The sequence below is a fragment of the Paraflavitalea sp. genome (assembly GCF_059502485.1).
This window is the reverse complement of record NZ_JCACET010000011.1, coordinates 1-57,671: the sequence shown is the minus strand read 5'-3', so window position 1 is coordinate 57,671 and position 57,671 is coordinate 1. Positions and strand designations below refer to the sequence as shown.

The 57,671-nt window shown below is 48.5% G+C and carries 37 protein-coding genes (1 of these 37 running past the window's edge); 23 read left to right on the top strand and 14 right to left on the bottom strand.

The genetic code is table 11. The features are described from left to right. Positions 1-1,054: the 3' portion of an alkene reductase gene (locus AC5JBY_RS28100; protein WP_495908008.1), read on the top strand. The gene continues 35 nt to the left of window position 1, outside the view; 1,054 of the gene's 1,089 nt are visible here — the last part of the coding sequence; its start codon lies beyond the left edge, outside the window; the stop codon is at positions 1,052-1,054. Between the two features lie 36 nt (positions 1,055-1,090). Then, positions 1,091-1,993: an alpha/beta hydrolase gene (locus AC5JBY_RS28095; protein ID WP_495908007.1), complete on the top strand. Its 903-nt coding sequence runs from the start codon at positions 1,091-1,093 to the stop codon at positions 1,991-1,993. A gap of 68 nt (positions 1,994-2,061) precedes the next feature. On the opposite strand, the gene AC5JBY_RS28090 is transcribed toward AC5JBY_RS28095, so the two are convergent. The 9 genes from AC5JBY_RS28090 to AC5JBY_RS28050 form a co-directional block, all read right to left on the bottom strand. Beyond that, entirely contained in the window at positions 2,062-3,084 is a 1,023-nt protein-coding gene (locus AC5JBY_RS28090; protein WP_495908006.1) for an LLM class flavin-dependent oxidoreductase, read from the bottom strand. 90 nt (positions 3,085-3,174) lie between these two features. Further along, positions 3,175-4,317, bottom strand: a complete 1,143-nt coding sequence (locus AC5JBY_RS28085; RefSeq protein ID WP_495908005.1) for a sterol desaturase family protein — start codon at positions 4,315-4,317, stop codon at positions 3,175-3,177. Between the two features lie 153 nt (positions 4,318-4,470). Continuing rightward, complete coding sequence (locus tag AC5JBY_RS28080; protein ID WP_495908004.1) at positions 4,471-4,749, bottom strand: GNAT family N-acetyltransferase; 279 nt, start codon at positions 4,747-4,749, stop codon at positions 4,471-4,473. 51 nt (positions 4,750-4,800) lie between these two features. Then, positions 4,801-5,823 (bottom strand): LLM class flavin-dependent oxidoreductase, encoded by a 1,023-nt coding sequence (locus AC5JBY_RS28075; RefSeq protein WP_495908003.1) that lies wholly within the window; start codon positions 5,821-5,823, stop codon positions 4,801-4,803. Positions 5,824-5,873: 50 nt separating this feature from the next. Further along, positions 5,874-6,788: a pirin family protein gene (locus AC5JBY_RS28070; protein ID WP_495908002.1), complete on the bottom strand. Its 915-nt coding sequence runs from the start codon at positions 6,786-6,788 to the stop codon at positions 5,874-5,876. 81 nt (positions 6,789-6,869) lie between these two features. Continuing rightward, the gene (locus tag AC5JBY_RS28065) at positions 6,870-7,190 is read right to left on the bottom strand and encodes a MoaF-related domain-containing protein (RefSeq protein WP_495908001.1); all 321 of its coding nucleotides are present in this window, start codon (positions 7,188-7,190) and stop codon (positions 6,870-6,872) included. Continuing rightward, positions 7,187-7,576, bottom strand: a complete 390-nt coding sequence (locus tag AC5JBY_RS28060; protein WP_495908000.1) for a nuclear transport factor 2 family protein — start codon at positions 7,574-7,576, stop codon at positions 7,187-7,189. The genes AC5JBY_RS28065 and AC5JBY_RS28060 overlap by 4 nt, the downstream gene beginning before the upstream one ends. Positions 7,577-7,646: 70 nt before the next feature. Continuing rightward, the gene (locus AC5JBY_RS28055; RefSeq protein WP_495907999.1) at positions 7,647-8,006 is read right to left on the bottom strand and encodes a nuclear transport factor 2 family protein; all 360 of its coding nucleotides are present in this window, start codon (positions 8,004-8,006) and stop codon (positions 7,647-7,649) included. A gap of 20 nt (positions 8,007-8,026) precedes the next feature. Further along, the gene (locus AC5JBY_RS28050) at positions 8,027-8,683 is read right to left on the bottom strand and encodes a hydrolase (RefSeq protein ID WP_495907998.1); all 657 of its coding nucleotides are present in this window, start codon (positions 8,681-8,683) and stop codon (positions 8,027-8,029) included. Between the two features lie 151 nt (positions 8,684-8,834). Here AC5JBY_RS28050 and AC5JBY_RS28045 point away from each other — a divergent pair, with 151 nt between their 5' ends. Then, positions 8,835-9,416, top strand: coding sequence for a Crp/Fnr family transcriptional regulator (locus tag AC5JBY_RS28045; RefSeq protein WP_495907997.1), 582 nt, complete (start codon positions 8,835-8,837; stop codon positions 9,414-9,416). 27 nt (positions 9,417-9,443) lie between these two features. On the opposite strand, the gene AC5JBY_RS28040 is transcribed toward AC5JBY_RS28045, so the two are convergent. The 3 genes from AC5JBY_RS28040 to AC5JBY_RS28030 form a co-directional block, all read right to left on the bottom strand. Further along, complete coding sequence (locus AC5JBY_RS28040) at positions 9,444-10,595, bottom strand: hypothetical protein (protein WP_495907996.1); 1,152 nt, start codon at positions 10,593-10,595, stop codon at positions 9,444-9,446. Positions 10,596-10,687: 92 nt separating this feature from the next. Beyond that, positions 10,688-11,164: a hypothetical protein gene (locus AC5JBY_RS28035; RefSeq protein WP_495907995.1), complete on the bottom strand. Its 477-nt coding sequence runs from the start codon at positions 11,162-11,164 to the stop codon at positions 10,688-10,690. 2 nt (positions 11,165-11,166) lie between these two features. Then, positions 11,167-12,132: a heme-binding domain-containing protein gene (locus tag AC5JBY_RS28030; protein ID WP_495907994.1), complete on the bottom strand. Its 966-nt coding sequence runs from the start codon at positions 12,130-12,132 to the stop codon at positions 11,167-11,169. Between the two features lie 170 nt (positions 12,133-12,302). Between AC5JBY_RS28030 and AC5JBY_RS28025 the strand changes: the two genes are divergently transcribed. Continuing rightward, positions 12,303-13,424, top strand: a complete 1,122-nt coding sequence (locus AC5JBY_RS28025; RefSeq protein WP_495907993.1) for a LytTR family transcriptional regulator DNA-binding domain-containing protein — start codon at positions 12,303-12,305, stop codon at positions 13,422-13,424. Between the two features lie 45 nt (positions 13,425-13,469). On the opposite strand, the gene AC5JBY_RS28020 is transcribed toward AC5JBY_RS28025, so the two are convergent. Then, on the bottom strand, positions 13,470-16,469 hold the full coding sequence (locus AC5JBY_RS28020; RefSeq protein ID WP_495907992.1) for a DUF2130 domain-containing protein: 3,000 nt from the start codon (positions 16,467-16,469) through the stop codon (positions 13,470-13,472). A gap of 1,684 nt (positions 16,470-18,153) precedes the next feature. On the opposite strand from AC5JBY_RS28020, the gene AC5JBY_RS28015 reads away from it, so the two are divergent. Next, positions 18,154-22,290 carry a hybrid sensor histidine kinase/response regulator gene (locus AC5JBY_RS28015; RefSeq protein WP_495909099.1) on the top strand — a complete coding sequence of 1,379 codons (4,137 nt, stop codon included), beginning with the start codon at positions 18,154-18,156 and terminating at the stop codon, positions 22,288-22,290. Between the two features lie 14 nt (positions 22,291-22,304). On the opposite strand, the gene AC5JBY_RS28010 is transcribed toward AC5JBY_RS28015, so the two are convergent. Further along, positions 22,305-23,852 (bottom strand): glycoside hydrolase family 28 protein, encoded by a 1,548-nt coding sequence (locus tag AC5JBY_RS28010; protein WP_495907991.1) that lies wholly within the window; start codon positions 23,850-23,852, stop codon positions 22,305-22,307. 475 nt (positions 23,853-24,327) lie between these two features. Here AC5JBY_RS28010 and AC5JBY_RS28005 point away from each other — a divergent pair, with 475 nt between their 5' ends. From AC5JBY_RS28005 to AC5JBY_RS27920, 18 genes are all read left to right on the top strand, one after another. Then, positions 24,328-26,031 carry a hypothetical protein gene (locus AC5JBY_RS28005; RefSeq protein WP_495907990.1) on the top strand — a complete coding sequence of 568 codons (1,704 nt, stop codon included), beginning with the start codon at positions 24,328-24,330 and terminating at the stop codon, positions 26,029-26,031. Then, on the top strand, positions 26,028-27,131 hold the full coding sequence (locus tag AC5JBY_RS28000) for a LacI family DNA-binding transcriptional regulator (RefSeq protein WP_495907989.1): 1,104 nt from the start codon (positions 26,028-26,030) through the stop codon (positions 27,129-27,131). Before AC5JBY_RS28005 ends, AC5JBY_RS28000 begins: the two co-directional genes overlap by 4 nt. Next, on the top strand, positions 27,128-30,343 hold the full coding sequence (locus AC5JBY_RS27995; RefSeq protein ID WP_495907988.1) for a SusC/RagA family TonB-linked outer membrane protein: 3,216 nt from the start codon (positions 27,128-27,130) through the stop codon (positions 30,341-30,343). Before AC5JBY_RS28000 ends, AC5JBY_RS27995 begins: the two co-directional genes overlap by 4 nt. A gap of 18 nt (positions 30,344-30,361) precedes the next feature. Beyond that, positions 30,362-32,119, top strand: a complete 1,758-nt coding sequence (locus AC5JBY_RS27990) for a RagB/SusD family nutrient uptake outer membrane protein (protein WP_495907987.1) — start codon at positions 30,362-30,364, stop codon at positions 32,117-32,119. A 143-nt stretch (positions 32,120-32,262) separates the two neighbouring features. Further along, positions 32,263-35,934 (top strand): DUF4979 domain-containing protein, encoded by a 3,672-nt coding sequence (locus AC5JBY_RS27985; protein ID WP_495907986.1) that lies wholly within the window; start codon positions 32,263-32,265, stop codon positions 35,932-35,934. 67 nt (positions 35,935-36,001) lie between these two features. Continuing rightward, on the top strand, positions 36,002-37,216 hold the full coding sequence (locus AC5JBY_RS27980) for a glycoside hydrolase family 88 protein (protein ID WP_495907985.1): 1,215 nt from the start codon (positions 36,002-36,004) through the stop codon (positions 37,214-37,216). After that, a complete protein-coding gene (locus tag AC5JBY_RS27975) occupies positions 37,213-39,108 on the top strand; it encodes a glycoside hydrolase family 97 protein (RefSeq protein ID WP_495907984.1) in 1,896 nt (631 codons plus the stop codon). Before AC5JBY_RS27980 ends, AC5JBY_RS27975 begins: the two co-directional genes overlap by 4 nt. 3 nt (positions 39,109-39,111) lie before the next feature. Next, on the top strand, positions 39,112-40,047 hold the full coding sequence (locus AC5JBY_RS27970; RefSeq protein ID WP_495907983.1) for an ROK family protein: 936 nt from the start codon (positions 39,112-39,114) through the stop codon (positions 40,045-40,047). Further along, complete coding sequence (locus AC5JBY_RS27965) at positions 40,044-41,267, top strand: sugar MFS transporter (protein WP_495907982.1); 1,224 nt, start codon at positions 40,044-40,046, stop codon at positions 41,265-41,267. The genes AC5JBY_RS27970 and AC5JBY_RS27965 overlap by 4 nt, the downstream gene beginning before the upstream one ends. 5 nt (positions 41,268-41,272) lie before the next feature. Next, positions 41,273-42,895: a glycoside hydrolase family 43 protein gene (locus AC5JBY_RS27960; RefSeq protein ID WP_495907981.1), complete on the top strand. Its 1,623-nt coding sequence runs from the start codon at positions 41,273-41,275 to the stop codon at positions 42,893-42,895. A gap of 32 nt (positions 42,896-42,927) precedes the next feature. Next, entirely contained in the window at positions 42,928-46,254 is a 3,327-nt protein-coding gene (locus tag AC5JBY_RS27955; RefSeq protein ID WP_495907980.1) for a SusC/RagA family TonB-linked outer membrane protein, read from the top strand. A gap of 19 nt (positions 46,255-46,273) precedes the next feature. Then, the gene (locus tag AC5JBY_RS27950; RefSeq protein WP_495907979.1) at positions 46,274-48,352 is read left to right on the top strand and encodes a RagB/SusD family nutrient uptake outer membrane protein; all 2,079 of its coding nucleotides are present in this window, start codon (positions 46,274-46,276) and stop codon (positions 48,350-48,352) included. Positions 48,353-48,371: 19 nt separating this feature from the next. Further along, positions 48,372-49,310 carry a DUF5017 domain-containing protein gene (locus AC5JBY_RS27945; protein WP_495907978.1) on the top strand — a complete coding sequence of 313 codons (939 nt, stop codon included), beginning with the start codon at positions 48,372-48,374 and terminating at the stop codon, positions 49,308-49,310. A 12-nt stretch (positions 49,311-49,322) separates the two neighbouring features. Further along, positions 49,323-49,835 carry a CHRD domain-containing protein gene (locus AC5JBY_RS27940; RefSeq protein WP_495907977.1) on the top strand — a complete coding sequence of 171 codons (513 nt, stop codon included), beginning with the start codon at positions 49,323-49,325 and terminating at the stop codon, positions 49,833-49,835. A 16-nt stretch (positions 49,836-49,851) separates the two neighbouring features. Further along, positions 49,852-51,801, top strand: a complete 1,950-nt coding sequence (locus AC5JBY_RS27935) for a glycoside hydrolase family 127 protein (protein WP_495907976.1) — start codon at positions 49,852-49,854, stop codon at positions 51,799-51,801. 16 nt (positions 51,802-51,817) lie between these two features. Then, a complete protein-coding gene (locus AC5JBY_RS27930) occupies positions 51,818-54,088 on the top strand; it encodes a hypothetical protein (protein ID WP_495907975.1) in 2,271 nt (756 codons plus the stop codon). Positions 54,089-54,093: 5 nt separating this feature from the next. Further along, positions 54,094-55,203, top strand: a complete 1,110-nt coding sequence (locus tag AC5JBY_RS27925) for an alginate lyase family protein (protein ID WP_495907974.1) — start codon at positions 54,094-54,096, stop codon at positions 55,201-55,203. 15 nt (positions 55,204-55,218) lie between these two features. Continuing rightward, positions 55,219-57,579 (top strand): heparinase II/III domain-containing protein, encoded by a 2,361-nt coding sequence (locus AC5JBY_RS27920; protein ID WP_495907973.1) that lies wholly within the window; start codon positions 55,219-55,221, stop codon positions 57,577-57,579. Positions 57,580-57,671: the final 92 nt, after the last annotated feature.

Here is a 57,671-nt window from a genome sequence, read left to right as displayed (position 1 = left end):
AAGCCTTAAAAACAAAATGGCAATGTCTGCCATGACCAGGAGCCGTGCAAACATAAACGGGGTAGTGGGAGATTTAACAGTTCAATATTATACACAAAGAGTAAGTGCCGGGCTACTTTTCACCGAAGCAATCAACATTAGCGAACAGGCTACAGGCAGCCCTTTTACACCTGGCATTTATACCCAGGCACAAATTGAAGCTTGGAAAAAAGTCACAAGATCTGTTCACGACAATGGAGGCATTATTATCGCCCAGCTTTGGCACACAGGTCGTGTAGGCCACTCGATAGACAGAAAAGGCGCTTTACCACACGCACCATCTGCCGTAGCCATTACAGGAATGAACCATTTTACCTCGCAGGGCATCAAAGAATACGAAACCCCACAGGCACTTACCATTGACGAGATCAAACAAATAATAAAAGACTACGGACAGGCTGCAAAAAATGCAATAGAAGCGGGCTTTGATGGCGTGGAGTTGCATGCAGCAAACGGCTATTTACCCAATCAGTTTTTAGCAGAAAGCGCTAACAAGAGAACCGATGAATATGGCGGCAGTGTTGAAAACAAAGCACGCTTTGTATTGGAAATCATGCAGGAATTGATAAGCGCGGTCGGCGGAGACAAAGTGGGGATAAAGATTTCACCTTTCCATCCCTACGCAGACATTGTGCTGGATAATCCTGTAGCCACCTACACCTACCTCATTCAGGAACTCAACAGGCTGGACTTTGCCTTCATAGAGCTAATGAAGCGTGGCCCAATGTTCCCACCGGTCCCACACTATCCCACAGATGACGAAATAGAGTTATTCGGAAAAATGATAAAACATACAGTCATTGCCAACACCGCTTACGACAAAGAAACAGCTGAAGCAGAACTCGAAAAAGGAATAGCCAGGCTCATTTCATTTGGAACATTATTCCTGGCAAATCCCGATCTGCCCAGGCGATTTGAAAAAGATGCCCCACTCAATCAACCCGACAGAGCTACAATGTTTGGAGGGGGAGAACAAGGCTACACTGATTATCCATTTCTAAAAGAGGAGAAATAATACAAATCAAACTATTCAAATTTTAAACCCAAAAAAATGAACACAATAGTAAAACTGGCTTTCATCATGAGCATGCTCCAATTTAGTTTTTCAAGCGTAAACGCACAAAACATCCCCGATAGCACAATGCAAAACATTCATGGATTCAGAAGCTTCTATGAAACACTTGGCAAAGTATACCCACCGGATAGCACTATAGCAATAGCTGCAACAGAAATCGCAGGCGTAAAAAGCTATTGGTTTAACCAAAACCAACTCACACAAAAAAACATTGTCATGTATTTACATGGAGGCGTATATACATATGGCAATATAAATGCTTACCGCGCCATGCTAAGCCATTTAGCCAGGTCATTGAACTTACCAATTTTATATGTTGAGTATTCCCTGTCACCTGAGCATCCTTTCCCTGCTGCCAACAATGAAGTATTAAAAGTGTACCGTGAACTAAAGAAGAAATATCCTGGTTATAAAATCACGATCATTGGCGACAGTGCAGGCGGTGGCCTTGCAATCACACTGGTACACGATGCACAGAAAACCAACCTCCCTTTACCCAATTCAATAGCTTTAATATCGCCATGGATTGATTTGAAGTGTAATAATAATTCCTACACGACAAAGCAGGCAGTTGATCCGATTTTAAACAAAAATTTCCTGTATGAACACGCTTTATTGTATGCCCAGGGTAGGATGAAAGAAGCAGACCCCAGCGAATTAAAATTTACAAAATTCCCTCCGGTTCTTCTATTGGTAGGTACAGACGAAGTATTGAATGATGATACAAAAAACTTCTACACTTATATCAAACCCATTCAGACAAAAGCAACAATGAAAGAGTTTTCAGGTCAGAAACATGTTTGGATATTTTCACACATTGACACTCCGGCATCCATTGAAGCAGTGAATGACATCAAAGAGTTTATCAATCGCAAATAAGCACGATGCTTAAAAAGGAAGAAGCCTGCAGAACTAAGGTACTGCAGGCTTCTTCAATATATAATAATTTAACGCCAGCCCAATCCGGGAGCAACATGCTTCAGAATAGAAGACAGCACATGCACATTATAATCCACGCCCAATGTATTAGGTATCGTTAAAAGAACCGTGTCAGCTTCCTGGATAGCTTCGTCCTTCGCCAGCTCCTTGATCAACTGATCCGGTTCACCGGCATAGCTTTTTCCGAAAATGGCGCGTTTATCGGCTTCGATCATACCAATTTTGTCGGTCCCATTCACATCCCTTCCAAAGTATAACCTGTCCTGATCATTCATCAGCGCAAAAATAGACCGGCTCACCGACACCCTCGGTTCACGCTGGTGACCCGCTTTTTTCCACGCTTCTTTATACAACCTGATCTGTTCCGCTTGCTGTATATGGAACGGCTTGCCGCTTTCATCAAATTTTAAGGTAGAACTTTGCAGAAGCATTCCCTGTTCGGCAGCCCAGACAGCTGTTGCATTGGAAGCAGCACCCCACCAGATGCGTTCCCGCAATCCTGGAGAATGAGGCTCCAAACGCAGCAAGCCTGGCGGATTCGGAAACATCGGGTAGGGGTTAGGCTGGGCAAATCCAACACCCTTTAGCTTATCCAGGAATTCCAGCGCCTTTCGACGTCCCATATCGGAATCCGTTTCCCCTTCGGCTGGTTCATAACCAAAATACCGCCATCCATCGATCACCTGCTCGGGCGAACCCCTGCTGATACCCAGCTGCAACCGCCCGCGCGAAATCAGGTCGGCAGCGCCCGCATCCTCTACCATATACAGCGGGTTTTCATAACGCATATCGATGACACCCGTTCCAATCTCGATCTTACTTGTTTTGGCGCCAATAGCCGAAAGCAAAGGAAAGGGAGAGGCCAGCTGAGCTGCAAAATGATGCACCCGAAAATAAGCGCCATCTAAACCAATCTCCTCGGCAGCCACAGCCAGATCGATAGACTGCAGCAACGTATCACTGGCTGTGCGCGTTTTATAGGCCGGATGATTAGACCAATGCCCAAACGATAAAAATCCTATCTTCTTCATACGTCTCTTTTCAATTGTAAATAGCTTTTACAAAGGTAGAACTATCAAATGAAGAAATGCTGCCACACAAGGTTTCCCGCGGGATACCACCTACCGCTTGGTCTCATTCTCCATATCAAGATTTTCATCAAAAGGGCTCTTAGTAAAAGGATACACCAGTTGGTTCACATATCCCTTCGGAAAATGAGCCTCCCTCAGCCCGGTACCTTCGGGCCAGGTATTACCAGGCAGATAGTAAGTGCCGAAAATCATATCGATAAACGGGAAGATGGTGGCGAAGTTCTTGCCATAATACCTGGGATCTTCGCAATGATGCCAGTGATGATACTGGGGCGTGGCAAAAATGTATTTCAGGAAGCCAAAGTTGATCCGCGTGTTGGCATGGATCAGCACAGCGTGGATCGCCATGAAGATGATATACGTATTGAAAGTGATCTCCGAAAATCCAAAAACATACAGCGGAATGAAAGTCATAGACCGGGTCACAAAAATATCTACAAAATGCGTCCTTGATCCGGCCAGCCAATCCATATTCTTGGTGGAATGATGCACGGAATGGAAACGCCACAGGTAGGTATGCGAATGGAAAAAGCGATGCGCGGCATATTGAAAAAGGTCAGTAACCAGGAAGGCGAAGAAAAGCTCGATCACATAAGGAAGCTGTTGTACCCAATGCTGCACCTCCGACAGTCCGATCCATCCAAAGAATAGTTTTGCCGGCTTCTGGGTGATCACCCCAAAGAATTGAATGAACAAATGGCTGATCACAAAATAAAGCAGGTCGGTCCTCCATTCTTCATGGAATTTGCTTTGCTGCTTATTCTTAGGAAACACCATTTCAATAGGTACAAAGATCACAGCCATCAGCAACAGATCGAGCAACAACCAGTCAACACCCAAACTCCAGCTACTCTTTTCAACTGCCCGGCCTTGTACCTGCAACCCGCCAAAAACAATGGCCAGCGTGCAGATCACCAATCCCGTCATGGCCCATTTCTTTTGCTTGCTAAGTATAAAACTGACGAGCGCAAATAAAAAAGAAGCGATGATAGTAGCCGTCAGCAATATTTTCATAGACTCCCCGGTATATACTTCCCTGAATTGAGGGGTGGTGAGCCACTCCGGGTATTTAAAACAAATAACGCCGGTCAGAGAAAGCAAGCCAAGAAATATCGACGAATAGCCACTGATTTTTCCTTCGCCGATTTTAAGACGCTGAGCAGGTGTAGGCATAATTCATATATTCAGGTAGATAACGATACAACAAGCTGCAAAGTATGAATGGCCTGCATCAGCATGAAATTGTAATGAATGGATGGTAATATTTTTCTTGTGAATGGTATAGTTTAATGTTTGAAGTGCACCATTGCCAGAATAAACATGTGATCACAACACGTCCTTAATATGTTCCGTTTTTTTAAACATAGCTGCCGCAAACGGGCACAGAGGTATGATCTTGATCTTTTTCTCTCGCGCCATTTCCACAATTTTATAAAGCATTTGCTTACCAACATCTCTACCCTGATACCCGGGCTCTACAACGGTATGGTCTATGATGATCAAATTCGGCCCGGCGATGGAATAGCTCATTATTCCTGCGCGCTTTTCATGCTCCTGAGCTATAGCAAATCCTTTAGTGTCGTGTTCTTTCAATAGTATTTCCATGATGTCTTATTTTATAATTCACCGCTGCTGTATTAAGGGCTTAAACATCAGCTATAACGACTGCTTTATAAGAGGGATAACCTTTTTTCCGATCAGTTCGATCGACCGCAATAATTGCTGATGGGTGAGACCGGCATTGTCCATCTGGAAGGTAAAACGATCAACCCCACCCAAAGCTTCACTATGACGGATAAGCTTTTCAGCGACCGTTTCCGGCCCGCCGACAACAAGCACACCTTTTGGTGCTATCTGAACATCGAACTGCCTTCTGGTTACCGGCGGCCATCCGCGTTCTTTGCCCGCTTTGGTCCATAATTCCGCATATCCGGGATAGTAATCCTCGACAGCCGACTGGTCATCCTCGCCGACGTACCCTGGAGAATGTAATCCGACCTTGAGCTGCTCAGGGCTGAAGCCGGCGTCTGCACCGGACTTCCGGTAAAGGTCTACCATTGGCCGGAAACGCTCCGTTTCGCCGCCAATGATAGCCACCATCAGTGGAAGCCCCAACTTACCCGCACGGATGAATGACTGAGGAGTTCCGCCGACACCCACCCAAACAGGCAATTTTTCCTGGACAGGACGTGGATATACGGGCTGGTTTTTTAATGCCGGCCTGAACTTTCCAGACCAGGTAACGAATTCTTTGTCCCGGATCTGCAGCAGCAATTGCAGCTTTTCTTCAAATAAAGCATCATAGTCATCCAGGTCAAAACCAAACAGCGGGTATGCTTCAATAGCCGAACCCCGGCCGGCCACAATCTCTGCCCGGCCTTTTGAGATGATATCGAGCGTTGAAAAATGCTGAAATACCCTTACAGGATCTGAAGTGCTCAGTACGGTCACGGCACTCGTTAGCCGGATATGTTTGGTCCGGGCTGCGGCGGCGGCCAGGATCATAGAAGGAACAGAATCCAAAAACTCTTTTTTATGATGTTCACCGATCCCAAAAACATCCAGCCCGGCCTCATCGGCCGCAACGATCCTGTCCAGTAACTGTTCCATAGCAGCTTCACTGCCCAGTTCATTGCTTCCATACATCGCTGAGGCAAAACTGTCTACTCCTATTTCCATAATATTCTTTCTGTTTGTTATTGTTATATAACCGCCCTGCGGCCGGTAGCTCAGGACAGCGCGTTAGGCGGCGGCCCTCCGGCAGGCTTTGATTTTGTTTCAGGCAGCGGAATGTATTCCTCGTTATCTGTAGGAGGCAATTGTATGCGCCCCTGTTTCCAGTCCTCCTTGGCCTGCTCGATCCTTTCTTTTCTGCTCGACACAAAATTCCACCAGATATGCCGGTCGCCCAGATGTTCGCCACCCAGCATCATCAGGGTCGCATGCTCGTGGGCGACGATCACGGGGTCAACACCGGGCGTGAATACCAATAACTGTCCGGCCTGGTAGATGATGCCATTGACCGTAACGCTGCCATTCGCCACATAAACGCCTCTTTCACTGTACCCCTGCGGTATGCCGAAACGGGTACCTGCATCCAATACGGCATGCAGATAAAATAAAGGGGAAGCAGTCTTCACTTCGCTTTTCAAACCGAACGCCTCTCCCGCGATCAGGCGCATCCAAACGCCGGTGTCGGTAAATACCGGCAACTCATCCGATGCAAAATTCCTGAACGATGGATCCGATTCCTCATCCTTTTCAGGCAGCGCTACCCAGGTTTGTATCATCTCCAGTTTGGAGCCTGCCCTTATCGCCGGGTCTTCCAGCCGTTCACTGTGCGCAATGCCTTTTCCCGCCGTCATCCAGTTCACCTCGCCGGGTTTGATCACCTGTTCTACTCCCAGAGAATCACGATGCGTGACCTCACCGCTGAACAGGTAACTTACGGTCGATAAACCAATATGAGGATGCGGCAGAACATCCAAACCGCCGGCAACAGTAGCAGGCACACTGATCGGTCCGCCATGATCCATAAATATAAACGGCCCCACCATCCGCCGAAGCTGATATGGCAAAATACGTTTGACCGCAAATCCCGCAGCGATCTCCGCTTGCCTTGATGATATAACTATATCCAGCATATTTTTTCTTCTAAGTTAAGCGTTGAGCAAATCCTGTGGGTAGGTCAGTGAATAAACATTACAAATTCGTCCTGTGGCACCTTATTGCTGCAAAGGGCGTATAGTCCCTTTCATAGGATAAAAGCTACCATCCGGTAAGGTAGCGTTACTGTAAAGTATCCCGTTCTCATGGTCTTCCACATGTGTTACTGTCGATCCGGTGGCTTCTTTCCAGCAAACCATATAAACCTGCGGCCTCACCTCAGCCACTGTGATCTGTACCTTTTCGGTATGCCCCGGTTCTCCAGGTCCACCACCTTCAACAATCTTAAAAACCAGTGAGTCATCGGACTCGAAGAAAAGTTCAGATTTGAACGCCCCCAGGTCAGCCAGGAACAATTTGCCTGTTAAATTATTTTTCATTTTGCGGCAGTGTAGTTGAATGAACTCATTGAATTACCACTGGCCGTTTTTTCTGCAGGCACTTCTTCCTGTACCACGTCCCAGTGTTCTGCGATCTTCCCATCCACAAACCTGAAAATATCTACTACGATCAACGGGTTCGGCCCCCACCCATGCACCTCACTGTGTGAGATCACCAGGTCATCCTTTTCGATAAAAATACCGGGAACCCATTTAAAGCCTGTATCGATACTGTTATTAAGGATATCCCGAAGCCCTTGATGACCATTGATCATCGATGGATTATGCTGAACATAAGTTGCTGCCCAGTAACGTTCGATCGCGTTGTGGTCCCTGTCAACAAAAAACGCTTGCATTGCCTTTACTACTATTTCTTTGTTTGTCATTTCGGTAGTTTAAATAGCTCGCCTGTTTTATTCTTTAAATTATTTCGAACCCTTCAGTGCACTGATATTTTCAGCTTTCCAGGAAGACGTAGAGTGATTTGATCCTGCCATTTTCAAAATACGCAATGTCCATTCCGGTCGAGGCAGCAGGCTGCCCTTTCGGTCCTGCACCCCAGATCGCCCTGCCGATATTGTGATTCACCAAAACAGGCTTAAGCAACGTGAACCGGAACCCTACCGGCAGGCTTTGTTGCACAGCAGTAACACTGTTATTGATCTGCTCGTGCCCTGCTACCTGATCGCCGACATGATACAGGATCGCTGTGTCGCTGTAAATTCTTTTAATGGCCTTTAGCCGGGCATCCGGATCTCTTTCGTTCCAGACCTGATCAAGATTATCAGTCATCAGTTGTGCTGTTTCGTTGCTCATGATTGATGCTCTTTTTATTACTAATGACTTGCAGGTACAGGTGTATTGAGTAATTGCAGTTCCCACGCATAAGCCACACCACTTGCGCCGCCGTGGTTTAGCAACACATCCACGATTTTGGTGGCGGACTCCATGCGGGCCCAGTCACGCTGCCATTCAGAGACTACAGCTATCCAGTTGATCGGCGTAATACCATGTTGAACCATACGGCGTACAGCCATATCGTGAGCTTCCGCTGAAACTGAGCCGCTGGCATCAGTAACCACGAATACATCATAGCCTTCACCTGCAGCCTGAATGGCCGGCATTGCCACACAAACCTCTGTCCACAAACCTGCGATAATAAGTTGCTTGCGGCCGCTTTTTGCTACAATATCAGTAACAGCAGGGTCCTGCCAGGTGTTAATGAAGGTGCGGTTGATTGGTTTCTGTTCAGGAAACACTTCCTGTATCTGCTTGATCAGGTAACCACCGCGTTCTTCGACAACCGTGGTCAGGATCGTCGGCACATCGAATACTTTCGCCGCTTTGGAAAGTCCTGCTACAGCGTTGATGATCATAGATGGTTCTTGACTGTTCAGATTAGCAAACTGGAAAGGCTGGTGATCGATCAATACTAAGATACTGTCCTCTGGACGGAGCAAAGCTTCAAGACCTGTTTTTACGTTTTTCGACATGATGCTGATAATTGAATGATGAGGAGCAAATTTCATTTTAAGGATATTGCCAAAAGATGATCTACATCGAAAAAAAACGTCGACATAGGTCGACGTTTTCCCAACTGCCAGATATGCGTATTTAATTCTAAATTTGCTTAAAGAGGTAAATATGTATGATGCTCTTTTTGATTACATCCAACAGTTTAGTTCCGCACCCATAACGGCTGATGAAAAGGAGCAGTATAGGCAGGCTTTTACGCCATTCAAATTAAGAAGAAGGCAATATTTTTTACAGGAGGGTAACCAGTGCAGGCACTTTGCCTTTATCTTAAAAGGAGCTATGAGGCAATATACTGTTGATGATAAAGGGAATGAGCATATTGTCCGCCTGGGTATAGAGAACTGGTGGATGGGGGACAGAGAAAGCTGGGTCATGAATACCCCCAGTATATATAATATTGATGCCTGGGAAAATACAGAGATGCTGATCATCAGTAGGCCCAATGCACTCGCACTGATGAAAATCCCTGCTTTCTGCGAAATGCTGCGGCAACTGGACGACAACAACAATATCGCCAATCAGAGAAGAATTACCTCAGCGATAAGCGCATCTGCAGAAAAGCGGTACGCAGACTTCGCTGCCTGTTATCCTGCATTACTTGAACGTTTCCCCCAGCATGTCATTGCTTCCTACCTTGGCTTCACAAAAGATACGCTGAGCCGTGTCAAAAGCAAACTCCTTAAAAAATAGTTGAATACGCTACAGATGTTTTTATAACTATAACCTTAGCTTATTCATGTCCAACACTATTGCAGATGGCGTGTAGCCTCGTACTTTAAACACCTGCCTGTTGACGGGTAAATAATTGGCTTCGCCACCCCTACGGGTATAAACGGCAATCCCGGCGCCGCCACCTGGAGCGCCGATAAAAGGTGGGGGATACGCTTTTACAATGGTAATATCAGTCATGGGTATATTGCCTATCTGTTGAGCAGACACCCTTACTTCATCCAGAAAGAACGTTACCTGACCACCACGCCACGAAGCAGCGCCTGTCGGCGCTATTTGCAAACCAGCCACCCTGCCTTGCAGATAGTTAAAAACATTGATAAAACCAATCGCGCTGGGGTCATCCATAATATCAATCAAACGCTCGTCTCCTGACCGGAACAAACCGCTGACATATTCTTCATTAAATTGCTGCGCACGGGTTTTGGCGGTTCTTCTTACAATGACCGCTGGGAGCATAATACCGCGATCTGCAAAAAGCGCTTCCGGGGTTTCAACAGGCTTATTCAGGCTTGGCCGCACCGCTGCCGGCGGGTTGCCTATGTAAAAGGTCCTTCCTGCAACGGCCAGGGGTTCAAAGGTGGAATCAAGTTGACTACTGATGCTGATATTCAGCGGTTGATTATTATCTTTTGCTCGATGGAAAGCCAACAATGCATTGTCTTCAAATAGCCAGTTACGGATAGCGAAGGTGCCGTCCGGAGTCACCGTTACTTTTTGCTCGTCCCAGTCGCCGGTTTTGGTGAGAAGCATCGCTTGTATACTTCCTATATTCCTGACGTCTTTTATCTGGCCAATCACTTCGAAAAATCGTTGCTGCAAACCAGCCAGCAATGTGTATTGGCCGAGCGGCAAAGAATCAGGTAAGAATATTTTACCGGAAGCCCGTCCATCGATCACCGGCCAGCGGAGACGAGTGCGCCGGCCCTCTTTGTTTTCAATCACCAGCTCCAGTGTTGCCAGCGATTGGTTCAGTAGTTGACCAGCGCCAGCTACATAATCCACTGTTACAAGCAATGAATCGCCAGGTTTAAGAATGTTTTTGTCGAGTTGTATATCTAATCGGCCTGTCGACTGCCGCGCCTGAACGGACGCCGACAGCAGCAAGGCGATAAATAGTAATAAAGGGAAGCTTTTCATACCTATACCCAATCAAAATTGAAGCCAGCTCATATTAAAGTAAAGATAAAATTGACGAGGTCTACTGCACACTGGCCCAGCAAAGAAAGCCCTCAAGGCGACACAGCCATCCGTTGTCCGGAGATAACCTCTAAACGTGATCCAGGATCTGCTGCAGCAACCTTTTTTAAAGGAGTGCCCTGATAAAGTGTATACACTACTTGCCCGTTGGCCACATACTCCACACGTTCGATGGTCATGATCGCTTTCGGCACGTTGCCGCCCACCCATTGTTCATCGGCCTGTTGCCGCCAGGTCACTTCATACAGTACAGCCTCGGCAGGATAAACATTATCGCCGTGGCTGCTTGCATAAGCAAAGGCAGTATCATTACCATACAAGGTGTACATGGTGCTGTCTTTGGGCTGCACGCCGCTGGTAATGGCATGAAGCAGTAATGGGTTTTCTGGCAGCTCATCTGCTACACGCACCGAAGCCTCTTCATTCAATCCTAATACAGGGCCGGACTGGCAACTATTTAACAGTGCAATGGCCGTAAGCGCAATCACTGCAGACAATATGTTTTTCATGATTATTTAGTTTGTTGAGTGGGGATCAGCAGGTTTAACGGTTTGGTAAATACAAAGTCATTGTCTTTCATGGGCTGATGGCAGGATACACATTCGGTGGTAAACAAGGCGTTTTCACCATAAGGTTTTAGTTTGTCGCCCCGCCAGCGTGCCCAGCCCCAACCCGCTGTTTGCGCATATTTACGGGCATCCTTGATCATAAACTCCACTTGCCAAAAAGCGCCGGCAGAGACTGAGCCATCTGCATTGACCTGCTGCTTCCACGCGGTCTTGGCAAAAACAGCACCGTCGGGCCAGTTTTTTGTCTGGTGTTCCTGGATAGCCTTTACAGCAATGTCATTGGCAAAGATGATACGCAGCGTACCGTTGTCGAAGCGATCAGTCGTGCTCATTACTTTCCAGCTGCGATAATCGGGGATATAATCGATACCATTGGGCGCGGGTGCTACCTTCGAAGCAGGGGCCAGTTTGCCCTGGATGAAATCAGCGTATTCTTTGTTGGCCACCCCGATCTGCGTAGTATCGGTTATTGAGCGAGGGGTACGGGAAAACGCATATTTCTTAAGGGTTTCAATGTCCGCCGGCTTCAGCTTAGCATCCCTATGTATTAATGTATAGGCCGGCAAAGGCATTTCACCTTCCATGATTTTATTCAGCGCATAATACAAAGTATTGTTCTGGGCAGGCGTGGCCATCGAATCCCACCTCGAAAAGTTCAACGCCTTCCGCGCGTCGCGGATATGACCATACACGAAATAATTGGCAGGAGTGAGCTGGTCATACCAACGCAGGTTGGTTTGGGAAGAGTGACAGTCATAACAGGCATTTCGGAGAACATCATTTACCGCTGCCGGCACCCCGGCCAGGTCTGCAGCCGGCGAATTAGACAGCTTTTCCGGACGAAAGAACTGCATCAACCCGAAGATGGCCAGGAAGATCAGGAGGATAATACTCAGCTTTTTTTTCATTGTATACTTTTTAATAGACAATGCAAACCTATTGATAAGCATTAGGTTACGGAATACAGCTGTCGGGAAAGGGCAAGTTTGAAGGGCGAAAGGGAATAAGAGAGCCCCGAAAAGGAAAGAGGGTACCGCCAATTATTACCCTTTCCATCTAATTTAGCCATTTGTACAAAATGAAAAAAACAAGGCTTTATATTTTCACCTTTACTGGCATTAGCCTGATCGTACTCCTGGTGGGCATTGGCATGTTCCGTTATTTTTACAACAGCGCCAAAGAGGCCCTTTGGAGTAGTAAAATGGAGTCGGGCAGACGCGAAACCCGCGAAGTAGGCCGGATGCTGGAACAGCAGTTACAAAATGGCATTCCTCCCCAAAAAGTGATTGACAACCTCCAGCAAAGCATCCTCAATACGGATGTGCAAAGCGAATTCCTCTGCATGTACAATACGCAGGGTATCGAATTGTGCCATCCCAATCCCTCTCTCGTGGGGCAAAAAATAGAAGCTACCAACTCGAAATTTGCCGGTAGAGCAGGAGAGGAGGACTTCAGCAATATCCTGCGATCGGGAAATGCCGACGCAGGGATTCGCAGTTTCCCGGAGGAAAAACATCGCAGCGCTGAAATTGTAACCGTTTATCCGGTAAAAGGAAGTGACTGGATGGTGGCGGCGCACGCCAATATAGCCGTTTTACAAGTCCAGTTAGACAACCTCTACCAGCGGTTTATGATCGGCGTATTACTGATGGTCATCATTATATCAGCAAGCTGTTATGGGTTAATAAGACTGATCTACCGCAAATACGAAGGCAGGATGGAACAAGAGATCGGACGGCTCAATGAAGAAGTCAATAACCTCACCATGCTTAATCGGCAACTGGAGCTATCCCAGGAAAGACAAAGGGAGCAGGAAAAAGAAACGATCACGGTCAATACCAATATTAATGCTACTGAAAACAGCCGCAAGCGCCTCGTAACCTATGTACGCGACGAAATGGCCATGGTGGAGGTACGCGATATAGCGTTCATTTATCTTTCGCAAAACAATGTATTGGTGCAAACATTCCTGAACCAGCAGTATTCCCTCAACATCAGTTTAGACGAATTGGCAAAGCAACTGGACAACGATGTTTTTTACCGGGCCAACAGACAATTTATAGTTAATGTCAATGCCATTAAGACCATCCTGGTCTATGGCAGGAACCAGTTGCAACTGATCACACATCCCCTGCCGCCGGAGGATATCATCATCAGCAAAAACAAAGTAGCGGAATTTAAAAAATGGCTTGATAGGTAAAGCTACGCCCAATAGTCCATAGCGCGTTCCAGAGGCTTCAACTTATCATTGCTTATCTAATTCATCGAATTTCGCCCTCATTGTAGAGTTGCCATGAACTAATTTTTTAATCGTCAAATCTTCCGCTTTCTGATTTGCAAGGCGAAGATTGTTGTCCGACGACAATAAAGCCTCCTTTGTTTTTTGCAAGTGATCAATCGTCTTATCAATTTCTTCTATGGCTATTTTGAATTTTCGACTTGCCAGTTCATAATTTCTTGCAAATCCTTCTTTAAAAGTATTTATTTTATCCTCGAAATTGGTAATATCAATATTTTGGCTTTTCACTAAGGCAAGCTCTGCCTTATATTCCATCGAGTTCTTTGCGGCATTCCGAAGAAGTGTTATTATTGGGATGAAAAACTGTGGACGAACAACATACATTTTAGGATATTTGTGCGAAACATCAACAATTCCTAAATTGTAATACTCGCTATCTGATTCTAAAAGAGAAACAAGGACTGCATATTCACATCTTTTTTCATTTCTGTCTTTGTCTAATTCTTTTAAGAAATCCTCATTTCGTTTTTTTGTAACAGTCTCGTCCCCTTCATTTTTCATTTCAAACATTATTGAAATTATTTCATTGCCAGCATCGTCAGACTCTTTATAAATATAATCACCTTTGCTGCCCGACTTGGAGTCATTATCTTTTTCAAAGTATGCTTTCTGAAACGCCGTTGCACGAAGTTTATTAAATTCTGTCTCACAATGTTGCTCAAGTGTTTCTCCTATCATTTTTGTTGACAGCCTTAACTTCATGTCCTTCCTGAGTGCAATCTCTTCGTCTTTATGTTTAATAATTACATCTTTCTCTTTTAAGTCTGCCAAATATTTTTCGGCTAATGACTTCTCAAGAAGTTGCCTTTCTGTATCTTTTAGTTTAACCAAGCTATTTAGCTCATCACGTTCCTTTTCAATTTTCTGGGTTGCTTCTGTGATGGCAAGCTTCTTCTCTACTTCGACATTATCTATCTTAGCCCTGAGGCGCGACAATTCATTGTCTTTTTGATTTAACTTTTGCGACAACTCCACTTCCTTTTGCGCTTTGTATTCAGTCAATTCCTGTTCTTTCTTAGCAAGTTGTTCTTGTAACGAGTTTTTTACATTTGCTTCAGCTAATTTCACCGCGCTTTCTTTATCTTTGTCGGCCAGTTCCAGCCTATTCCGCAATTCCTCTTCAAATTGATGATCCCGAACTTGTTTAAGAATTTCGGCGAACCCCGCATCGTCTATTTTAAATGCTTTTTTACAATTAGGGCAAATTATTTCGTTCATATGATGCATTTTCCTTTTAGAATAATTTTCAAACTGCTTGTAATAGCTATAGCTGTGTCCGTAATACTTTAAAGGAGTTATTTTCTTTTTTGCCTTTTTAACTGGAGTCGTAATCCCTTTCAAATATAGCTCAAGTCTTTTTATTTGCTTCTCCCTATTTCGATCTAATCGCCTAATTTGGTTTGTTACATTGGGATTAAGCTTTAGAACCTTGAAGCCGGCGCACCAGCACATTGAAATATTTGATGAACCGAATTTAAATCTGCTTACTGACATAGAAATCAGCCGTTGCTGCAATCTGAATTTTATCGCCAACTTATTTATTCGCGGCGACATTCTAACAACATTGATAATTTTATCAGTTTCAGAAACCTGTTTGTTCAACTCTTTTTTTATGGATTTATTTCTAACTCTCACCAATCCATCATACTTGATTTGATAACCGACAAAGGCAAGCCATGGAACATTGGTCTTACTTTCAGGATTATGTTTATTGTATTGATCCCATTTGTAAGGCAATTTTGATTTTAGTTTATCGTCCCAGAATTTTTTTCCGTATTCATCAAAATCTAAGGGCTTATGACTAATCAGCTTGATTTCCTTTAGAGACTTCTGATATATTTCTAAAAGTGATTCACACTTTTCTCTATCGGTGTGCATTAAGATCATGTCGTCACAAAATCTACCGTAAAAAGTATTTTCGTCTGAATTTGAATTCACTTTTCGATCAACACTGGTCAGAAGGATATTTGCAACCAGACATGAAATTGCCCCGCCTTGGGGCACTCCAATTTTATCAGTTGCCGAATTAGAGTTTACTTCATTCAATTCAGATTCTTTCACCCAAGGAATAGTTCCATTTACAACACCGATTTTGCGTAGCAATTCGATTTCCTTCTTTTTAATATCCTCATTAAACGAAAAAGAATTTAAATAAGAGTTAAAGAAATACACTGCGCGGCTATCTATCTCAATATTAAGTATCTCTTTAGCTTCCTTAACAATTGATGCAAATTCATTTAAAACTATCTCGTGGTTCACACAATCATAGAACTTTTTTATGTCGCATTCTGATACAAATAGCGGTTTCCCAACTTTTTTCTTGAACTCAATAATATCTTCAACTGCTTTATGATGATTAAAAACTTTCCCTTTTTGAATTCCAGTTCTAAAGGCGTATGATGAATCAGAAAACAATGGGTCAAAGCAATTTGACAGATACCGTGCAACTTGTCCAGTGATAATTAAATCGATCAGCCTGAATACTGAAATTGGCCTATACGCCTTTTCGATTAAGTCTTTTATGACTGGAATTGTTTTTGGAGTTGCAATGTGATAATTCTCATTCTCATCAAAAACAAGTTGACGAATTTTGTTTGTGAACTCAAGAAGATTAGTTAACCAGGTTGGGGAATTCACCCCTAATCCCTTGTGTTTTTTTATCTCCCGCCAAACAGTTCTTTCCAACTGACTTGAATTAGTGTCTACCGTATTAGAACCACGAATTTCTCTTTCTTTTTTTTTAAATCTAATCCATTGGCTTCTTGGCGGAAAGAACGAGAATATTTCTTTATCTAAACGCTTATGAGGCGACATCGCTTTAGCAGAAATGTTTCTAAAGAAATGGTCATCGTGCCCTTTTTTAGCGGCAATAGCTCTTTTATGGCAAAGAATCTTGATTAACTCTTTGTCAGAAAAGTATTCTTTGATATCAAGCTTATCTTTCATAAAAGTGGATACACCTTTTCATCATGGGTCGGAGGTATACTCCGATGTTGAATCGAATCGACTTCCAAATTGTTGTTACTTTATGGAAAACGGGACTGGCTTTCGCCACTAGCTGGAGTTTCAGTATAGAGATTTTAAACAACCTATACGAATTGTCTACTATGTCAGCTTCAGTACCAAACAGAGCAATGCTCCTTTGGCTCATCATTACTCAGGTGTATCCAAACTCTTGCATCATTAGGGTTAAAAAGATATCCATTCAGCACTTAATGTACATCAATCTCATGTTACAGTGTGCTAATAGGCTTCTAGTATAGTCAAAGTATTGGCATTTTCTCAGTATTCTGTACTCCTTTTGTGCATTACCATTGGCATTTAAAGAAACAGCATCTTATTATTTATTCTCCTGTTAGCTGTCTGCCAAATCCAAACTAGAATTTCTAACAAACACCCAATAATATATCTATCGGTTCTTCGTATAGATGTATACTTTTCTAACGCTAACAGATATTATATATTATTCTGCTGATAATTTTTCCCTTACTGACCTACCTAACACGATCATCCTAGAAAAACAGATTGATAAAAATCAAGAGAAGGAACTTATAAACCAATGCCAAAGCAGCTCAACTCTATATTCTTACGCCAACGATCATTTTCCACGTTTTCTGCAAAATCAACTATTCTAGCACTCTTCCTCCAAATGAAAAATCCCCCTTGCTTAACCGACTTTTTGGCGTCACCAGTAAAACCTTAAGGACAATCTCTGCCACTTCCTCCGTTACTTTAAAGAACTTCATCTGATGGAGAGCCGGTTAAATTTCCACCTGCCCAACAGCCTCTCTTACATCAGCAAATAGCAACCTTTTCTTCAGAATTATTTACGGTTTCCCGGAAACTTAAGTAAGCATACTTAGGTTGGCTTTGCCTGACTCGTAAGGATATGCTGTTAAACTTAGAGCAACCACGGGATGCTAAACCTTTCAAAGTGCACTTACATGTCTTTTCCTGCCCAAAATGCAGAAACAACTCATTCAGCCCTGTCCCAATAGAACGATTTTCATGATTGCTGTAACTATTCAGCCATGCTGTATGAAGGAAAATTTTGTACGTAGAAGACCGCTCTGATTAGTAGCTTGTATTCATCTATGGATGCCACTATAAGCTGAGATTTATCATTAAAGCATCGGGAGTCTTTATATAAATAGGCAAGGCGCTTTAGATGACGCCAGACATACACCATAAAATGGAGCTAAAGGCAGGAAGGGCTTAAAAAGCAAAAAGCCCTGAAAATCAGGGCTTTTACTATTCGTTTACTTAGCAATTTCTGTTGACGACTTCCGCCAGAGAACGTTGCCTGAGCAACTTTGAGGGCGGAGAGAGAGGGTTGTGAACCTTCCTCTTAATTATTGAAAATCAACTTTTATTTGCCTGCAAAACTACCAGACTCCATGAATGACGCACCAAATTCTTTCACATCATAAGAACGAAAACTTAAATAAAGTTAGGCAAAAGTTCCTCAAAACACTGCAGAGTCTCCTTTATATTAGTTTACGAGTATGTTGTATAACAACATACTACAGCCATTTTATTTTTGGTAACCAGCTACTTATATTGCAATTTACAACCATCCTCCGCACACTGGTTTTGTGGCGGGGAATCATGAACGACCGTTTTGAAGCCAATGCAAATACGCTTTATTCTGATATGCTGCCTGTTGGCACTGCGCGTTGCAGCCAACGATGGATTGCCGCTCACTTACCTCGGTATTGAACAGGGCCTTTCCAACAACACCGTGCGCAGCATTTTCCAGGACAGCAAAGGCTTCATGTGGTTTGGCACCTTCGATGGTCTGAACCGCTACGACGGCTACAGCTTCAAAGTATTCCGTAACACCTTCAACGACAGCAATTCCCTGGTCAACAATTTTGTGCATGCAGTGAATGAAGACGCCGGCGGCAATATTTGGGCCGGCACCAATAAAGGACTCAGCATCTACGCCGCTGCCACGGAACAATTCTCCCTGCTGAAATACCGGCCTCATGGCGCCAATGCAACCCGCCCCCTTACTACCGAGATCAAAGATATACAGCGAAGTGCAGACGGAACCATGCTGGTAAGCAGTTTGATCGATGGACTAATAATAGCGCTTCCTGGTGGAACAGCCTGGCAGGTGCCGTTGGTAGTCCATGATACCATATACACCCAATACGCCGCAGGCACTATACGCATCGATGCCCAAAAGCGCGTGTGGGTATTTGTGATCTCCATAGGCCTTTGCCGGTACGATCCAGATACACGGCAATTGAAACTGGTAAATGATCAGTTAAAAGCAGCGTTTCATTTTCTGCCCGATGGAGAGTCATTATGGGTGGGAACAAACAATGGCATTTATAGTTACAACACCAGGACAAACACATATGCCCGTGCGCTGAACACCTACGATCCCGAATTGGCAACAGATAAAGTAGCAGGCTTTGCCATCGACCGGCAACACCGGCTGTGGATGGTGACCAAAGGCAATGGCGTCAAGTTTTTCGACCCGGCTACCCGGCAGGTCACGCACCTTATAGCCGATGGAAGACTCAACAGCATCAGCAATGAAAACTTCAATGCCGTGCTGGAAGACCGCGAAGGCAGGATCTGGCTGGGCTCACAGCGCGGTGGCATCAATGTCATCGACCGGCAGAAAGACCGCTTCGCCACCATTGCCCACGACCCGCTCAATACCAACAGCCTTGTGAACAATTATGTGTTTGCCTTCTATGAAATGGAAGACGGCAGAATATGGGTGGGCTCCGAGTTTGGCGGCATCAGCCTGTGGGACCGCAGAAACAACCAGTTCACCAATTTTAAGTACAACCCGCACAACACGGCCGGCATCAGCAACAACTTTATCACCAGCATACAACAGGACCACGAAGGAGATGTATGGATCGCCACCTACTGGGGCGGCATCAATAGATACAACAGATCGAACAATACCTTCACCCGCTATAAATGCCTCAACCCCGCGTACAACAACCAGGAGAATAAAATGGGCTACCAACTGCTGGTAGACAAAAGCGGTACTTTATGGGCCACTACTTTACAGGAAGGAGGCATGAAAGGAGCATTGTATCGTTACAACAAACAACAAGACCGCTTCGAAGCATTCGACACACGGCTCTCCGAACTATTTGCATTGAAAGAAGACAGTAAAGGCCGCTTATGGTCGGGCAACCTCTCTCAATTGATTCGCATCGACCACATCAACAAACAACACCAATATTACAACATAGGCAATACCATTCGCAGTATTGTGGAAGACAGTGTAGGCCATTTATGGATAGGAACAGAAGGAGGCGGACTGGTGCTCTTCGATCCTGCCGGCGGACAGATCATGACCCGCTACACAACAGCAGAAGGATTATGCAACAATACGGTGCTCAACATTTTGCCCGATAGACAGGGCAATCTATGGATGAGCACCTCCAATGGCGTATCCCGCTTTCACATAGCAACCGGTGCTTTCCGCAATTACTACCAGGGCGATGGATTGCAAAGCAATCAGTTTAATCCCAATGCCGGTCTGGCATTGCGTTCAGGTGAACTGATGTTTGGAGGCATTAAGGGATTCAACATTTTCCATCCCGAAAAGATATTGTCTACGGCAAAGCCTGTTCAGGTTTTCCTGACTGGTATTACGGTCGATGGGCTTCCGGTACCTGCCACCACACACATCAAAGTGCCTTACAACAAAGCCGTGTTTGCCTTTCAATACGTCGTGCCCGAATACAGCACACCCGATAAAATAAACTACGCCTATTACATGGAAGGGTGGGACAGAGGTTGGAACCAGGCAGGCAACCAGCGTTCAGCCAGTTACACCCACCTCAGCGAAGGCAATTATACATTCAGGGTTAAGAATACCAACACAGATGGCGTGTGGAATCCGCAGGAAGTTACCCTGCATATTACGGTGCTGCCCCCATGGTACCGCACCTGGTTTGCCTGGTTACTGTATGTTGGTGCAGCAGTAACACTGGTTTATACCTGGTGGCGCTACCGCAACCGGCAAATACGATTGAAATACGAAGTAGCTATTGCCCACCTCGATGCAGAAAACAAACGGTCAGAACTGGAGCGTGAGCGCGCCGAACGGGAAAAAGAGCAGGTACTCAACGAACGCGAACGCACCATCAACGAAAAGAAACTCAACTTCTTTACCAATATATCCCATGAGTTCAGGACGCCGCTGACCCTTATCATCAATCCACTCAAAGACCTGCTGGGCCGCAAACAGGAAGAACAGGCGCCGCCGGATGGCGAACTCCATACAGTATACCGCAATGCACGGCGCATGCTAAGCCTCGTGGATCAATTACTGCTGTTCCGCAAAGCAGAAAGCGGGATGGATAAGATCAGGCCCGCACGACAGGACGTATGCACACTGGCAAAAGAGGTGTACCTCTGCTTTGTGCAGCAGGCGAAGACACGGAAGATGAGCTATAATTTCGATTACCAGTGTGAGCAGCCGGAGCTGTATGCCGACCGCGAAAAGCTGGAGATCATTTTATACAACCTGCTGTCCAATGCAATCAAATACACCCCCGAAGGAGGCAGCATTACATTACAGATCAGCGAAACACCCTCCGAAGTGATCTTCCGCGTGCAGGACAATGGCATTGGTATCAACAAAGAAGCAGGAGAGCAGTTGTTTGAAAAGTTTTACCGTGCCTCCGGCAAAGCCATCACGGCACAGCAGGGCTTTGGCATCGGGCTCTACCTCGTGAAGCACTTCACCGCCCAGCACAAAGGACACATAGCCTGGGAAAGCAAAGAAGGAGAAGGCACCACCTTTATCCTTAGCCTGCTGAAAGGCACACAACACTTCGATCCCGAAGTGATCCTCGAACAGGCGCCGGCATCACCGATGCTGTTGGAAGAACTGGCGCCCGATGATATGCCGGAAAGACAAGAGGAAGATATCACAACCGGCAACGGAGAGCCACTCGAAGCCATCGTGAGCGAAAAGAAAGCCATCCTGCTCATCGACGACGACGACCAGATATTACAATACCTGTCAGGCCTCTTCCGCAACACCTACCAGGTGTTCCAGGCATCGGATGGAGAAGACGGATTGAAGCTGGCACGCAAGCACCTGCCCGACCTGGTGATCTCCGACGTGCAGATGCAGGGCATGAACGGCATTGAGCTGTGCCGCCACATCAAAGAAGAAGAAGCCCTCCAACACATTCCCGTGATCCTGCTCACCGCCAGCACAGCCACCGATGTACGCCTCAAAGGCGTGGAAGGCGGCGCCGATGATTATATTACCAAGCCCTTCGATAAAGACATCCTGGTGGCGCGGGTTGCCAGCCTGCTCAAAGCACGCACCATCCTCCAGCACTACTTTTACAATGCCATCACCCTCCGCAGTACCGATCAGAAAGTATCGCGCGAATACAAAGAGTTCCTCGAACGCTGCATCGCCATCGTCGAAAGCCACCTCGAAGACGACCAGTTCAACCAACACATACTATTGGCCGAGATCGGCATGAGCCGTTCCAACCTCTTCCGCAAAGTAAAATCGGTATCAGGCTTATCCATCCGCTCCTTCATCCGCCTCATCCGGCTCCGCAAGGCAGCAGAGCTGTTCATACACACGAATTACAATGTCAATGAAACCGCCTTTCGGGTAGGCATCAATGACATCAAATTCTTCCGCGCCGAATTCAATAAAGTCTTTGGCATGAACCCTTCAGAATACATCAAGAAATACCGCAAAGCCTTCGGCGATCAATACCAGGTAAACCTGAAAGAAAAGCCAGGAAAATAAAAACACAGATAACGTTACTCCTTCTTTACAACCATCCCCTTATCGATGAAAGCCTCCCGCACGTTGTGCAGGATCACTTGCGCCGGTGAAGCCATCGTTTGTATACGGTTCAATTGCAAACCAGTAGTGTGCACAGCAATAACAGCAACACGTGGCTCCGTACCGGCAGAAAGAAAACTGGCATTGTCCACAACAATATTATTTACATGCCGGATGAACATACCATAACTCGGTAGGTTCCGCCAAACGGTAGGCTGCGGATAACCCTGCTCATCTTCCTTCACGTTCCTGTAAGATGCCAGGTAAGTATCCTGCCCACTGTCTTTCGCTACATCATGCCGCGGTGCGCCGGGTTGCTCCACAGGCGTAAAACGACCTTTCACCAATCCGCCCTTGGAAACAAACCGGACATTATTGAGATAAATATGCTCGATACGGGCGCCGGGAATACCGGTAATAGAAGAACCATAATTGCCGGTGCCATAAGCAAGAATATTGCTGAACATGATATTACGCATGATGCCCTGCCCCGGCGCCGGCGCATCCTCCCGGTGCTTACGCGCCCGGTTGGCCAGCCGCACGTATAGCGGACATTGAGTGCCTTCGATGGTGATATTACTGACCGAAACACCTTCCATCAAACCGCCATCCACGATTTCCAATGAAATACCCGTAATACCGATGGGAGACACCTTCACGATCGGAGGCGACTGACTGCGGCTGGGCTTCACCACACAACCGGATATTTGAATATTCCTGAACCCACCGGTAGATTCAGTCCCGCATTTAATGGCATTGGCAAAACTGCTCACAATACAATTACTGATGGTAATATTTTCACAAGGCGCAGGCCCGGTACTCTTCAATACGATCCCATCATCGTCGGAGTCGATGATACTATTACTCAATACAAAGCGGCGACATCCATCGATGTCGATCCCGTCATTATTGCCATTACAATGATTATACACCTGTATATTATTAACCGTCACATCTTCACAATCGAGGTAATGCTGGTTCCAGATGGCAGAATTATAAAGATTGACACCTTCTATACGAACGTTGCGGCACGAGATCAGCAACAGGTTGCGTGGCCGTCCATCACGGTCGCCACCCGGCGAGCCCCGACGCCCCTTCTTACCCCGTCCCCGCCCATCGATAGTGCCGGCTCCGGTAATGGCGATATGATTGGCCCCTTCGGCATAAATCAGCGCATACCAGCCGCCGCCATCCTTCTGCGAGCGGTACCGCGGCAAAGGCTGGCGCGGGAAATCCTCGTAGTTATAACTGGCCAATAAAAATGCGCCGTTCTCAAGATGTAGCTCCACATGATCACGCAACACAAGAGTCCCGGACACGAAGCGGCCGGCAGGGATCACCACCTGGCCACCGCCAGCTTGAAAACACCGTTCGATCGCGGCATTGATAGCCCTGGTGTTCACAACAGCCGTGTCTGCTACAGCCCCAAAGTCAAGAATGTTGAAATAACGCCCAGCCATTTGCTGACCAAACCCCGAACTGCCGGTAAATAATAAACAGATCAATGACAGGAATTTTGCCATGGAGCAATTGATTTAGAAAAATGAAGTGATGGATGTACAAATAAAAGTGCAGGTCCTGAGCAGAAGATAGGTAAACAGGTGTTCCGAAGTTAAGGCGATTGGACCTTTCAACAATTCATGATACAGCCAAAAGGGGGCAAATGGTCAGTTTACCCCCCTTTTACGGCTTTTACCCCCCGCCGCCTTTTTGTTTTCCCCCTGTATTTTGCATACTGTAAAAGGTCCTGATACTGTTTTTCCGCAGGGTGGATAGGTATCAGTTTTTTTAAACACAGGCGCTCAATCGATTAAACGAACTACAAACTTGCCAATATGAATAAACACAAACCTTCCCCGGCGCTTTGCCGCCACCGTTTCCGAAGTCGCACAGCTGCAGGAAGCTAATTAACACCATAAGTTGATTCCATTACCAACAGGCACACCGCTCCGGCAATACCTGAACGGATATCTATTGCCCAAACTTTTCACCCGATACATGCGCCCATCCAAAGCTATATTACTGACTGTCAATACTGTTTATAGACCGGCGATTGCCGCCTGCCTGCTGTTGATAACTACCCTGAGCAGTAACGCCCGGCAGTTGGCAGCCGGTAGCCCTTCCACTGCCGTATGGCAATGGTCGGTTCCCGTGCAGGGCAACAAAGGACCAGTGCGCGCTTTCCTGTGGATACCGGAAAACTGTAAACAGGTACGTGGCATCATAGTAGCACAACACAACATGGAGGAGATCTCGATCCTCATCGATCCCGCTTTCCGCCGGACAATGGCAGAACTGGGATTCGCAGAAATATGGGTATCGCCATCCTTCAACCACTTCTTCAACTTCAAAGAAGGCGCAGGAGAAGTGTTCAACACATTCATGGATTCACTGGCGGCCCGGTCGGGCTATCCGGAGTTGTCATATGCTCCAGTAATAGGACTCGGCCACTCGGCAGCAGCCAGTTGGCCCTATTATTTCGCAGCCTGGAATCCCGGTCGCACACTGGCCTGCATTTCCGTCAGCGGCCAGTGGCCCTATGTACGCAACACCGCAGCACCCGATATCTGGTCCCCCGAACAAAACATCGATTACATCCCATCCCTTGAAACGATGGGAGAATATGAAGCAGCTGCTACCTGGAGTGCGGAAGGATTGAAGGAGCGCGAAGCACATCCCCACATGCCACTAAGCATGCTGGCCGTGCCGGCAGAAGGGCATTTTGCAACCTCGCAACCCAAAACAGAATTCATTGCCTTTTACATAAAGAAAGCCGCACAGTACCGCCTGCCGAAAAAATACCCAAAGCAGGGACCACCCGTTTTAATACCAGTTGATCCAACTAAATCGGGATGGCTGGCTGATAAATGGAGGCCCGATGCGCCACCATCGGCACCTGCAGCGCCGGTAAGACGGTATACCGGCAACAAGACCGAAGCCTTCTGGTATTTCGATGAAGAAACAGTACGGGCCGTTGAAAACTACGGCGCCCAATACAAAAGATTGAAGCCCCAGCTCATTGGCATTATGCAGGAAGGAAAGATGGCGCCGCAGAAGAACAGCCACTTGCAGATAGACCTTAAATTCCTGCCCGCACAGGATGGCATCACCTTCCATTTGAATGGCGCTTTTTATGATACGGTAGGCAGCGGTAGCCCCCGCCTGGCCAACTGGACAGGATTGCCCGCAGGTTCGCCACTGGGCCACGCTAAAGATGAAAGGCCAATCACCATCGACTGGGTGGCAGGACCATTTACCAAAGACAACGATACGACGTTCCGCCTGCAACTCGCGCCCGGCCTCGATCCCAATGCCCGCCAGCATGTATTCACCTTCATTGCCCGTCACCCCGGCGATGCACAATACAAACCCATCGTACAACAGGCACAGATGACGGTGCCGGCAAAACTCACGGAAGGCAAAGAACAACACATCAGCTTTCCATCCATTGCCAGCCAGCGTGCAGACGCCAAAAGCATAACACTGAATGCAGTGTCCGATGCTGACAGGCCGGTATACTACTATGTGCTGGAAGGGCCGGCAAGAGTAGAAGGAAATACCCTTCATTTTACCCCCATACCCCCCAAAGCGAAATATCCGGTATTGATAACCGTGGTAGCATGGCAATATGGACGAACAGCGGAACCCAAAATACAGTCAGCCATTTCCGTTACCCAAAGCATTTACATCACCCGGCCATGAAGCGCAAAATATCCATACACGATTTAGCCCGCGAGCTCGGCGTATCAGCCGCTACGATCTCGTACGTCCTCAATGGGCGTGCAGCAGAAAAGCGCATCAGTGCCGATCGGGCAAAAACGATCCTTGAATACGTGGCCGAATCGGGATATCGGCCCAACCGCATGGCCAGAAGCCTGCGCACAGGCAAGAGCAAGATCATCGGCATGCTGGTAGAAGATATTTCCGATCCCTTCTTCTCAGGCATAGCACGTATCGTAGAAGCCTATGCACACCAGTATGACTATAAAATATTCCATGCCAGCACCGAAAACAACGTGCGCGTAACCCGCGACCTGCTGCAGGGATTCCGCGATACACAAGTCGATGGCTACATCATTGCGCCGCCGCCCTGCATGGCCCACGACATAGCAGCACTGCTGGAAGATAAACTGCCGGTAGTGCTATTCGACCGTTACTTCCCGGAGCTCGATACACACAACATAGTAGTAGACAACAAAGGCGGAGCTTACCAGGCAGCCTTGCATCTCCTGGAAAACGGCTACACACACATTGGTTTTGTTACACTCGATTCCGAACAAACCCAGATGGATGACCGCCTTATAGGCTACGCCAGTGCAATGGAAGAACAACACTTGCCAGCCTGCGTATTGAAAGTATCCTATACGATGGAGCGCGAAAAGCAGGTAGCAAAACATATCGGGCAGTACCTCGATACACAGCCACAACTCGACGCATTGATCTTTGCCACCAACTACCTCGCCATTGCAGGCCTTGAAGCCCTGCACGGCCGCCACCGGAAAATTCCGGATGACATGGCCGTGGTAGGCTTCGATGACAACACCCATTTCGCGTTGTTCTCACCATCCGTATCGGCAGTGGCCCAGCCGGTAGAAGCCATTTCCAAAGCATCTATTGCAGCCCTCATGACGGTATTGTCGGGCGAAGCGAAAGCCTTGCCAGCAGAAACAACGGTGTTACCAACACAATTGATCGTGCGGCAATCATCCCTGCCACGCACACAAAAAACGACAGCACAAACAACACATAAAACTGCATCACTAAACGAAAACAGTACCTCAAATCTAAAATTGCCATTATGAGCTATGTATCCCGATTGCTGCCAGGATGGACGACCCTGGTGATTGTATGGCTGGCCTGCCTGCCCGCCACTGTGTTGGCCCAAACTGCCAGCACCGTCACCGGTACGGTGGTAGACGCCAAAAACAACACACCGGTATCCGGCGCCAGCGTTAAAGTAAAAGGCACCGTAACCGGTGTTTCCACCGACGACAAAGGTCAGTTCATACTCTCCGTTCCGGCCGGCGCCGTGTTGGAGATCACCAACGTAGGCTATCAGTCACAGGAAATAAAACCGGCAGGCACAGCGCCACTCCTCGTGAAGCTGGAAGCCACCGGCGAACAGCTGGGCGATGTGGTAGTGGTAGGTTACGGCACAGCAAAAAAAGCCACCCTCACGGGTTCCGTCACCACCATCAGCGCCAAAACCTTCCAGGACCGTGGCCCGGTAGCCAATCCATTGGCCGCCCTGCAGGGGCAGGCGCCCGGCGTGGTAGTAACCCGTAGCTCAGGAGCGCCAGGACGTGAGAACTGGCAGTTCCAGATCAGGGGAGCCTCATCTACCAACAACGTAGACCCACTCGTGATCGTAGACGGATTACCCTACGTAAGCCTCAACGCACTCAATTCCATCAACCCTAATGACATCGACAATATCTCCATCCTCAAAGATGGAGCAGCAGCCATTTATGGCGCCCGTGCCGCCGGTGGCGTGGTCCTCATCACCACCAAAAGAGCAAAGTCGGGCAAAATAACGGTGGAGTACAACGGCTCCGTATCCCAAAAGCGCGTAGGCTTGCAGCCCAACATCATGAACATAGACCAATGGGCCAACATGATGAAACAAGGACAGGAAGCAGATAAAAACACCTCCAACAATATCTGGTACAATATGGCCCTGGCCGCTATCAACCGGCCAGATTCCAACTGGTACTCCCGCGCAGACTATCCCTACAAGAGCGACTTCACCGACGTACGAGATTTCCCGTTCTTCGACGGCACGATGCAGGATTACCTCTGGGGCAATGCCACTTCTACAGAACATCAGCTGAGCATTTCAGGTAGGAACGACCGTTCAGGCTATCGCATATCACTTGGATATTTGCGCGATGGTAGCTTGCTCCAATGGGGCCAGAATACCAACAGCCGGTACAACGTACGCTTCAACAACGACTACCAGCTTACCCCCAAACTGAAACTGGAGACCAACATATCACTGGAGAAAAACGACATCGTACAACCCACACGGCTCAACGATGTACTGGGCAACTTCATACAACCCGGCATGCCGTCGGCTGCAAAAAATGGTAAACCCTATGTATGGGGCAGCGGCCAGGGCAATGCAGCAGTCAACTGGGCAGCCGAACTGGGCGGAGAAGCCAAAGAATACAATACACGTATCAACTCGGTGGTGAACCTGACCTACCAGGCTATGAAAGACCTGAAGTTCGTAGGGTCAGCCGGTTACTATTACGGCATCACCAACACGGCCACCCTTGAAAACATGGTTACCTATTATGATTACACGGGAACCATTGCACTGGGCAATTTCCCGGCACGTAGTTCTTACACCGAACAACAGATCAGAGATGCCTATTTCAGCTTGAACGGCTATGCAGAATACACGAAGACGATCCGCGATGACCACAACTTCAAGCTGATGGCAGGCGCCCAATACGAAAGAGATGAATTCAAGAACTTCAACGGTAAGACATTCGACATCCTCAGCGGCGTACCACCTTCCCTTAACCTGGGCGTAGGCGATCTAACTTCCAAAACAGTCGGACAGTCGCAAAACCATTATGCACTGGCAGGATATTTCGGACGTTTGAATTACGACTACGACGGCAAATACCTGTTTGAAGCCAACACACGCTACGACGGCTCATCACGCTTCGTGGCCGACAGCCGCTGGAAATTCTTCTATGGATTTCAGGCAGGCTGGGTGCTCACCAGGGAAAACTTCCTGCAAAACACGGGCTGGCTCAGCAACCTGAAGTTACGCGCAAGCTGGGGCAGCCTGGGCAGCCAGACAGGCATCGGCCTGTACGACTATATCCAGATGATGGGCCTTGCGTTCTCTACTGGTCCGGGCAGCAGCGGACAACCGATACTCGGTACCAGCCCCATCGTGCGCGTATTCCCCAGCGGACTGGTGGCCCTCGATCGCACCTGGGAGCGCATAGAAACATCCAATATAGGCGTTGACTTCGGAGTGCTCAACAACCGCCTCGCCGGCACATTCGAATACTTCCTCAAATACAACAACAATATGCTGATCGCCCGCGCTTACCCAGCCGTATTGGGAGCAGGTGCACCGGCAGGTAATAATGGTAAGCTGAAAACCTGGGGTTGGGAAGCATCCCTCAACTGGCGCGACAGGATAGGGGACCTCACTTACTTCATTGGCGGCAACATCAGTGACAACCGCAATAAACTGGTCAACTTCGGCGGCGTCAACATCATCAGCAATGCCAACGGAGGTTTCAACAGCGCGGTAGAAGGCTATCCCATCAATGCCTACTATGGTATGGTGTATGCCGGTCGCATCCAAAGCGACAAAGACATAGAAGATTACAAGAAACTCTTCTTTGCCAACGGTACCAACATCAATGGAGGCTTCAGTGCCACCAGCACCGACCCGCGCACAAGCCTGCAACTGGGCGATAATATGTTCCGCGATGTAAATGGGGATGGCAAACTCACCTTCCCCGAAGATGCCGTGTTCATTGGCCGCGACGATCCACGCTTTTCTTTCTCCTTCAATGGCGGTCTTGCCTGGAAAGGCTTCGACCTCAACTTCATCTTTCAGGGCGTAGGAGAACGCACGATCGCACGTACCAACAACTGGCGCATGCCACTGGCAACGGTGTTCCAGGGACAGAATGCCGCGTTCAATGAGAAATGGTGGACACCCACCCGCACCAACGCCTCCTTACCAAGACTGTCGGCCACCGGCACCATCAACAACTACAACTACATGCCCTCCGACTGGTTTGTGGAAAACGGCGCTTACCTCCGTTTAAAAAACCTGGTGATCGGCTACACACTGCCACAGCAGTGGTTGCAAAAAGTGAAGATCCAGAAACTGCGCATATACTTCTCTGGCAACGACCTCTGGGAAACCTCCAGCATCCGCGATGGATGGGACCCGGAAACGACACGTAGCGTGAACACAACAGAACGATTCCCTTTTTACCGCTACCTCACCGCCGGCGTAAACCTGGTTTTTTAACGATTTAATTGCATGAACATGAAAAAGAACATTCTCCGATATACTATAGCAGTCGCCATTCTCGTGAGCGGCGGCACGGCCTGCAACAAGGCCCTCGACCTGAAACCCATCAATGAAATATCCGACGCCGATTTCTGGAAGTCGGCCGAGCAGTTCAAGCTCGCCGCCAACCAATTCTACGGCTACATGGCCACGTTTGCACCCATGATCTTCGACAATCCACATGCCGATGACAAGAGCGACCTGGCAACACGTGGCAACCGCATCGCCTTCAGCAATGGTACCAATACAGTACCACTCACCGATGGCAATTGGAATACGGCCTTCACCCGCATACGAGAGACCAACTACCTGTTGAGCAAAGCAGCGGAATACAGCAATGCCGACGAGATCAAACAATATGTAGCAGAAGCAAAGTTCTTCCGCGCCTACACCTACTTCGATCTCCTGCAACAATACGGTCAGGTACCCATCATCAAAAAGCCACTCGACATCAATTCACCGGAGTTGTATGCACCACGGTCTGCCCGCGATTCGGTAGTAGACTTCATCATGACCGATCTCGAAGAAGCATTGACAGCAGTAAGATTGGAAAGCGCTATCCCCGGCGCCGATAAAGGACGCATCAGCACAGGAGCAGTACAATCCATGCTGGCAAGAGTAGCCCTGTACGAAGGCACCTGGCAAAAGTTCCGCAGCAATACAGCAAGAGCCAACACCCTGCTCGATAAAGCGATCACCAACAGCAATGCGGTCATCACCAGCAACCAGTACAACCTCTTTGGTGTGTCAGGAGCTTCTGCTGCACTCGGCGACTCGGCCTACAAATACCTCTTTGTATTGGAAAATGAAAAATCCAACCCGCTGGGCATCGGCAAAGCAGAGAACAAAGAATACATCCTCGCCAACCGCTACGATTACAAATTGAGGCAGGTGAGGTCCAACATCACCCACTCGGTATTGGGCAACGTATTGTGGGTAACCCGCAAGATGGCCAACATGTACCTGTCGAAAGACGGACTCCCTGTCAGCAAATCGCCCCTCTTCCAGGGATATGCCACTACGACCTCCGAATACATTGACCGCGACAGCCGCATGCGCTATTCATTCATGATGGACGGACGCGTACACTGGGACAATGAAAACATCAGCTCCCGCGTCACCTGGTTGGGAGATGCGCAGGATATAGCCCACTCCAAAGGCGTCCACAACGGAGGCTTTTCCAGCGGCTACCAACCCCAGAAATGGGCTACCGAAAGAAACCTGCAGGACAACGAAGAGTCCTATGATTACCCCGTTATCAGGCTCGCGGAAGTATTGCTCACCTATGCTGAGGCAAAGTTCGAACGAGACGGGACCATCAGCGATGCAGACCTCGACCGTTCACTCAACCTGGTACGCAACCGTGTAAACAAGACCATGCCAAAGCTTAGCAATGCTTTCGTGGCAGCCAACGGACTCGATATGCGCACAGAGATCAGGCGCGAAAGAACCGTAGAACTCTTCCTCGAAGGCTTCCGCATCGACGACCTCAAACGTTGGAAAACAGCAGAAGTGGAAATGCCCATGCCTTTGCTTGGCATTAAATGGACAGGCACCCAGTGGCAAACCAAATGGACCAGCCTCTCCTCGGCAACGAAAGATGCAGAAGGCGCCTATATCATCGAGCCCGCCAGCTCACGCAAATGGGAGCAGAAACATTACCTGCTGCCAATACCATCACAACAAATACAACTCAACCCCAACCTCAAACCCAATAATCCCGGCTGGGAATAATAATACAAACACTCATTACGGACAGCTCATTTTCCATCATCATAAGCAAGCAGTTAGTTAGCGTTAGCCCTGAGCTGTCCGTAATGAATGATCCTCCAATGATCAGTCTCCACATTAAACTTTATCATAAAAACCTAACGATCATGCGAGCCATTACTACTGCTTTCACCCTTCTTACAGCCCTGTGGGCCTTGCCTGCACAGGCGCAGACTGGTTTACTCAATGATGATTTTACTACCGGCAACACGTTCAGCTGGGCGCCTTCCACAGCAGGCAGCACAGCACAACTTACCAATGGACAACTGGTGGTCAACATGGCCCTCCAGTCATCAGGCAGGTACCGCGCCGACCTGCGTAAGAATGGTGGCGTCACATTCCATGCAGGCGCTTATCCAATTGTGGCCATCAAATTCAACAAGCCGCCACGCGCCAACTTCTTCTTCGATTCCAACCTTGGCTCCTACAACAACACCAACAACAACGCCACGAAGATTGCCTCGGCCACCGGCAACATTTATTACTGGGATCTTTCCACCGGCAGGCTCGGCAACACTACCTTATCACAAACAGCACCCACCACACTCAGCCTTTTCCAGTTCAAGATAGCCGACATTGTATTGACACAGGCAGAAATAGCAGCCGGCGATCTGCAATACGAAGTAGACTGGGTAAAGACATTTCCTTCAGTAGCAGCCCTTCGCACATTTGCAGGTGTCAACAACCCGCCCTCATTTTCTTTTAGCGGCCAGTTCACCCATCCGGGATTGCTGCACAGCACCACCGATTTGCAACGCCTTAAAAACTTTGTAGACAATCAATACGGCCGTCCATATGAGAGCTTCCAGCTGCTGAGTGCTTCCAGCCGCGCTTCTGCCAGCTACAACATAGCAGGGCCATTCCCGCAGATCACCCGCGATCCTTCACTCACGCTCAACGGCATTCCAGGCGGCACTGTCAAATCCCGTGTGGAAAGCGATTGCCTCGCAGCCTACTACAATGCACTGATGTATAACATCACCGGCAATGCAGCCCATGCCGTGAAGTCCACCCAGATACTCGATGCCTACGCCAGCACCACAACAGCCATCGTAGGCGGCGATGCAGAGCTGAACGGATTATATGGATTCATGTTTGCCAACGCAGCCGAACTGATGCGGCACACCTATAGCGGCTGGCCACAGGCCAACCAGGTACAATGTGAGACCATGCTCAAAAACGTGTTCTATCCCGTACTGCAAAATTTCAGACCATGCGCACATGGCAACTGGGATATCATCTGCATGAAAGCCCTTATGTCCATTGCAGTCTATTGCAATGACACGGCCATGTTCAACCGCGTGGTCAATTACTTCTACCACGGCGAAGGCAATGGCAGCATCGACAACTATGTACTCACCGCTGCCGGACAATTACAGGAAAGCAACCGCGACCAGCCACATACCATGCTGGCGCTCGGCTCGATGGCCGAAATAGCGGAGATGGCATTGAAACAAGGCGTAGACCTGTATTCCTCTTCCGGCAACGCCATCATGCGCGGCTTCGAATACACCTCCAAATACAACCTCGGCAATACCGTACCCTATGAAACAGCTTATGACTATTGTGAAAAGAACTACAGCGATTACACACCCGAAGCAATATCCGCCAATGGTCGCGGACAGTTCCGGTCTGTATTTGAAATAGCCTACAACCACTACGTATACCGCAAAGGATTACAGATGCCTTGGACACAGGAAGTATTACACACCATGGGACCGGAAGGAGCGCCCTTTGGCGCCGACAATCCCGGTTACGGCTCCTTACTCTTTTACCTCAACAATGCACCCGATCACCCGGGTGGCAATACAAATCCGGTAGATAGCACAGTCGGTCTTCTTAATGATCAGTTCACCACTACGGCAGATGGCTGGGCCACAGCCACGAGTGGCGCTACAGCTACGGTCAACAATGGGCAACTGCAGGTCACACTGGCTACCCAGGCCAACGGAAGCAAGCGCGGCGACATACGCAAAACAGCAGGCGCCATACTCCATCCGGCCAACTACCCGCTCGTAGCCATCAAATTCAAAAAACCGCAGGTTGGCAATATCACGTTCGACACCAATCTCGGCGCCTTTGGCAATGGAGCCAATCGCTGGACAGGCAGGGTAGGAGAAGAAGTATACTACTACGACCTTACCCAAAGAGGGTTCGGCTCGGGCAATACACCACTGTCCACCACGGCGCCCACCACACTCACCACCTTTCAGTTCAAAGTAGCAGATATCACATCTGCCGAAACGAACTACACCGTCGACTGGATCATCACAGCCCGCTCGGTGGCAGAACTGCAACAACTGGTGCCACACCAAACACAAACCATCACCTTCAACCAACTGCCCCCGGCATTATTGGGCGATACGATGCAATCACTCTCCGCACAAGCCAGCTCAGGCCTGCCGGTGAAGTTTATCAGCACCGATACGGCCATTGCTACAGTAGAAAATGGATACGTGCAGATCAGGAAAGCAGGATCGGTAACCATTACCGCTACCCAGCCGGGTGATTCTGTATACCTCGCAGCCCAGGCAGTAGCCCGCAATTTGACGATAGCTCCCTTGCAGCTCACGGTACAATACCGCGACGGCGACAATGGACAGACAGCCAACAACAACATACGCCCTTACCTCCAACTGGTAAACAACGATACACTGCCGGTAGCCTATGGAGAATTGACAGCACGCTATTGGCTCACTGCCGAAAACTTTGCAGGCGTCAACACCTGGATAGATTACGCACAGATGGGCAACCAGCACATACAAATGCAATACATGCCACTGCCGCAGCCCCACAAAGGAGCATATGGGTATGTAGAATATAAATTCAACACAACAGCGGGCCAACTGTTACCGGCTGGTACCTCGGGCGTCATTCAGACAAGACTGGCCAACACCAACTGGAGCAACCTGCAGGAGACCAACGACCACTCCTACAAAGCACAAACAACCTACGCACCCAATGAGCACATTACCCTGTACCGCAATGGCATACTGGTATGGGGAGAAGAACCCGAAGCCGAAACGCCGGTAGTGAAGGTGACACCCTGGTCAGCTACACAAAACAGCAGCGCCAATACCATCAGCACACACCTCAACCTGCGCAATGAAGGCAATGTACCCGTAAACTACAACGACCTCTCGGTACGCTACTGGTTCACCACAGACGGAAACGCTGCACTCAATGCCTGGTTAGATTATGCACCATTGGGCAACAACAATATCCTGCGCAGCTTCCACACGGTGAGCCCCGCAAAAGAAGGAGCCGACCAATACATCGAATGGAAAATAGCACCTGCGCTGGGTAATTTATACCCAGCCAGTGAAACAGGCAATATTCGATACCGTATCACAAAAACCGATTGGTCGCCATTCACGCAAACCAATGATCATTCCTGGCAGGCGCCTGCGCCACTGGCAGCAAACGGCCACATCACGGTATACTATCAGGGACAATTGATCTATGGCACAGAGCCGGCAGAAGCACCATTACTCACGGGTACCAATACTACCACTGCCGGCCGTGCAGCCGATGCAGCAGGCAACAACAAGATCACATTGTTTCCCAATCCCGTCACCGATCAATTGAACATACAACTCGATAAAGTAGAAAACGACGCACAGATACAGGTATTCACCCTGAAAGGACAATTGCTGATGAAGCGCAGGATTACAGCTACCAACCAGGCCATTTCCCTGCAACAACTGCCGGCAGGCATGTACCAGGTTGAACTGCGCAACGGAAAAACAAAAACGACGAAGCAGATAATGAAACAATAAACACTGAGGGTGGGTCGCCCTAAGTCAAGAAGAACCTTATGAAAACTAAAACAACAGAATAGAAATAATGAAGCTACAAAAAGGCAAAGCATGGATGATGATAACCATCGCCGGATGGCTGGCAGGTTGCGCAGCAGCACCAGCCACCACAGACAATGACAAAGAATTAGGTTACTGCATAACACAGTTGACCAAAACGGTAAGCACCCTGCAGGACTCCACGCACATTCCACGCAGCATTGCGCATAGGCAGCAGCAATGGCGCTTCGTGAATTACCGCGACTGGACCTGCGGGTTCTTCCCGGGTATACTGTGGTACGCGTATGAATACACCCGCGATGACCAGTGGAAACAAAAGGCCCAACGTTTCTCTGCCGCCCTGTTTCCACTCGCCGACACGGCAGCCATCGACCACGACCTCGGCTTCCAGGTGTATTGCAGCATCGGCAACGGTTATCGCCTCACACAAGACACACAGTATAAGAACATCCTGCTGAGAACAGCCGACACCCTGGCCAAACTCTATAACCCCAAAGTAGGCACCATCCTTTCCTGGCCACGCAACGTGCCAGGTACAGACTGGCCTTTGCGCCACAACACGATCATGGACAACATGATCAACCTCGAACTCCTGTTCTGGGCAGCTAAGAACGGAGGCTCCCGTAACCTGTACAACATAGCAGTGAAACACGCGGAGACCACCATGAAAAACCATTTCCGGCCCGACTACACATCTTACCATGTGGTAGTGTACGACACGGCCACCGGACAAAAAGTAAAAGGCATCACCCACCAGGGATATTCCGACAGTAGCATGTGGGCCCGTGGACAAGCCTGGGCCATCTATGGATTTACGATGGTAGCCCGTGAAACGAAAGACCCACGCTTCCTTGATTTCGCACAAAAAGTGAGCGATGTATACCTCCGGCACCTGCCCGAAGACAGCGTGCCATACTGGGATTTCAACGCACCGGATATACCAAATGCCCCGAGGGATGCTTCGGCAGCAGCCATTGTCGCAGCAGCTTTGCTGGAACTTTCCACCCTTGTAACCGATACCGCCAAAGCACAAGAGTACCGCACAAAAGCAGATTTCATGTTGACATCCTTGTCTTCAGACCAATACCAAAGCAGGAACGCCAACAATGCATTCCTGCTCCATTCCACAGGCCATAAACCCAACAGCGGAGAGATCGATGCCTCGATCATTTACGCCGATTACTATTACATGGAAGCCCTGCTGCGGCAGCGCACATTACAGCAAGGAGGAAAAAAATTATGATACGTACCCTGTTAGCAACAATATGCACATTTATCACCCTGCACCATGCTTCAGCACAGACAGTGATAGAGAACACGCGAGCCACCGTACAATCACCCGATGGACAACTCACCGTACAGTTTTACCAGAAGCAACTATCACCGGGTAAAAAAGAAATGTACTACCAGCTTGCCTGGAAAAACAAACCAGTGATACAGGAGTCGGCGTTGGACATACAGCTCGACAACAACCTGTCAGAGCGGGCCATGGCCCTCAAGGTAGACACCCATGCCCGCTGGAGCCAAAACCTGCTGGTAAAAGAGATTGTACGCACTACGCGCGATACAACCTGGCAACCACCCTACGGAGAAAACAGTCACATACGGGATCATTACAATGCCATCACCATTCGCCTTGTCAAAGATGACAACCCCATCTATCCGGTAGAAGTAGAGATCAGGGCTTACAATGAAGGCGCGGCCATCAGGTATTACTTCCCCGAGAATGTGAAAGGAACCTACTACCGTGTAATGCAGGAAAACACAGCATTCACCCTGCCCGAAGGCACCCTGGCCTGGCATGCTGCATGGGCACAGGCGCTCTACAAACTGTTGCCCCTGAACAACTGGCCGGGAGAAAGCGAACGGCCATTGACATTGCAGCTACCGAATGGCTTACACGCCTGTCTGGCCGAAGCAGGAATGGTAGACTATGCAAGAGCCAAATTCAAACTAAGCGAAACAAAACCCAATACCATCCTCACCAGCATGTACACCCCGGCTGATCTTATATCACCCTTCACCACGCCCTGGCGTGTGATCATGGTGGCTGAGCAACCCGGACAACTGGCCATGAACAACCACCTTCTGTTGAGCCTCAACGAGCCATCGAAGATCAAAGACATGAGCTGGATAAAACCCGGTAAGATCATACGCGTGATGACACAAACTACAGCCGATGCCAAAGAGAACATTGATTTTGCTGTAAAACACGGGCTCCAATACATCCTGTTCGACTGGAAATGGTATGGTCCCGCTTTTACCTTTACTTCCGACGCCACTAAAGTGGCCATCCCCAACTTCGACCTGCCAGCCATTATCCAATACGGTAAAGAAAGAGGCGTAGGCGTATGGCTCTACGTAAACCTCCAGGGCTTATATGCACAGTCCGATTCCCTGTTCCGCGTATACAGAGACTGGGGCATCAAAGGCGTGAAATTTGGCTTCGTACAGGTAGGATCACATCGCTGGACCACCTGGCTGGAAGAAATGTTTAAAAAGACAGCTGAGAACCAGATCATGGTCAATGTCCACGACGACTGGCGACCTACCGGCGAACAACGCACCTGGCCCAACCTCTTAACGGCAGAGGGCATACGCGGCAATGAAGAAATGCCCGATGCTACCCATAACACCGTATTACCCTTCACACGCTACATAGCGGGAGCGGCAGACTACACCATCTGCTATTACGCCGACCGTATCAAAACCACCCATGCCCACCAGTTGGCATTGGCCGCTATTTACTACAGCCCGTTACAAACATTATACTGGTACGATAAACCCGCCCAGAGCAGGAATGAACCAGAGCTTTCATTCTGGGACAACATTCCCGTAAGCTGGGATGAAACACGCATACTGCAGGGAACACCCGGACAATACATCACCACCGCCCGGCGCAAAGGACAGGAGTGGTATGTAGGCACCATCACCAACAACGAAGCACGCACACTGACGATCGATTGCAACTTCCTGCCCAAAGGCAAAACCTTTACGGCCACGATCTATGCAGACGATCCATCCGTGCCCACAGCAACCAAAGTAAAAGTGGAAGAGAAAAAGATAACGGCAGCCACTGTACTCACGGTAAAACTACAGGCGTCAGGCGGCCATGCCATACGCATCAAACCTTAAACTATGCAATACATGAACAACATACCCATGAAAACAAACCCGGTAGTAGGAGTCGATATCGGCGGATCACACATCACCGCAGCCCTGGTTGATACAACCACTGGCAGCTTGCTCCACGATTCGCTGGTACGCAGGTCGGTAGATCCGCACGCCGATGCCGGAACGATCCTCCACACCTGGCACACTACGATACAACAGGCTGCCCGGTCATTCAAAACAACACCATACGAAGTAGGTATCGCCATGCCCGGCCCCTTCGATTATGAAAAAGGCATATCCCATATCAAAGGATTCAACAAATACGAATCACTATATGGCATGAACGTAAAAGAGTGGTTGGCCAAAGCCTTGAACATTTCCCCTGCATATATCCGGCTGAAGAACGATGCTGTAGCATTCCTGTTGGGAGAGGCGGCTTTCGGCGCAGCCAAAGGATACCACAAGCCGGCAGGGCTCACCTTGGGCACGGGCCTTGGCTCGGCACGCCTCCACGGGCAGGAAGCAGAGATCTGCGATGTGAACATTTCACCATTACACGAAGGCAGGGCGGAAGATTACATTTCCATCCGCTGGTTCCTGCACCGCTACCAATCACTCACAAGCAACAAGGCCCCCAACGTACAATATATAGCAGAACGCATTGCCCGGGAAACAGCCGCTGCACAGATATTCAGCGAGTTTGCCGCCAACCTTGCAATAGTGTTGGAACGGTTCATCGAAGCAGAACAACCCGACATAGTAGTGTTAGGCGGTGGAATAGCCAATGCATTCGATCACTTTTTCCCGGCTGTACAGCAACAACTGCACGCCCGTATCCCTATCCGGCGGGCAACATTGGGCGAAGCCGCAGCCATGGCAGGCGCTGCCAGTACACTGCACCACACTGAACAGCAAAACACTTTACCACTAACCCAACAAAACCAGCCCACCCACTTATGAACAAAGCGGCATTTACCGAGAAGAAATTTGTGATCATTTTCATCTTCGTCACCTCCCTCTTTATGCTCTGGGGTGTGGCCCATTCCATCAGCGATGTACTGAACAAACATTTCCAGAATGTGCTCGACCTCTCCAAAGCACAGTCAGGACTCATACAGTTCTCCGTGTTCGGCGCATATTTTGTCATGAGTATACCCGCCGGCCTCTTCATGAAAAAGTTTGGCTATAAAAAAGGTGTACTATTAGGGCTCACCCTTTTTGCCCTTGGCGCAGCACTCTTCATACCGGCAGCCAACAGCGTGTCCTTCTCTTTCTTCCGCATAGCCCTCTTCATATTGGGTTGCGGCATGGCCGCTCTGGAAACAGTAGCACATCCGTTTGTAGCATCGCTGGGAGATCAACGCACCAGCGACCGTCGCATCAACTTCTCACAATCCTTCAACGCATTGGGCACCATGATCGGCCCGGCACTGGGCAGCAATATCCTGCTGGCAGGCAGCGAAGGATCAGGCGATCTTTCATCCGTAAAAATATTATACGCAGGCATTGCCATCTTTATAGCATTGGTGGCCCTCGCATTCACCTTCGTAAAAGTACCGGCACTCACCGATCCCCACGCTGCTCCCGCAACAAGTGCAGAAGCGGTGAACGTAGATACCACGCCAGGAAAAAAACTCTTCCGGCACCGCCATTTCGTTTGGGCAGCCATAGCACAGTTCTTCAACGTGGCCGCACAGGCAGGCACCTGGGGATTCTTCATCAATTATGGCCATGAAAAAATGGGCTTTAGCGACACCACGGCAGGCAATTACATGATCCTCTTCATGGCCATGATGGCAGCAGGCCGCATCGTAGGCACCTGGCTCATGCAATACATTGCGCCCAACAAACTATTGGCAGCCTTTGCACTCGGCAGCGTCATCTCCTGCATCCTCGTAGCACAAAGCTGGGGCTGGCCTTCCTTCATTGCATTACTGATGATCAACTTCTTCTTCAGCATCATGTTCCCCACCATCTTCAGCCTTGGATTGAAGAACCTGGGCCCACACACACAACAAGCCTCATCATTCATTTCCATGGGTGTTGTTGGCGGCGCATTCTTTCCTTACCTCATGGGCATGACCGCCAACGAAGACGTGGCGAAAGCATATTACCTCCCAATACTATGCTACGCCATCATCTTCCTGTTTGGCGCAAAAGGATATAAAGTAAAAGCATAACGACAGTGAAGAAACCCCTCATCATACTATTAAGCCTCGTCGTAAGCCACACTATGGCACAACAGCCGGTAACAAATCGGGGAGAGAGCACCTATACCAACCCGGTACTACATGCCGACTATTCAGACCCGGATGCGATCAGGGTAGGAAATGATTATTACATGACGGCATCGAGCTTCAATTGCATGCCCGGACTCCCCATCCTGCATTCGAAAGACCTGGTCAACTGGAAACTGATAAACCATGCATTGCCCCAACTCCAACCGGCATCGGTGTACAACCAGCCACAACATGGCAAAGGAGTATGGGCGCCTACGATCGTCTACATCGGAAAAACCTTCTACATCTACTATCCCGATCCCGACTATGGCATCTTCATGATCAGCACCACCGATCCGGCAAAAGCCTGGAGCGAACCACAACTGGTCTTACCGGGTAAAGGCATCATTGACCCTTCGGTAATGAAAGACGATGACGGATCGATGTACCTCGCAGTGGGATGGGCAGGAAGCAGGGCAGGCATCAACAGCCTCCTCACCATCTACCGGTTGAATGCAACAGGCACAAAAACAGTGGATGCCGGAAAACATGTATACGATGGTCACGGTATCGACCACACGGTAGAAGGCCCCAAACTATACAAACGCAACGGCTATTACTACATATTTGCACCCGCAGGAGGAGTAGCTACAGGTTGGCAATTGGTCCTTCGTTCCAAAAATATTTATGGTCCGTATGAACGCAAAGTGGTGATGGACCAGGGCAACACTACGATCAACGGCCCCCACCAGGGAGCATGGGTACAAACCCTTTCAGGCGAACACTGGTTCATGCATTTCCAGGACAAAGGCCCATACGGACGTGTGGTACACCTGCAACCGATGCAATGGAAAAACAACTGGCCCATAATAGGAGAAGACCCCGATGCAGATGGAAAAGGCCAGCCGGTGCTGCAGTTTAGAAAACCTGTCATAACCGGAACTTTTCCGGCAGTACGTCCACCCGAAAACGACGAGTTCAACTCCGATACACTGGGCATGCAATGGCAGTGGCATGCAAACCCACAGATACAATGGTCGGCTTTGCTGAAAGGCACTGGCTTCCTGCGACTCTTTGCATTCCCGTCCGACTCAGGACGCAACCTCTTTACGGTACCAAACCTGCTCCTGCAGAAATTCCCGGCATTGAGCTTTACGGCTACAGCAAAAGTAAAATGGACAGTAGAGTGGGACATATGGCAAGGCAAAAAAGCCGGGCTCCTCATCATGGGCAATGACTACGCCTATGTAAGCATTACCAAAAAAGATTCGAATTACTATGTAACACAAGTTACCTGCAAAGACGCATTGACAGGACAAAAAGAAAATACCATAGAACAACAAGTACTGACAGGCTCAACCGCTTACCTGCGGGTAAAGGTGGAAGGCCCTGATGCACGCTGCCGCTTCTACTATAGCGAAGACGATGTGCAATACAAACCGGTCGGACAACCCTTTACAGCAACCCCCGATAAATGGATCGGAAGCAAAGTAGGATTATCCAGCACCGCACGACCGGATATACGGATCGGAGGATACCTCGATGTCGATTGGTTCAGGATAGAAAAAGACCCAACAGCTATTAAATAAACCCAACAACACTTAACACTAAAACTAAAACCATGCGACGAACTTGCTACTATGTGAAAGGAGGCTGGCCATTTAGATGGCTGCTTGCCTGCCTATGCCTATTCGGACTTGCCGTCCAGACTGCCTCTGCCCAGCAAAAGGCCCGGGAAATAAAAGGAGCGGTCATAGATAAAGAAGGCGTTCCTGTTGAAGGCGCTTCCGTTACGTTGAAAGGCACCCAAACCGGCACCATCACGATCAAAGATGGTCTGTTTGCCATCCGCATACCAGACACACTCAAAAACCCAATCCTGATAATATCCATACTCAACTATATTTCCAAAGAAGTGCCTATTGGCAAAGATGCCATGTACAACATCACGTTGGAAAAACAAAACAACTCGATGGATGAAGTAGTGGTAATTGGCTACGGTACAGTGAGCAAGAAAGATGCTACGGGTTCTGTGGCCCGCGTTAACGTGGAAGAACTGAGAAAAGCACCAGCCCTCACCATCGATCAGGCGCTGGCCGGCCGTGTATCGGGCGTTCAGGTAATATCGGCCGATGGAGAGCCCGGCGCCAACGCAGAAATTATTGTGCGCGGCGTAGGATCAGTTACCCAATCCTCCGCACCACTCTATGTAATAGATGGTTTCCCGCAGGAAGATGCCAATTTCAATGCCATCAATCCCGCAGACATTGAATCGATAGAAGTACTGAAAGACGCCTCATCCACCGCTATCTATGGAGCAAGAGGCTCCAATGGAGTAGTACTTATTACTACCAAAAGAGGTAAATCTGCCAAGCCTGTGCTAAGCTACAATGGCTACTCTGGTTTTCAGACACCCACCAAGCTGATGAAGCTGCTGGACGCCTACGAGTTTGTACGCCTGCAGAACGACGCCAACCCCATTTTTGCCAACGCAGTATACTTTACCAACGGCAAAACCCTCGAAGATTACAGGAATGTGAAAACGATCGATTGGCAGGACATCATGTTCGTTGACAACCCATCCTTCCAGAACCACAACATTTCATTATCCGCCCGCAGCCAGAAAACAGCCTATACCATTTCAGCCTCTTACGGAAACCAGCAAGGCCTTATCATCAACAGCGGCTTCAAACGCTACCAGGCGAGGATAACACTCGACCAGGAAGTGAACGATAAACTCAAAGTAGGCATCAATGTAAACTATGCCAACACCAAAGCATGGGGACAAACACCTTCGAGCCAGAACACACCGATCAACACAAGCGCCAATAATGCCAACTTTAACTTCATGACTACCCTCTGGAGCTACCGGCCGGTGATGGGCGCCAAAGCCGATCCCAATGATGTGAGCTTCATCTATGAGGACCTCCTCGATAACAACATAGACGAAGGAGGAGTGCCGGGCAACGGTCGCGTGAACCCCTATGTACAGGCGATGAACCAGGTGAATGACCGGCTCAACAGCACGATCAATGCCAACGCCTACCTCACCTATAAAATTGCCAGAAACCTGAGCCTCCGTTCCAACGTAGGCGTCAACCTGCTGCGCGGCGACAACTATACCTTCAACAACTCCATGACAAACTCAGGCAGCCCGCTCACCAGCTCGGGCCAAACCTTTGGCATAAATGGCAGCACCAGCACTTCACGCAGCTATAGCTTCCTGAATGAGAACACGATCAACTACAACAAGTCATTCAACAAGCGCCACCGCCTCGATGCAGTAGTAGGCTTCACCTGGCAAAAATGGAACAACGAAAGCTACGGATACTCTGTCACCAACCTGCCCAACGAATCACTCGGCTTCCGGGGACTGGGACAAGGCACGCCAAGAGCAGTATCGTCTGGCTCTTCACTCAGCTCTATGGCATCGTTCCTCGGCAGGGTCAACTACACCTATAGAGATAACTACCTGTTCACACTTTCCATGAGAGCCGACGGTACTTCCAAGTTCCACCCCGATAATCGCTGGGGCTATTTCCCCTCAGGAGCCGTTGCCTGGAGATTCAGCAACGAGTCATTCATGAAAGACCTCACCTTCCTCACGGAAGGCAAGCTGAGATTAAGCCATGGCTTGACAGGCAACAACCGCGTAAGCGACTTTGCCTATAAATCACTCCTCACAGCCAACACATCTACCCTGAGCGGCAGCTATTATTCCATCAACAACCAGATCATGTACAACATTGTGATCAACACAATGGCCAATGCAAACCTCAAATGGGAATCGGGACAACAGACAGATGTAGGATTGGAACTTTCTTTTCTCAACAACAGGATCAGTACCGAACTGGAATATTATAACCGTACTACGAACGACCTGCTGCTGAATGCGAGCATGCCCCACAGCACAGGGTTCACATCCGCCTTTATGAACATAGGCAAAGTAAGGAACTATGGATTTGAACTAACACTGAATACCATCAACATACAGGGAAAACGATTCAACTGGAATACGAGTTTTAATATTTCATTCAACCGGAATATGCTGATGGGCCTCAATAGCGGAGAAGACGCTATGCTGACGATCCGTTCATTCGACGCCAGCGTGGGCAGCGTAACGAACTACATAGCCAAAGTAGGACAACCCATCGCACAATTCTATGGCCTTATTTCAGACGGCATGTACCAGCTCAGTGATTTCTACCTGGTGCCCGATGGCACCAATGGCTTTGCCTATGTACTGAAAGAAGGTGTACCTTATTACAACTTCGGAAGAAACCCCAACAACCTGGGCGATCCTAACCTGAATCCTGCAGGTGGAGTGGCCCAGCCAGGCAGCCCCAAATTTGTGGACATCAACGGAGATGGAATGATCAACGCCAACGATTACACGGTAATTGGCAATCCATATCCAAAACACTATGGCGGATTGATCAACAACTTCAGCTATAAAGGATTCGACCTGAATATTTTCCTGCAGTGGTCCTATGGAAACCAGATACTGAATGCCAATCGCATGAGATTTGAAGGCTCCACCTCCGGCAATGGCTTTCCAACAGCAGTCAATGGAGGATACATCAACCAAAACATGTTTGCCACTTTTGCCAACCGCTGGACGCCCGAAAACCCCAGCAATGTTTATCCAAGCATGAATGCCACTACAGAAGCACTGCGCCAATACTCAACCCGCATCATAGAAGACGGCTCTTACCTGAGAGTAAAAACCGTTCAGTTGGGATATAACCTGCCGCAGAGTTGGCTCAAAAGAGCGAAGATAGCCAATGTAAGATGCTACATCTCCGCACAAAACCTGCTCACCTTTACCAAATACACTGGCCCCGACCCGGAGGTGAATGTTGGTGGAAGCAATCTCGCGCCGGGATTCGATTTTTCACCCTACCCGCGCACAAAAGTATATACCGCAGGCCTAAACCTCTCCCTCTAAAGAATCAAAGCTAAGTTGTATGAAAAAAATATTCCTCTTATTAACAATAGCACTACCAGCCCTTAGTTCCTGCAACAAATTGCTGGACACCGAACCCAACGGCGCCATCGTGCCCGAAAACGCCTATGCCTCCGCCGCACAAATAAGAGCAGCAGTCACGGGCATATACACCAACCTCAAATACGGTGTGAACTATGCCAATGCTTATTCTGCCATGTACACAGCACCCACCGATGAAGCATACTATTACAACCAGACAGGCTTTGCCAACTTTGCCGCAACAGCCAACGATGGCACCACCAACAACCCCAACAACATGTGGCGCGCTTGCTATCAATCGATCAACTATGCCAACAGTTTGCTCGACAATATCGACGCCTCTGCTGCCGGCAAAGTAAGCGCCGATACAGTACGCCGCGCAAAAGGCGAAGCATTGTTCCTGCGCGGCTTTTATTATTTTATTCTGGCACAATGGTGGGGCGATGTTCCCTTACAACTACACGCCACATCCGACCCCAGCCAGGGGCAGATACCACGCACCCCCATAAAGCAGGTATATCAGCAGGTAATCGCCGACATGACACAGGCCGATTCACTCCTGTATGACCAGACCTATACCACACAAGGCTACACCGACCGCATTACCCGCACCGGCATACAAGGCATGCTGGCAAGAGTAAACCTCTACATGGCAGGCCAACCGGTAAACGACAAAGAGCGCTACAAAGACGTAATATACTGGTGCAACAAGGTCATCAGCTCTGGCGAACATGGCCTGATGTCAACTTACCCCCAGGTGTTTATCGACGAATCGAGAGATGTGTACAACAAGGAAAATATGTTTGAGATCGGCTCCGTACAAAATGCAGTAGGATTGGTATCCTCATCACTTTCAACAGGCATCATCGTAGGAGTCCCCATGACACTGAGCGATAGTAACTATGTCAACGGCTACCTCAAACTACACCCACGTCAATATTTCAAATATGAGCCCGGCGATTACCGCCGCGATTGGAACATTGGCAATTACTTCCACAACAACACCGCCATTTTCGCCACCAGCAACAATGCCCTTACCCTCAACGAGTACAGCGGCACCACAGTAGGCGTAAAAACACCACTGCCATTCAACAGACTTTGGAGCAGGCACCCGGCAAAGTGGAGAAGAGAATATGAATCCGCAGTGAGCCGCTCATTCAGGACCGGCAACTCCACCAACTACCCGGTACTTCGCTATGCCGATGTACTCCTCATGCTGGCTGAAGCCGAAAATGAATTGAATGGGCCTACTACCATTGCTTTTGACGCACTTAACCAGGTGCGCCGCAGGTCAATATCACCAACCAGGATCGTAGACAGCCTCCAATTCGTAGTGGGCACAGGCTATACAAGCACACCAGCCGTCACCTATACCCGTGGCGATGGGACTGGCTTTGCATTCAACGCCATCTACATCAGGGCCACCGGCGCCACGTCTGGCACCTTCCAGGTATTACTCACAGGGCAGGGTAGTGGCTACAACACGGTAGCTCCCACCATCACCATTGGCAACAAATGGACAACCGGTACAGCATACACCGTAGGCACACAGGTGGCAGCGCCAAACGGACTGCTATATACCGTAACAGCCAACGGCACAGCAACAGCCACACCACCCACCAACACGAGCGGTGCATCCAGCGCGGCAGCAACAGGCGCAGTATTCACCTATGCAGGCGTTGCAGCCACGGCCGTAGCCTACCTCAGCCCAACGCCTGTCGTAGATTACACGCCAGCCCTCTTAGGCACAAAAGGCATTGATCTTCGTCAGGCAATCAGGGATGAACGCTCGAGAGAACTTTGCTTTGAATCATTAAGGCTCCCCGACCTGAAAAGATGGGGCATACTCATCACAACCATCAGAGGATTGGCAGCCGACATCAATGGCACAAACCCCAACTATCCGTTCATCCAGTCCATCGTGGCTGAAATGGGCAACGGAGCAGATAATATACCGATGACACCGGTACAAAACGTGTCCGAGAAAGACATGTTCTTTCCGATACCTGCATGGGACCTCATTTTCAATGCAAAACTCACGCAGAACTTAGGGTATTAAAACAATCAAAACGATCAGTATGAAAAAAGTCAAATATCTATACGCCATGACGATACTTGCACTCCTCGCATCATGCAGCAAGTATGTGGTCGATTCGGCAGACGACTTTAATGTGACCACAACCGCAACAACCTACAAAACAACAGACACGGTACTGTTCCGGTTCTCAGGAAACCCGGACTACATCAATTACTACTCCGGAGAACCAGGCTCCAGCTACGAATACGCAACAGCCAAAAATGTTACACCCGACTCGGCATTATTGATCTTTTCCACTACCACCACGGCCCCGGGAGCCGCCACACAACCATTGGATAAAAACAGGGTATCACTGCTGGTATCGACAAACTTTAGCGGTATGATGGACGTGGCCAATATAAAAGCAGCCACCTGGACCGACATATCAGCCTCCGCCACCTGGGCGCCATCTACGGCAACCATATCATCGGGAGTAGTTAAAGTTCACCAATACCGGCAGGAAGGAAAGCCACTCTACATCGCATTCCGCTATACTTCCGACACGGCCAGAACAGGCTACCTGCCACGCAGATGGGTGATCAACACATTCAACCTGCGCAGCTTTTTCAACAGCGTATTCATTCCACATGCAGGCGGCAACTCCGGCACCAACCTGCCATTTACAACCGGCTCCTTTTACAACAAAAGCGTGCTCGACAGCACCAACAACTGGGTATATGGCAATACATCACTCACCTTCAACGCACCGGCATTGGGCGCTTTACCCAATGAAGATTGGAGCATCTCCAGAGGCTTCGACCTCACACAATACATACCCGATGTGGCAGTTGGCATCAAAAGACCCAACGCGAGATTGGAGAACTACCAATACAGATTCACAAAAGCGGGCACGTACAAAGTGGTATTTGTGGCCAAAAACCAGACCGCTGAAAAAGTGAGAGAAGTGGTAAGAACAATAACCCTTACAATAACAAACTAAGACCTGTTATTTATGAACATATCATTCAACATAAGATCACTGACAGCATACCTGATGATGACAGCAGCATTGATAGGATGTTCCAAAGATGAAGAAACACCCTATAAAGACAAAGGCTACATGTATTTTGGCGGCGAGGCCACCTTTGCACAAATGAAGCCAACACCCGCGGTTCCCTCCACGGGCAAGGCGATCTTCTTTGGCAGGTACGACAACAACTCACAGGTATTTAACTACTCCGTAAAATGGGAACGCATGACCTCGCTGGTGCCCAGGGCCGATTTGTATTTCCCTTCCAACAACGTACAAAATGGACTCGCCCAAAGGAACATTTTCAACGCCACGCCACCAAGGCCGGAAACTGACAGCGCCACAGGCTACTTCTGGAGCAACCGTCCACTCTCCACAACTGAACTCGCCGACCTGAAAGCCGGCAAAGTCTATTTCCAGCTCAACACACAAAACAACACGGGCGGTGAAATAAGAGGCTATATAACACTTACGGAAGACAGGACGAACCCCTGATAAGAATTGAACAATTATGATAAAAACAATGATCAGCAGAAATGGAGTAGTAAGCATGGCAACAGTTGTTGCCATGCTTACTGCAGTTGCAGTTAGTGCACAATCACATTATCCCGGCCAGCACGCAGGCATGTTTGCCTTGCAGGATAAACTTGCACCAAAAGTACAAGCCTTCAACCTCGATGAGGTACGCCTGCTGGACAGCCGTTTCAAACAAAACACGAAGCGGGAGATCGACTGGCTAATGAACATAGACACCAAAAGATTACTCCACAGCTTTAAAATATTTGCAGGCATGGCCGATGGCGTGGAAGGAGGTTATTTCGAGATAAAGAAACTCGCCGGATGGGAATCACTCGACTGCGAGCTGCGCGGGCACACCACTGGCCATATCCTTTCTGCATTAGCCCTGCTCTATGCAGGCACGGGCGAACAACGCTTTAAACAAAAAGCCGATACGATGATAAACGTGCTGGCCGAGGTGCAGCAAGCCCTTAACCAGGACGGCTACCTGAGCGCCTTCCCCCAGGAACTCATCAACCGCAACCTCGAAGGCAAAAGCGTGTGGGCGCCCTGGTACACCCTCCACAAGATCATGGCAGGCCTGATCGACCAGTACCTCTATTGCAACAACGATAAAGCCCTCGATATTGTCAAACACATGAGCGCATGGGCCTACAAAAAACTTAGCCCCGTTGGGGCTGAGCAACGCACCAGGATGCTGCGCAACGAATTTGGCGGTGTTAACGAGTGCTTTTATAATCTGTACGCCATCACAGGCAATCCACACGACAAATGGCTGGGAGAGTTCTTTTACCACAACGACCGCCTCGACCCGTTGAAAGAAGAAAAAGACGTGCTGAATCCACACCATGCCAACACCTACATACCCAAACTGCTGGGACTTACCCGGGCATATGAGATCGAAGGAAGCGGCGATGGTCACCAGGTAGCCAATTTCTTTTGGAACACAGTGGTCAGCCACCACAGCTTTGTCACGGGCAGCAACAGCCACAAAGAACATTTCTTTGCACCGGATTCTATCTCTACACACCTCACAGGGCTTACCGGCGAAACCTGCAACACCTACAACATGCTGAAACTTACACGCCACCTCTACACCCATACCGGCGATGTAAAATATGCCGATTACTATGAGAAAGCCCTCGTCAACCACATACTGGGCCAGCAGGATACCACCACAGGCATGGTGGCCTACTTTCTGCCCATGCTCTCAGGAGCATACAAAGTATACAGCCAGCCCGACAGCTCATTCTGGTGCTGCGTTGGCTCAGGCTTTGAGAACCATGCCAAATACAACGAAGCCATCTATTACCACAGCGATAACAGCATATATGTAAATCTCTTTATCGCTTCAGAATTGAATTGGAAAGAAAAAAACTTTACCCTGCGTCAGGAAACCGGTTTTCCATACAGCGATAAAACAATCCTCACGATTACACAAGCTGCTGCCGGTGCGCCATCATTGCAAATCCGCTACCCCTCATGGGCTACCAACGGAGCAGTGGTTAAGATCAACGGTAAAGCAGTTAAGATGAAACAGGTGCCGGGAAGTTATATAACATTGGACCATGCATGGAAAACAGGCGACAAAGTAGAGATAACATTCCCCATGAGCCTGAGGCTCGTGCCTGCGAACGACAATCCCCGGGTAGCCGCCGTTGCCTATGGACCGGTGGTGTTGGCTGCCAGATTAGGCAAAAACTTCACGGGACGAGCCCCCTTTTCAGACCCCACTGTTAAAAATGATTACTATACATACAACTATAAAGTGCCGGCAGGCATCACTTCAGATTTGAACATCGGAAGCACTAAGCTGTCAGATGTCCTTGAGCCGGTTACAGAAGCGCCATTAACTTTCAGGATTAAGAACACCGGAATATTGATGGCGCCCCTCTTCGACATACACCAGGAACGATACAACGTATATTGGAATATCAGATAAAATACACACACCATAAATGAAAAAAGTAAACCTCTTAATATACTCCCTGTTGTTGATGATAAGCGCCAGCGCCCAGAACTCAGTGTTGGATGAGTTGATATTTGGGGACCCGGCATCGGAACAAAAACATGCACTGTCCGAAAAAGCAACCAAAGCAATCAAAGGAGGACTTGATGAGCCTGCACGCATGCTATTGCCCATAGAATCAGAAAGAGTGGAAGGCGGCAATGTCAGTTTTAAGATACAGGTAGATCCACAAAAACAAAACTATATCACCGTTCGGTTTTGGGGCAGCGATGCTGGCGATGACAACATCCTGATACTTTTCATTGAAGGAGACCAGATCGGCTACCGCCACCTGGGCGATTACGATATGCTATACCTGGCCAACAAAGAAAAACCATTCTTGGGCCGCTTTCATTACACCACCATGCCATTGCCCGTTAAATACACCAAAGGCAAAACAGAGGTGAACATAAGCATCCGCAGCACCGGCGGATACAATCGCTATTCACCCACATTCGAACAGTATCAGAAAAAAATGAAAGAACCGGCCAAAGCCATCTACAAAGCCTATTCACATACCAATGGCTACCTGGACATTGCCAAAGAGGAGAAACAGGGAACACTGCCTGCTAGCACAGGCATAAGAAAAACACCCGGAGAAGAAGTACTGAAAGAAGTAAAAACCCTGTTGAACAAAGAGATCGACAAAATGATGAATAAGGCAGTGCCAACCCAGGATGAGATACACCTGTTGGCAGAAGCATATTACATCAAATGGACCAATGTATACAATGACAAAAAAGTGATCAGGAAAACCATAGAACTGGCCGACCTCTATGCAAAACGCTATGAGGTCGAAGGAGCGAAACTCTACGAAGACTCATGGGTCACCACAGGTCCCCTTTGCATGACCATCCGCTATTTCATTGATGATATAAAGCCAGAGTTGGATAAAGACCCGGCCCGTAAAGCTAAGTGGGCAACACTTTTCAAAGCATGTGTGGATTATGCCAAAACACACCGCCGCGGTTACACCAACCAGGGTATGATTGTAGACTGGTGCCTCTACGAAGTCAACAACACCCTTTCCATGATAGCCCCTGAACTGGCCTTGCCGAAAGCACAAACATTGAACTACCTATACGAAGCCGTCGGACTTAAACCCTGGCTGGGTAGCGAAACACCCAATGGGCCCGACAAACGCTACGGCAACAATTATTACCAGCTCACCGATAAAGGATTGACCAAAGAACTGGGCTTTGTAGGCGGCTATGGCGAAATAGGATACTGGGCCATGTACATTTATAACGCCACTGCCGAAAGAGGTAAACCCAATTCGGGCGACACAAAGCTGAGAGAGCAGCTACTGAAGATGACGAAAGCCCGTACCTACTTCCGCAACATATCCACAGATGAAGACGGCTATAAAACCATGCGCGCCGAAGCCGTGATCGGTTGGCGCGATCCCTATCCATACCCCGGCTATATCATGTACGGCGAAAAAGGTTCCACAAGAGAGACCACGCCACTGATGGTAACAGCAACCACCTTGGACCCGGAGCTGATAGGATATGCACAACAGATGTTAGCCGATCACCAGTTCTTCAATGTAATAAAAGACAAGATGAACGACAAAGGCACCACATCACTCAAAACATTATTGCGCGTGCCCGATGAATATGAGCTGATAATAAAGCAACCTAAACAAAACCATCAGCTGCCCATGACACCCGGCCAGCCCGACTTCGTATTCACCGATGAAGAAAACGGCGTAGTAGCATTTAAGAACGGTGAAGAAACATTCTATACATCGTTGTACTGGCGCTCCAACTATGCAGTCAACTTCCTGGCAAGAGTCCATTACACCACGCCAACCGTCGACCACATTGCTACAGTATTCGAGGATGTGCAATACACACCATCCGGCATGACCTACAAGCGCCCGCAACGCATCAACCTCGCATTTTCAAACGCGCGCGATTTTTATCCTGGTATCAAATCTGCACACACCGGCGAAGAGTTACCGATTGCCAAAATACCCGACGGCATCAGCTTTAAACCGGGCGATGAAAATGTACACGCCGGCAAAGGCGATTTTTATACACTCCAATACGGCAAATACCTGATTACCCTCAACACCACTACAGATAAGAACTTTACATTGCAGGTGCCTGCAGGATACAAAAAAGTAACAGCCCTGACAGACAACAGGAAAACCGTGACACAAAAACAAATACAGGTAAAACCACGGACAACCGTAGTATTGATATTGGAAAACTAAAGAATATGCAGAAAACACCACTAACGATTACAATACTATTAATGCTGACACTCCATACTTCAGCACAAACATTTGTACATCCCGGGATACTGCATGCAAGATCGTCCCTGGATAGAATAAGAGAAATGGTGAAAGCAAAAAAAGAACCCTGGTTGGGCGCGTTTGAAAAATTGAAAAAATACCCGCAGGCTGCTGCTGATTATAAAATAAAAGGCCCATTTGTACAGGTTTCCCGGGATGCTGAAAAGAAACTCCATAAAGCAGAAGTCGACAGCGATTGCAATGCAGTCTACTACAATGCCATCATGTGGATCGCTACAGGCAATGAAGCCCATGCAAAAAAGGCGGTGGAAATTTTAAACGCCTACGCGTACACTTTGAAAGAGATCATACCACGGGATGCAGAATTGTTGGCGGGGTTGAATGGCTCACAGTTTATCAATGGCGCTGAGATACTGAGGTACACCTACAAGGGCTGGAAAAAGAAGAACATTGAGCAAACAGAAAAGATGTTCCGCGAGGTCTTTTATCCCTGGGCAAAAGACTATGCAGAATTTGCCAATGGCAACTGGGGCAATGCCTGCATCAAAATGGTAATGGCGATCGGTGTATTTTGCAACGACAGCACCGTGTTTCAGCAGGGAGTCACTTACTACCTCCACGGCAAAGGCAATGGTAGCCTGTTGAACTATGTGATCAATGAAGCAGGACAGGGGCAGGAGAGTGGGAGAGATCAGCCACATGCACAACTGGGACTTGGCAACCTCGCTGAGTGTGCCGAAATAGCCTGGAACCAGGGTGTCGATCTATATGGAGCTTATGACAACCGTTTGCTGAAAGGCTACGAGTACACAGCGAAGTATCTTTTGGGAAACGAAGTACCATTTGTGCCATACACAGATAAAACAGGTAAATACAAACACGATAAAATTTCAGACAAAGGCCGCGATGAAATACGTCCGGTATACGAGATCGTGTTGAACCACTACAAAAATCGCAGGCACCTGGCCACAACCTATATCCAACAAATAGTAAATAAGATCCGCCCCGAAGACGCAGGCCCACGGCCCTATGATCAACCAGGCTTTGGCACCTTGCTTTTCACAGAAAAATAAAGAAAGATGATACACATGAATAAGTCGACACTAAGATTATTACTATCAGGTTGTTGCTGCCTCCTTTCATGCACTATGTTGCTGGCGCAGATACCTACTGTCAAAAAGATAAAAGCCCATCCATACCTGTATTTTACAGACGACCGCATACAACAAGCCAAAAGCCGGATGGAGAAAGACACCACCATGCAGGCTGCATGGCGACGGATAAGATCGAATGCCGATGCAGTAGTACAATCAGGTAAAGGTGGAGACATAGGCGAGTTGGGGCTGGCCTATCGCATGACGAAAGATAAAAATTACGCCTTGCAGACAAAGCGGTTGCTGCAGGATATGCTGAAAAGCAAAGCCTGGGACAGGTTAGACGATCGCACCCCGGTATGGAACTCAGCCCTGGGCACAGGACATAAGAACGGCATAGCAGCCACGGCCTTTGATGCCATTTACGATATATTGACACCAGCCGAACGAAAAGAGATGGCCGGCCGCATTGTTGAGCTGGGCATTAAACCATCCATCGATGACTGGATGTCGACAGATAAACGCTTGCACACCCTCAATTCCATGGGACACAATTGGTGGAGCGCATTAGTATTCAACGTAGGCGTGGCATCCCTCGCCGTTATGAACGAAGTACCCGAAGCAAAACAGTGGGCCGCCGATGCAATGGAAGCAGCCGATGAGTGGTTCGCTTTCAACGGCAGTGTGCTGGAAAACAAAGTTTCCAACTTCGATCCCAGAGGAGGCTTTTATGAAAGCATTGGTTATGCCAACTATGGCGTGGGCGAATACCTGATGTTTCGGCTGGCATGGACAAATGCAGTAGAGCCCATCACCCGCACATACGACGACCTGTTGAAGCAAACCATAAACTGGTTCATAGACATGAGCTATCCCCGCAACGGCCAACTCTACTCACTCAACTTCGGAGATGGCAGCTATACCTCCAATGGAGAAAAACCCACCAAGCTGATGATGGCGTTGGGATTCACTGACCCTAATTATGTATGGTACCTGCAACAAACAAAAAAAGGCTCCTTCCGCGAAGACCTTTCAGTAAGCAATCCGATCGGCCTATTATACAACCCTGCTTTACCTGCAGCAGAAGTTAAAGCAGCAAGACCACTATCAGCCTTGTACGACAATATGGGGTGGGCTTCATTGCGTTCCTCCTGGGATAAAGACGCCACACTGCTGGGCATCAAGTCCGGCTTCACCTGGAACCATGCACATGCTGATGCGGGCTCTTTCATGCTATGGCACAAAGGCAAAAAGCTGCTCATCGATGGAGGCAACGTCAACTATGGCAACCCGAAATACAGCAGCTATTCAGTACGCAGCGACGCACACAACGTAATACTCTTCAACGGCAAGGCACAGGAATACCAGGACCAGTATCATGCAGTTAAAACACCTGGCAGCTTACACAACCTGATAGACGCAGGAAGTTTGAAATACATTCTTGCCGATGCAACAGGTCCCACAGCAAGAACCTTTCTGCGCAACTTCAGAAACGTGCTGTGGATAGACAATGTGATACTGATCATTGACGATGTGAAAGCCCATGAAACAGGCCAGTTTGAATGGCTGCTCCATACAGAAGTGGAGGCAAAGAAAAAAGGCATCGACTTTGAAGTCGCCCAAGAAGGAGCCGCTGTGCTGGTGCGTCCCTTGTTTCCTGAGACATTACCCAACGGCTACCCTCATGATTTTCCGGAGAAGATGCGTTGGCAGGAACGCCAGGGAGTAAAAGACCATGATCCCAACAGCACTACAACCTATTACTCCTTCATGCCACCGCAGCAGGCACAACAAACAAAGTTTGTGACAGCCATATTGCTGCTCGACGAAACCAACAAACCACTTGAAAGCAGCGGCCTTGGTCGCGGCATGACCAGCGACAAAGAACAGCGCAGCGGTTTACCTAAAATAGAAAGGCTGGAAGGCAAAGACATGATTGGCGTACGCATCACTAATAATGGCAACGTGACCGATGTGTTCATCAACCTGATGGCCGATGGCAGGATCATGCACCGCAATAGCCACAACGTGATAGAAGGGTGGGAGACCGATGCCTACATTCTCTCATTCACTTACCCCGTAGGCAAAGATGCCGCACAGTTTAGCCGCCTGTTTGTAGCAAACGGCAGCTACGTCCGCAAGCCTGCCAATGAGGTGTTGAGTACGTTATCGAAAGTATTTATGAACGCCGAAGTTAATAACCACAATGCAGAAGTGCTATTGCAAGGCCAGCCTGTTATGAAAGTGCAGTTGAAACTGCCACAGCGCATATCAGCCTGGCAGGTAAACCATTCGCCAGCACAGATAACAACCGGCAGCAATAGCGCATCGGTAATACGCTTGCAGCAGAAATAAAGAAACTAAAGTACCATACAAAAGCAAAAAGCCCTGAAATGAAGTGCCCCCAAAAAGTTAGACACTTATGGGGGCATTTTTTATGGATAAAC

What these genes read in the sequence shown, in the direction of transcription:
- AC5JBY_RS28095 (WP_495908007.1), top strand. Translation starts at nt 1,091, where the DNA reads ATGAACACAATAGTAAAACTGGCTTTCATCATGAGCATGCTCCAATTT.
- AC5JBY_RS28090 (WP_495908006.1), bottom strand. Translation starts at nt 3,084, where the DNA reads ATGAAGAAGATAGGATTTTTATCGTTTGGGCATTGGTCTAATCATCCG.
- AC5JBY_RS28085 (WP_495908005.1), bottom strand. Translation starts at nt 4,317, where the DNA reads ATGCCTACACCTGCTCAGCGTCTTAAAATCGGCGAAGGAAAAATCAGT.
- AC5JBY_RS28080 (WP_495908004.1), bottom strand. Translation starts at nt 4,749, where the DNA reads ATGGAAATACTATTGAAAGAACACGACACTAAAGGATTTGCTATAGCT.
- AC5JBY_RS28075 (WP_495908003.1), bottom strand. Translation starts at nt 5,823, where the DNA reads ATGGAAATAGGAGTAGACAGTTTTGCCTCAGCGATGTATGGAAGCAAT.
- AC5JBY_RS28070 (WP_495908002.1), bottom strand. Translation starts at nt 6,788, where the DNA reads ATGCTGGATATAGTTATATCATCAAGGCAAGCGGAGATCGCTGCGGGA.
- AC5JBY_RS28065 (WP_495908001.1), bottom strand. Translation starts at nt 7,190, where the DNA reads ATGAAAAATAATTTAACAGGCAAATTGTTCCTGGCTGACCTGGGGGCG.
- AC5JBY_RS28060 (WP_495908000.1), bottom strand. Translation starts at nt 7,576, where the DNA reads ATGACAAACAAAGAAATAGTAGTAAAGGCAATGCAAGCGTTTTTTGTT.
- AC5JBY_RS28055 (WP_495907999.1), bottom strand. Translation starts at nt 8,006, where the DNA reads ATGAGCAACGAAACAGCACAACTGATGACTGATAATCTTGATCAGGTC.
- AC5JBY_RS28050 (WP_495907998.1), bottom strand. Translation starts at nt 8,683, where the DNA reads ATGTCGAAAAACGTAAAAACAGGTCTTGAAGCTTTGCTCCGTCCAGAG.
- AC5JBY_RS28045 (WP_495907997.1), top strand. Translation starts at nt 8,835, where the DNA reads ATGTATGATGCTCTTTTTGATTACATCCAACAGTTTAGTTCCGCACCC.
- AC5JBY_RS28040 (WP_495907996.1), bottom strand. Translation starts at nt 10,595, where the DNA reads ATGAAAAGCTTCCCTTTATTACTATTTATCGCCTTGCTGCTGTCGGCG.
- AC5JBY_RS28035 (WP_495907995.1), bottom strand. Translation starts at nt 11,164, where the DNA reads ATGAAAAACATATTGTCTGCAGTGATTGCGCTTACGGCCATTGCACTG.
- AC5JBY_RS28030 (WP_495907994.1), bottom strand. Translation starts at nt 12,132, where the DNA reads ATGAAAAAAAAGCTGAGTATTATCCTCCTGATCTTCCTGGCCATCTTC.
- AC5JBY_RS28025 (WP_495907993.1), top strand. Translation starts at nt 12,303, where the DNA reads ATGAAAAAAACAAGGCTTTATATTTTCACCTTTACTGGCATTAGCCTG.
- AC5JBY_RS28020 (WP_495907992.1), bottom strand. Translation starts at nt 16,469, where the DNA reads ATGAAAGATAAGCTTGATATCAAAGAATACTTTTCTGACAAAGAGTTA.
- AC5JBY_RS28015 (WP_495909099.1), top strand. Translation starts at nt 18,154, where the DNA reads ATGCAAATACGCTTTATTCTGATATGCTGCCTGTTGGCACTGCGCGTT.
- AC5JBY_RS28010 (WP_495907991.1), bottom strand. Translation starts at nt 23,852, where the DNA reads ATGGCAAAATTCCTGTCATTGATCTGTTTATTATTTACCGGCAGTTCG.
- AC5JBY_RS28005 (WP_495907990.1), top strand. Translation starts at nt 24,328, where the DNA reads ATGCGCCCATCCAAAGCTATATTACTGACTGTCAATACTGTTTATAGA.
- AC5JBY_RS28000 (WP_495907989.1), top strand. Translation starts at nt 26,028, where the DNA reads ATGAAGCGCAAAATATCCATACACGATTTAGCCCGCGAGCTCGGCGTA.
- AC5JBY_RS27995 (WP_495907988.1), top strand. Translation starts at nt 27,128, where the DNA reads ATGAGCTATGTATCCCGATTGCTGCCAGGATGGACGACCCTGGTGATT.
- AC5JBY_RS27990 (WP_495907987.1), top strand. Translation starts at nt 30,362, where the DNA reads ATGAAAAAGAACATTCTCCGATATACTATAGCAGTCGCCATTCTCGTG.
- AC5JBY_RS27985 (WP_495907986.1), top strand. Translation starts at nt 32,263, where the DNA reads ATGCGAGCCATTACTACTGCTTTCACCCTTCTTACAGCCCTGTGGGCC.
- AC5JBY_RS27980 (WP_495907985.1), top strand. Translation starts at nt 36,002, where the DNA reads ATGAAGCTACAAAAAGGCAAAGCATGGATGATGATAACCATCGCCGGA.
- AC5JBY_RS27975 (WP_495907984.1), top strand. Translation starts at nt 37,213, where the DNA reads ATGATACGTACCCTGTTAGCAACAATATGCACATTTATCACCCTGCAC.
- AC5JBY_RS27970 (WP_495907983.1), top strand. Translation starts at nt 39,112, where the DNA reads ATGCAATACATGAACAACATACCCATGAAAACAAACCCGGTAGTAGGA.
- AC5JBY_RS27965 (WP_495907982.1), top strand. Translation starts at nt 40,044, where the DNA reads ATGAACAAAGCGGCATTTACCGAGAAGAAATTTGTGATCATTTTCATC.
- AC5JBY_RS27955 (WP_495907980.1), top strand. Translation starts at nt 42,928, where the DNA reads ATGCGACGAACTTGCTACTATGTGAAAGGAGGCTGGCCATTTAGATGG.
- AC5JBY_RS27950 (WP_495907979.1), top strand. Translation starts at nt 46,274, where the DNA reads ATGAAAAAAATATTCCTCTTATTAACAATAGCACTACCAGCCCTTAGT.
- AC5JBY_RS27945 (WP_495907978.1), top strand. Translation starts at nt 48,372, where the DNA reads ATGAAAAAAGTCAAATATCTATACGCCATGACGATACTTGCACTCCTC.
- AC5JBY_RS27940 (WP_495907977.1), top strand. Translation starts at nt 49,323, where the DNA reads ATGAACATATCATTCAACATAAGATCACTGACAGCATACCTGATGATG.
- AC5JBY_RS27935 (WP_495907976.1), top strand. Translation starts at nt 49,852, where the DNA reads ATGATAAAAACAATGATCAGCAGAAATGGAGTAGTAAGCATGGCAACA.
- AC5JBY_RS27930 (WP_495907975.1), top strand. Translation starts at nt 51,818, where the DNA reads ATGAAAAAAGTAAACCTCTTAATATACTCCCTGTTGTTGATGATAAGC.
- AC5JBY_RS27925 (WP_495907974.1), top strand. Translation starts at nt 54,094, where the DNA reads ATGCAGAAAACACCACTAACGATTACAATACTATTAATGCTGACACTC.
- AC5JBY_RS27920 (WP_495907973.1), top strand. Translation starts at nt 55,219, where the DNA reads ATGAATAAGTCGACACTAAGATTATTACTATCAGGTTGTTGCTGCCTC.